The following is a 41,589-nucleotide window of genomic DNA, read 5'->3' as shown; positions in this document are numbered from 1 at the left end:
CGCTTTTTGTCCTGCGCGCCCTTGCGGTGCATGATGTTCTTGAATTTGGAATGGCCTGCCATGGTCTGCTGCTTGTAGCTTTCTGGTGAGACTTTGGCGGTTCCCCTAGCCGAGACGCGCTGTGGCGGCAATCGGGTGCGCACACGCCCTTTTAACCCGCGCTGCGGCATCAGGGATGCGATGAGAGCCCTGTTCGAAGAATTTGCCGTCTGGCTGGCCCGGCCCTGGATGTTCACGCCCAGTGGATTGCGCGCGTCCGGAGCTGGGCAGTTCCTGCGCACCATGCTGGCGCTGCACCTTGTGGTGCTTCTGCTCGTTTTGCTGCCGCTGCTGGGGCTGTGGCAGAAGGCGCTTGCGCTGCCCTCGCCCGAAGCGTTCGATCAGGTCTCCAAAGTGATGCTGGTGCCCTTCGTGGTGGTGGTGGCGCCGGTGGCGGAGGAACTGGCATTTCGCGGCTGGCTGACGGGAAGGGTCCGGGCGCTGTGGTTGGTGCTGTGCGGCTTCGTGACCGCCGGCTTCCTCGCGATGGTCAACTTCCACGTCTACGAAGTGCAGGCGAGCCTGGCCGTACTCGGCATGGGGCTCATTGCGCCCGCTGGCTGGTGGTGGCTGCGCCGGCGCGGGGTCGTGCCGGGGTTCGAACGGACGTTTCCGGTGCTGGTGTGGCTGTCGATCGTGGTCTTCGGCCTCTCGCACCTCAGCAATTATCCGCGCTTCTCGTGGGCACTGCTACCGATGGTGCTGCCGCAGATCTGGACCGGAATGACGCTGAGCTATACGCGGATGCGCATCGGGATTTTCGGTTCGATGCTGATCCATGCGGCGGCCAATGGCATTTCGGTCAGCCTCGCGCTGCTGGGTGGCTAGAGTACCCGCTGCCACCAGCCGACATCACGCCACGCGCCCATCTTCCAGCCAACCTCGCGGTAGATCCCGACAGGGGTGAAGCCGCAGGCCTCATGCAGCGCGACGCTGGCCGGGTTGGGCTGCGCGATACCGGCGAAGGCAGCATGGAAGCCCTTGGCCTTGAGCCGCGCAAGGAGCTCGCCATAGAGCGCGCGGCCAATCCCGGCGCGGGGGAAGTCGGCGCTCACATAGATCGCAACATCGCAGGATGAGGCATAGGCCGCGCGGGTGCGGTGCGTGCTGCCATAGGCATAGCCGGCAATCGCGCCATCACGTTCCGCCACGAGCCAGGCGTGGCTTGCGCCATAGTCTGCAATGCGGCGCGCCATCTCCTCGGCGTCGGGCGCGTCCAGCTCGAAGCTCACCCAGCTGCCCTCGACATGCGGGCGATAGATCGCGGCGCAGGCGGCTGCGTCTTCCGGGCGAGCATCGCGGATCGTCAGCCCTTCCGCCATCGGTCAGGGGACCTGCTTGATCACCGCACCGCGCTTCATCACGAAATCGACGTGCTCAAGACGGGTCACGTCGGTGAGCGGATCGCCGTGCACCCCGATGATATCGGCCGGCATGCCAGGTGCGATGCGGCCTACGGTGTCCTCGCGGCCCAGCGCTTGGGCGGCGTTCACCGTGGCGGCGGCGATCGCGGCGGCGGGTGTCATCCCGGCGCGGACCATCAGCGCAAACTCGCGCGCGTTGTCGCCGTGTTTCGAGACGCCGGTGTCGGTACCGAACGCGACCTTCACGCCCATCCTGATCGCCAGCTCATGCGATTTGCGCTCGGCAGCGCCAGCCGCTTCGGCCTTGGGCAGGACCGCAGGAGGATAGAGGCCAGCGCGGGCCTGCGCCACAGCGGTTTCGGGCGCGAGCATGGTCGGCACGAGCCAAGTACCATGCGCGATCATGGCCTTGATCGTGGGTTCATCAAGGAAGGTGCCGTGGTCGATCGTATCGACGCCCGCATTGACTGCCGCCATCGTGCCGGCGGCGGCATGGCTGTGCGCCGCGACCTTGCGGCCAAAGCCATGCGCGGTCTCGATCAGCGCCTTCATCTCCGCGTCGGTCATCTGCTGGCCGAGCCCGCCCGCGACATTGGAGAGCACGCCGCCGGTCGCGGCAAACTTGATCACTTGCGCGCCAAGCCGGATCTGCTCGCGCACCGCGCGGCGGCAATCGTCTGCGCCGTTGCAGAGGTTTTTGTAGTCATGCGGAGCGAAAGCGCCGTAGCTCTCCTCGTTGAGCCCGCCGCTATCGCCGTGTCCGCCCGAGACTGAAATCATCGTGCCGGCGTTGATGATGGTGGGGCCAGGCAGTTCGCCCGCATCGATCGCATCGCGCAGCGCACGGATGCCGCGCGGCGGCCCACCCAGATCGCGCACGGTGGTGAAGCCCGCCTCCAGCGTCTGCCGGGCGTGCTGCGCCGCGAGATAGGCATAGTCCTCGCGGTCGCGGGTGGCTTGCTCCAGCCTTTCACGCGTCGGATCGCCATCGCTGAAGAGGTGCACGTGCAGGTCGGTGAGGCCCGGGAGCACGAAGGCGTCGCCCAGTTCGACCGTGGTCGCGCCCGCCGGCGCCGGCAGGGTTCCGTCGTTGACGCTGGTGACCACGCCATCGGTGATCACGACGGTCGAGGCGCCGCGCGGAGGCTTGCCGGGCTGATCGAGCAGCTGCCCGGCGTGGAGGTAGACAACCTTGGGCTGCGGCTTGGCCGCTGTCTCGGCTGCTGCAACCGGGGCGGCAACCGCGATCAGGGCGGCGAAACCGGCAAGCAGGGCGGGGCGGGAAAGGCGCATCGGGTTTGGCTCCGGCAAAAGGTCCTGCCGCAGCCTAGCGCCTCATCGCCCCGCGTCCAGCGCTGCTATTCGATGCCCAGCGCGTTCTTGTAGGTGTCGAGAATCATTTCCATTTCACGGCGATCATCGGGCTTCAGCTTCCTGAGGCGGACGATCTGGCGCATGATCTTGGGATCGTAGCCCACCGCCTTGGCCTCGGCGTAGACGTCCTTGATATCGTCGCCGATGCCCTTCTTTTCTTCTTCGAGGCGTTCGATACGCTCGATCAGGAGGCGCAGGCGGTCGTCGGCGGCATCGGCCATGGGGTAGGGTCTCCGGTCAGAAAAGGTTGGCTCCGTTAGGGCCGACAGACCGATTCGCGCAAAACCCCGCCTGTGGAAAGTTTACGCCTGTTCTCCGCCCTTGAAGCCTTGCGCGATCACGTACCACTCGGAGGAGTCCTTGCGGCTCGCGGGTGGTTTGGCGTGTTTCACCGTCTTGAAGTTGCGCTTGAGGATCGTCAGCAGTTCGCCGTCCGTCCCGCCGGCAAAGACCTTGGCGACAAAGGCGCCGCCGGGGGCGAGCGTCTGGACCGCGAAATCGACCGCGGTTTCGACGAGGCCCATCGTGCGCAGATGGTCGGTCGCCTTGTGGCCCACGGTGTTGGCGGCCATGTCCGAAATGACGAGGTCAGGCGCACCGCCGAGCGCGCCAAGAAGCGCAGCAGGGGCTTCATCGGCCATGAAGTCCATCTCGAAGATGGTCACGCCCTCGATCGGCTCTACGGGCAAGAGGTCGATGCCGACCACTTCGGCTTGCGGCGCCTGCTTGCGCACGACTTGCGCCCAGCCACCCGGCGCGATGCCGAGATCGACCACGCGGCGCGCGCCCTTGAGCAGGCTGAAGCGCGTATCGAGCTCGATCAGCTTGAACGCGGCGCGGCTGCGCCAGCCCTCCGCCTTGGCCTGCTTGACATAAGGGTCGTTGAGCTGGCGCGCGAGCCAGCGGTTGGACGAGGCGGTGCGGCCCCGCGCCGTCTTGACCCGCGTGCCCGGGTCACGGCCGCTGCGGCTCACGATGCGCCGCCCGCATGTGCGCTTTTGGACGCCTGAACTGCTTCTGCCGCGCGCCGGTCGCCCAGTCCGCCCGCCGCCATGAGACTGCGCAGGATACCTTCGCGGATGCCGCGATCGGCAATGCCGAGCCGCTCGGCGGGCCAGATATCGAAGATCGATTCAAGGATCGCGCAGCCCGCCACGACGAGGTCAGCCCTTTCGCGCCCGATGCAGGGGACGGCGATGCGCTCGGCCGGCGAGATATGGGCAAGGCGCTGGCTGATCTCGCGCATCGAGGCGGTGGGCACGATCACCCCGTCGACCGCGCTGCGGTCATACTGCGGCAGACCGAGGTGCAGGCTGGCGAGCGTGGTGACGGTGCCGCTCGTACCGAGGAGGCGCAGGCTGCCATTGGCAGCTGCAGTTTGGCGCGCGAGGGTGACTCGCTCGGAGAACCCGGCGAACCCATCGGTGATCCGCGCGCGCATTTCGCCATAGGCCGACGCGCGGGCTTCGGGCGTGAGTTCGATCGGGCCGATGCTTTCGGTGAGCGAGACGACGCCCCAGGGCACCGATTGCCAGTCGAGGATGCGCGGCACCGCATCGCTGGTATCGACGAGGACCATTTCGGTCGAACCGCCACCGATATCGAAGATCATTGCCGGGCCGCAGCCGGGTTCGAGCAGGATGTGGCAACCCAGCACGGCGAGCCGCGCTTCTTCCTCGGCGGTAATGATATTGAGCCGGATGCCTGTCTCGCGGTGGACGCGCTCGATGAACGCCTCGCCGTTGGTGGCGCGGCGGCAGGCCTCGGTCGCGACCGAGCGGGCGAGATGGACGCCGCGCTTGCGCAGCTTGTCGGCGCAGATGTGGAGCGCGCCAAGCGCGCGGTCCATCGCCGCTTCGGACAGGCGGCCGGACTGCGCGAGGCCTTCGCCCAGCCGGACGACGCGGCTGAACGCATCGATCACCATGAAGTGATCGCCCGAAGGCCGCGCGATGAGCAGGCGGCAATTGTTGGTGCCGAGATCGATCGCGGCATAGGCCTGCCGGTGGAACGGGGGCGTCTTCTGCCAGGGCGCGCGCGGTGGCTCCAGCGGGGGCGGGCTCGAGACGACGGGCGAGGGTGCGCTCATGGCAAGACTGGCTGCCGCCCGCGTTTCGGGCTGCGCGACAACACTGGCTTCGGGCCCGGCAGGGGTGCTGGCCGACGCTATGGGGGCAGGACGGGCCCCTTTGGGCTTGCTGCGAGACGCTATTCTGCGCCCCCGCCGCTTGCCTGGCCGCGTCTTGCGCTGCTGCGCCAGCGGATCGAATTCCGCCATGTCTACCAATCGCTTATGTTTTCCCGCCAAGGGACTGCCCGGCAGGTACTTGACACGCACTCTAGCGATCCTGCGGCTTCGGGGCAAGCTTGGCGCTGGACGCGCACCCGCCTCGCTTGACTTGGGCCAAAGCGCCGCCTAAAGGCGCGCCTCCGTTGCCCCGTCGTCTAACGGCAAGACTACGGATTCTGATTCCGTCTATCGAGGTTCGAATCCTCGCGGGGCATCCACTCACCACCGGCTATCGCATTGAATATGCGATCATTTTTGCCGTGGCGAGAATCTCCGTTCCCTCATTGGAACCCTCATCGCAGTAAACACTTGTGGTGCTCAGGTATGGGCTTGGCTGGACGCGCTTGGATTTTCGTCTCGTTCATTCGATATCGACAAATGCGAGCCATAGAGCGATGAGAGCGTTGGAGCATGATCGATGGCACAGACATTTACGTTGCGGATTGCTGACAGCTATTCCCCGACCACGATGCCATTGGCCCGGCTGGGAGAGTATCTGACGGCTCTCGGCGAGTTCCTTGGCGAAACTGGTAGTGTCCACTTTGATTCGATTGAAGAGGGCTCCACGCTGCTTTGTGCCCGTGCCGATCATGAGGCCGCGCCTAAGGTTGTCGCTCGTGTCCATCGCATCTCCATCGGAGAAGCGACTGACGCAGAAGCAAAGGCCTATGCGCGCATCGACGATATGCTTCGCGACGACAACGCTACGGGACGCCTCTTCGTGTCCGGGACCAATGTGATCCATGTCGATTTCGAGGGTCGGAACCGTCCACGTCCGATGGTGTACGGGCCCGTGAAGCAGGCCGGCGTGATCGATGGCGAAATCTTCCGAATCGAGGGTCGCGACTCTACCGTGCATATTGGCGTGGTCGACGGAAAGCGCTCCTACTCTCTCGAAGCGCCAGCCTCTCGTGCCCATGAGCTTGCTCAGTACTTTCGGAGCGGACCGATACGCTTCAAGGGCGAGGGAACCTGGCACAGGAACGGCGAGGGGCGTTGGGAGCTTCGGCGGTTTCGGATCGATAGCCTCGCTGCCTTGGACGACACTCCGTTAAGCGAAGCAATTGAAGTTCTGAGGAACGTTGGCATCGGCGATTGGCGGAATGTCGAAGATCCGCTTCAAGAGCTTGCCGACGAGCGGCGCGAAGAAAGCGCGCGCCATTGATCGTCGCCGTTGATAGCGGGGTGCTGCTTCACCTCATTGACCCAGACCTGCCAGCGCGGCCGGATCCGACAACGGGCGAGCGCACCTCGCATTGCCGGGAACGGATCAATCACCTCATCGACACTATCTCCCGAGCGGGAGGGCGGCTCGTAATACCAACGCCGGTACTAGCGGAGGTGCTGGTTAAGGCAGGGGCGGCAGGTCCAGATTGGCTGGCCGGTATCGCCGCCAAGCGAACAATCCGGATCGCGGCGTTTGATCAGATGGCTGCCGTTGAATGCGCTGCACTCAGCCGAGAGCGAGCTAGACGTGCCAAGGGAGGCACGAGGGCGAAGGCCAAGTTCGACGAGCAAATCGTCGCCATCGCGATCGTAGAGGGCTGCGACGAAATCATTGCGGATGACAGAGACATTCGGAACATTGCGCCGACATCGTTGACAGTCCGGACCTTGGCGGAACTTCCCCTGCCTCCGCAAAGCGATCAAGGGTCGCTGCCTTTGGACGAAGGCTAGGCAACGGCATCGATCAAAACTGCAGATAACCTGTCGGAACTATAGGTCCGCGGACCGTGCAGGCGATCGCGAACCTTCAGTTAGGAGGGCTGAAAGTGGCGGAAATCTGCGACAGAACAAAATCGAGTGAGGCAGGGTAAGCGCGGGTTGCACCTGCAGTTTGGAGCACCTGCCATGCTTGGTCGCAGGGAGCCCGCTGAGCGTGTGCGGCCGGTCGACCATGACACGGGAGGGTCGAAGCCCCTTGCGCCTCTGAGCGCCCACCGTGGCGCACCTGGCAGCAAAAACGCGGGTCCTACCCACGGCATTCCGGGGGCTTAAGCGCTTGGAGGCCCCAAAAAAAGCGTCACACCCCGGTTTTGGGCAATCCGAGAGTCCGAAGTTTCAGTTTCGTGCCGATCGCAGATGCAAAAAGGGCCGCAGCGCACTCCCACGCTGCGGCCCTCCGCCTCTGCCGGCGCGAAAGGATTACCGGCTTCGGCTATCGTGTCACGGCATGGCGCTCTGCACCCGCACCGGGCCAAGGCGCACGGCTGGCGCTGCCTTGCGGATGGCGTGCTGCAGGTCGATCACACCCGAGGAAACCGGGACTGTGCGGCGGTAGTCGAGAAGCCTATCCATCCCCGCCAAGCCTTCGACGGCCTGCCTGGTCGGCAGCTTTACGCGCACCATTGACGGCGCGGTGTCCGCCAATGCCGCCGCGTCCGCGAAAATCGAAACGATCTGGCGCGCTGCTTCCTGTGCGGATCTGCGAAGAGCTTCAGACAAGGGCGATAGTGCCGCTTCGATCTGGCGCTGCGCTTCATCCGCTGTCGTCGTGATCTCACGCCGAAGGCCGCGTTCCCGCTCCTGGAGTTCAGCGATGGCCCGGCGAAGGGTGTCCCGCTCTGCAGTGAGCGCGTCACGCCCCGGCGCAAGCCCTGCCGCCGCCGTGGCATCATCGCCGGCCAAGAGGGCGTCCGCCACGGTCTGGCCAGCAAGCTCGAGCGCATTGGCGAGGATATTGCCGATCTCCCGGCAACGGGCCTCTGCCCGGTCGACGGCTGCCAAGGCTTCCTCTGCCTCTGCCTTCAACTGCTCTGCCCGGCTGTTGAGCGCGGACAGGTCAAGCGCATGCTCGGCCAGCTAGGCTGCTTCCGCTCAAGCTTCGATCTCGCCGCTGCTGCGCATGTTGCCGCGCTAGGCCCCCGCGAAAGATCCTGTCCTCAGAACCTTCGCTCTGCGCGTGATGGGCCTGATGACGTTTCGCGTGGGGCTGCTCGCGGAAGCCGAGGCCATCGGCACCGAGCTGATGGCGGGGCTCAGCGGGCAAACGGCCTATGGCGCGGTTCTGCGCTACGATCATTCCACCGTGACGCGCGGCAACCACGCGCTCACCATGGCAATCACCGGGCGGTTCGATACCGCGCTTGCGCTGGTGGAAGAGGCGGTGCGCGATGGCGCGCGCCTGCGCAATCCGGCCTCGTTCTGCTATCTCGTCAGCAGTCTCGCCTGCCCGGTTGCGCTCTGGTTGGGTCTGGACGATCTTGCCCGCTCCTATGTCCAGAGGCTCGCGCGCGAGGCGGAGGACAACCGCTTTACCTATATGGCCGAACTGGCAGCCTGGTTCTTGCGGATCCTCGATCTGCGCGCTGGTTTCTCTCCGCCGCCACTGGGGCTGCAGCCACCTTTGCCGCACGACAGGATCATGTTCATTACCACTTTCGCTCCCTGGTGTGACGCAGAGGCGGCCGCGCGCGCCGAGGCCAGCGCGCCGCATTGGGCCACTGCCGAAATCCTGCGAGCCCATGGCGAAGCGCGGCGACAAGCGGGCCATCCTGAAGTGGCACAAGCGCTGTTCAGGCGGGCCCTGGCGCTGGCGGAGGAGCAGGGCAGCAAGCTTTGGGCCCTGCGCGCCGCAACCTCACTTGCGCAGGATCTGCCCCGTGAAGACGCCTTGCGCCTGCTCGAGCCCGTCCTCGCCGGCATCGAGGGCGATGTGCGCTACGGTGATGTTCGCAAGGCGCGCGCAGTGCTCGGAGCCTGACACGCTCAGTCGGGCGCTTCGCCCAGCCCTCCGGTTACCAGCGCAAGTGTAGCCGCCGCCCGCAGCGCCGCCGCATGCGCTGCCACCGCCGCGTTATCAGCGGCAAGCCTTTGCTGCTGCGCCAGATGCACCGCAGTGATCGCACCGGCCCCGCTGCGGAAGGCGGCGAGCGCTGCATCGAGCGTCGTCTGCGCAGCCGCCTGCGCTTCTGCGGCTGCGACATTGGCTTCCAGCGCGCTGCGCAGGCCATTCTGCGCCATGACGATCTCGAGCACGGCGCGGTCTTGCGTGTCTTCCAGCCGCGCGGCTGCTGCTTCGGCCCTGCTCTGCGCCTGGGCGAGCCGCGCCGCGCGCATACCGCCATCGAGCAGCGGCACGCGCACGCCGATGAGAAGTGCTGCACTATTGCGCGCACCGGAAAGGGCAAGGCTCGGAGTCTCGCCCCCGGAACCGGACCAGCTGCTGATCGTGCGCGAGCCCTCGACATGCGTCGCGCTGCCCGCCGCAAAGACCTTGGGCAGAAAATCGGCCCGTACCGCCCGCACGCCTTCCTCGCTTGCCTTGCGCGCGGCAAGTGCCGCCAGCGTATCGGGTCGGCGAGACAGCGCATAGGCCACCGCCTGCTCGGCCATGTCCGCCATATCCGTCGTGAGCTTGCGTTCCGGGGCATCGGCAAGGCGCAGCCGTGCGAAAGGTGGCAGCCCGATCGCGGTGAGGAGCCGAAGCCGGCTGTCGGCGACCAGCGCATGTGCCTCGACGGCGCCCAGCCGCAGCTGCGCTGTCGCCTGATGAGCGTGCGCAGCTTCGACCGCCGTGCCGACCCCTTGTTGGAGCCGTGCCTTTGCCGCTGCCTCGATCTCGAGACCCAGTGCAACCGCACGGTCCGCGTTTGCCGAACGTGCCCGCGCACTCACATCATCGTAATAGGCAAGCGCAACCTGATACGTGATCTGCTGGTGCGCGGCCGTGAAGGCGATGTTGGCGGCCATCGACTGCTGGCGCGCCGCGTTCACGAGCGCCGCACGCTCGCCGAAATCGTAGAGCAGCCATTCGAGAGAAAAGGTCGCAACGGCACTGGCGCCATCGCTCTCGCTATCGCCTCGCTGGCCAAGCGCGGTGAGACTGGAACTGCTCGCGATCCCGCCGGCAGCCCCGGTAAAGGCAAGCCGAGGCCCGTAGGTGCCGCGTGCGAGGTCTACTCCAGCTGCGGCACTGCGCGCATCTTGCCAGGCAGCCCGGGCGCGCGGGTTGGCAGAATGGGCAAGGTTGACAAGCTCGGGCAAGGTATAGGCGTGGTCGGGATCGGTCCGCGCAGCCTCGTGCAGCACCGCAACTGCCGGATTGGCCGGGAGGACGAAGCCACCCGTCACGCCTGCTTGACGGGCAGGCGCTGGCAATATTTCCCCGGCCGTGCTCGTGCGAGGCGCCCATGGCCTGTCTGGAGCCAGCGGTGCGAGATGGGCGCCCGGAGTGGCGCACCCGCTCAGGGTTGTCGCTGCCACCAGCCACGGGAGCATGACGACGTGTCCACGCCAGCACAGCATGTTGTGTTCTCCGCATCACAGTCGCCCACCATCGGGTTGCCGGTCGCGACCAACTCGGTCGACGCCAGCCCTGCTGCGCGGCTCTAGACCTATCGAATGGAGCGGGGACGTGAGACGTCGTTAGCTATCGGCGGCAAGCGGACTGGCTCGAACTGGCCAAAGCCTGGTCAGCGAAAAGACCTGTGCGCAACGGCTGCCACGCGAAAGGCCGAAACGGCGCAGATCAGCCATCCGCCCGAGGCACCTTGATTCCCGCCAGGCGCTGATCCCCTCCTCGCGAAGACGAGCCAACGAGGACCGCAACGCGCAGACCGCAAGAGCGGGAGACGTCAGGGTACTTCGAAGCTGATCTTGCCGGCCATGGCATGGCCATCCGCCGCGGCGGCCTGCCAGCGCACGTCGTAGGAGCCTGCAGGAAGGGACTTCTTCAATGCCAGCGTCAGCGTCTTGCCGTCGGGTGACCAGCTAACGGTGAAGTTGCGGATAGCCATCTCGCCGTGGTCCTTCATGCCCGGCATTCCCGTCATGACAATGCTGGTGGCGGCGCTCGGCGGATTGACCGGCTGGCTGAAGGTCAGTGTGATGGCCTTGGGCGCCTTGACCTGAGCGCCCGCAGCCGGTGTCGAGGCGGTAAGCTGCACGTGGGCGAGCACGGCAGTTGGAGCGAGCAGGGAGAGGGCAACGGCGGCAAGAAGAGAAGAGGCTCTCATGGTCATTATCCTTCGTGCTGATCAGAACCAGAAACGGATGCCGGCGAGGAAGCTCGTGACAGATGGGTTTTGCCCACGGGCGCGGGCGTAATCTGCACCCTGTCCGGTGCGCCATGAATGCTCGATGCCAACATAGGGAGCAAACTCGCGCCTGAACTCATAACGCAACCGCGCGCCGAACTCGATCTGATCAAGTCCAGCCCCGACGCCGAGCAGCGGAATGTCCTGCGCCGACAGATTGGCCTCGACGCGCGGCTGGAGGATCAGGCGCTGGGTGATGCGCTGGTCGACTTCGGCCTCGATCCGAGCGGTCAGGTCGCCGCGAGTGGAAAGGAACAACGCGGCGTCGATCTCGAACATGTAGGGGGCAAGGCCCTGCACGCCGATCACGGCATGGGTGGTGCCGGGCCCGGCGATATCGTGGCGGATACCGACCTGGAAATCCCAGAAGGGCTTGAAGGCCCGGGAGTAGAGCGCCTGAACCTCTGCATCATCGGGAGCTGAGCCCCAATTGCCCTCGCCCTCGCTCTTGAACCACAGGCGGCTGGTGGGGGTGCCGTAGTAGCCTTGGATGTCCCAAAGGTAGATGTCCCCGCCCTTGCGCGCCTGGGTTTCGATGCGGTCGCCCTGAAACCAGAACACAGGGAAGCTGCCGTGTGTGCGGCGCAGGTCGTCGCGCGAGGCCGCCATTGCGTTGGCGCCCCAGATCGCATCGGCAGCGCGCGGCGGCCCGCTCCCGGCTTCCGGCGGAGGCGGGGTTTCCATTTGTGGTCCCGGCGAGACGGGCGCGTCGGTCTTGGTCATTTCGTGCCCGGCGTGCGGATCCGGCGCCGCTTCCGGCATGGCCTGTCCGGCCTGTGGATCCTGCGCCGGGGCCGTCATGACGTGCCCTGCATGCATATCCTGTGCGGCCAGCGGCGCGGCGGCAAACAGCGCAATGAGGGCAATCAGCGCCTTCATGCACCCGCCTCCGGACGCATGACGGTCACCGTCTGCATCATCCCGCCATGCATGTGATAGAGCAGATGGCAGTGGAACGCCCAGTCGCCGGGTTCGTTCGCGGTCAGATCAAACTGCGCACTTGCACCGGGCTGCACGATAACGATGTTCTTGCGCGGCTGATGCGCGGGATCTTCGCCGTTCACCAGTTCGAAGAACATGCCGTGCAGATGGATGGGGTGCGCCATCATGGTGTTGTTGACCAGCTTCACGCGCACCCGCTCGTTCCAGGCGAAGCGGATCGGCTTGTCGCTGACGGCGGAATACATCTCGCCATCGAAGGACCACATGTAACGCTCCATGTTGCCGGTCAGGTGCAACTCGAGCAGGCGCGAAGGTTCACGCGTGTCAGCATTGGGCTCCAGAGCCGACAGCATCCGGTAATTGAGCACCCGGTGATCCACATCGCGCAGGCCGAGACCCGGATCGCCGAGCTTGTCGACGGGCGCCATGGAAACCATGTCGATCCCGGGGCCGACCTTCACGTCGGGCGGCAACAGCAGCGTGTCGCGCATTTTCATGCCCGCCATGCTGTGCGCGCCGCCGCCGTGCTCGCCGTGACTGCCTCCGCTGTTGCCATGGTTCATGCCCATGTCGCCCATATCGAGAACCGGGGGTTTGCGCGGGGGGGGAATGGGCGCGCGCGCGCCGGGCCGGCTCGCCAGCGTGGCAAGCGCCAGGCCTGAACGGTCCATGCTTTCCGCGACGATCGTGTAGGCTTCGGCGCGAGGTTCGATGATCACATCGTAGATCTCGGCGGTACCCATCTGGAACTCGTCGACCTCGACCGGTTTCACATTCTGACCGTCGGCGGCAACGACCGTCATCGGCAAGCCCGGTATGCGCACGTTGAAGAACGTCTGCGCAGCGCCGTTGATGATGCGCAGGCGCACCCGCTCGCCGGGAGTGAAGAGGAATTCCAGCCCTTCCCTGGGCCCCCGCCCGTTGGCGAGGTAGGTGTAGGTCGATCCCGTCACATCTGCGATGTCGGTCGGGAGCATGCGCATCTCGGCCCACATCCGCCGGTCGGCTGCGGAGAGCGGGTAATCGTCGGCCCAGCTGGTCTGCTGGTAGTTGAAGTAGCCTTCGCCCTTGCGCAGCCGGTCCATGATCTTGTGCGGGTGGAGCGGCGTGAACTCGCTGAGGAGGAGGATGTAGTCGCGGTCGAACTGAACAGGCTCTGCGCCTGCCGGGTCGACGATCAGCGGACCGTAATGCCCCTGCTGCTCCTGAAGCCCTGAGTGGCTGTGGTACCAGTAGGTGCCCGATTGGCGGACGGGGAACTCGTAAGTGAACGTCTGCCCCGGCTTGATCCCCGGAAAGCTGATCCCCGGCACGCCGTCCATGTGAAAAGGCACCAGCAGCCCGTGCCAGTGGATCGAGGTGTCCTCCTCCAGGTGGTTGGTGACGTTGAGGCGCACGCGCTGCCCCTCGCGCAAGCGGATCAGCGGCCCCGGCACGCTGCCGTTGACGGCAATGCCGTGGCCCTTTCGCCCCTGCACCACGCGCTCGCCTGCGCCCACGGCCAGATCGATCACTGCGCCAGAGACCTGGTCAAAGCCAGGCCGGATCAGCCCGCCACTGCGTCCGCGATGCATGCTGTGACCCTGCGCCCATGCTGGAAGCGCAGAGGCTGCCGCGATGCTCGCCGAAGTGGCGATGAGCCCGCGCCGGGTCAATGAAAGGGAGAAGCGGCTCATTGTGGTTGCCTTGATGTGAAGCGGTGCTGTCCTTGCCTCCGCACCCTTGTCCCGCTTCCACCTGCTGGATCGGGACGAGGGTGCGGTATCGGCTCAGATACTGACCGCCGGGTATCCTGCAGATGCCAGAGCAAGGGTGAACTGATGCTTGTTCTCCCCGGTTTCAAATTCGATCACCCGGTTCGGCATGTCGAAGCCGACGTCCGCGTGCGGATCCACCGAAGCGATCGCTTCGCGAACGGACTTGGCGCAACCGCCACACGTCATGTTTGCAATGCGGAATTTCACGTTGAATGTCCTGATTCGTCTTGGAGAGACGCACCTTGTCCGGCTTCCCAGCGTTGTAAGGTCAAGCGGCAATTTTGCAGCAGGCCGAAAGGGAACGCGCATAGCGCCGTGAAACAAGCCCCATCGCCAAACTTGAATCGCGCCCGGGCAGGATGCGGAATATTTCCCTTTACCTTCCCACGATGGGAAGATGCAGATGGTGAGGACGAAACAGGCTCAGCCCAAGGTTATCGTCATGCAAAATTCTGTAAAGAATAGAAAAAACTCAATGATCGGCGAGTCGTCGCTCACCATCCCGATCGAGGGGATGAGCTGTGCCTCCTGCGTCGGCAGGGTTGAGAAGTCGATCAATGCCGTCGAAGGCGTGCGCTCCGTCAGCGTCAATCTCGCCACGGAGCGGGCTACGGTCGTTGCTGCGGACGGGGTTGATCGCGCAAGCATTGCGAGCGCCGTCGAAGCAGCAGGCTACCATGTGCCATCCGAACGCTACGAACTAGCGGTCGAGGGCATGACCTGCGCCTCCTGCGTAGGCCGTGTCGAGGCGGCGCTGCGGGGCGTACCCGGTGTCGCCATGGCCAACGTCAACCTCGCCACCGAACGCGCAAGCGTGACAGGCAGCGCGGAGCCGCTCGCTCTGATCGCTGCGATCGCGGATGCGGGTTACGCAGCACGCATCCTTGCTGCCGGCAACGAGACTGCGGCAGCCGAAGCCGGCGAACGCAAGGTGGCCGAGCTAAAGGCGATCAAACGCGATCTGACGTTTGCCGCGATCCTGACCTTGCCGGTCTTTGTGCTCGAAATGGGCAGTCACACCATTCCCGGCGCGCATCGTCTGATCATGGCGACGATCGGGATGGAAAACAGCTGGATACTCCAGTTCGTTCTCACGTCGCTGGTTCTGGCGCTGCCCGGCCTGCGCTTCTTCAAGAAGGGTGTACCAGCCCTCTTGCGCCTCGCACCCGACATGAACTCACTGGTCGCAGTCGGAACCGCAGCCGCTTACGGCTATTCGCTTGTTGCGACCTTCGCACCCCGACTGCTGCCCGATGCCACGGTGAACGTCTATTACGAGGCGGCTGCGGTGATCGTCACCCTGATCCTGCTCGGACGCTATCTCGAGGCGCGGGCAAAGGGACGCACGTCGGAAGCCATCAAGCGCCTCATCGGTCTCCAGGCCCGGACCGCGCGGGTGCGGCGCAGCGGGGGGCTGGCGGAAGTGCCCGTCTCGGACGTCGCCGCAGGCGATATCGTCGACGTGCGACCGGGCGAACGTATCCCGGTCGATGGTGCCGTCGTCGAGGGGGAGAGTTTCGTCGACGAGGCCATGATCAGCGGCGAACCCATCCCCGTCGCCAAGGCTGCAGGCTCGGCTGTGGTGGGCGGCACCGTCAACCAGCAAGGCGCCCTTGCCCTGCGTGCAACCGCCGTGGGCGAGGCAACGATGCTCGCCCAGATCATCCGCATGGTGGAAGAGGCACAAGGCGCGAAACTGCCGATCCAGGCTCTGGTCGACAGGGTGACAATGTGGTTTGTCCCGGCGGTCTTCGCAGCCGCCGCGCTCACATTCCTTGCCTGGCTGGCCTTCGGACCACCGCCTGCGCTGACCTTCGCGCTGGTAAACGGCGTTGCGGTGCTGATCATCGCCTGCCCCTGCGCCATGGGGCTGGCCACACCCACCTCGATCATGGTCGGCACCGGGCGCGGTGCGGAATTGGGGGTCCTGTTCCGCAAGGGTGAGGCATTGCAATCGCTCAAGGACGCGAAGGTGATCGCGCTCGACAAGACCGGAACCCTTACCGAAGGCAAACCGACGCTCACCGACTTTGCCGTCGCCGACGGGTTCGAACGTGAAGATGTGCTGCGGCTGGTTGCAGCCGTCGAAGCGAAATCGGAGCACCCGATCGCGCGAGCCATCGTTGCGGCAGCCGAGGCCGGGATGCTGACTATCCCCGCGGCCGGAGACTTTCAGTCCCGGACCGGCCTCGGCGCTGAGGCGAATGTCGATGCCAAGCGTGTGCAGGTCGGCTCGCAGCGCTACATGGCCGAACTCGGCATCGGGACAGAGGGTTTTGCCGATCTCGCGCAGACGCTCGGGACGCAGGGCAAGTCGCCGCTTTATGCGGCAATCGCTGGCCGGCTTGCGGCAGTGATCGCAGTGTCCGATCCGATCAAGCCCAGCACCCCTGCAGCGATCAAGGCGTTCCATGCGCTTGGGCTCAAGGTTGCGATGATCACCGGTGACAACCGCCGGACAGCCGATGCCATCGCCCGCGAGCTCGGAATCGACGAAGTCGTCGCGGAGGTCCTGCCCGAAGGCAAGGTGGCGGCAGTCCGGCGCCTGAAGACAGCCTATGGCCACATCGCCTTCGTCGGCGACGGCATCAACGATGCACCGGCGCTGGCCGCCGCTGACGTCGGTCTTGCGGTTGGCACGGGCACTGACATCGCCATTGAATCCGCCGATATCGTCCTGATGTCTGGCCATCTCAACGGTGCGGCAACCGCCATTGCCTTGTCGCATGCGACCATCGGGAACATCCGGCAAAACCTGTTCTGGGCTTTTGCCTACAATATCGCACTCGTCCCGGTCGCCGCCGGTGCGCTTTACCCCGGCTGGGGCCTGCTCCTCTCGCCCGTGGTAGCGGCTGCTGCGATGGCGGCATCAAGCGTCTTCGTACTCGGCAATGCCCTGCGCCTTCGCCGCTTCAAGGCGCCGGCATGAGCGGTGCGGGTTTCGCTGCAATTGGACAAGGATGATCATCATGAATATCGGCCAGGCATCGCAGGCATCGGGCGTCTCGACCAAGATGATCCGGTACTACGAACAGATTGGGCTGATCCCGAAAGCGGATCGGCGGGATTCCGGATACCGCGACTATTCGCCTTCTGACGTGCACATGCTGTGCTTCATCCGCCGCGCGCGCGACCTCGGTTTTGCCGTGTCTGAGATCAACGATCTGCTCGGCCTGTGGCGCGATAAATCCCGCCACAGTGCGGATGTCATGCGCATCGCCAAGGCGCATATCGAACGGCTTCAGGAGCGCGCCCGCAGCCTTGAGGCAATGGCTGCAACGCTGGGCACGCTGGTTGCTTGCTGCCATGGCGACGATCGCCCTGACTGCCCGATCCTTGCCGATCTGGAAGAGCCGTCACTCATCGATTGGTCCGGCTTGAAGCCCTCCTCCGAAGGGGCCTTGCGGCGCCAGCCGTAGTCGGCGCCGGATCTGGGGCTCGGTCAGGCCGCAACCTTTTCCCGGGCCTCAGCAAGGGTGAGCACATGCCGCTGCATCGGATGTGGGCCTATTTGCCGCTTGTCCGTAGCGGCAAAAGCATACCGGCCAGCGCCAATCTGATCGCAGCAAATTGTTGAACCGCATGCATCGTCCATTGCGCATTGGCGCGGCCCTTGCGACATGCTGGGGCCATGACCGACGAAGAAGCCCACGAACTCTCGCAGCGCAGATTCTACAAGGCCGAGCAGGAAGCCGGCTTTGTCGAAAGCCACGAATACGTCACCCCGCAGCAGCAGGATCCGGCCTATCGGCTGGCCTTCCGCGACACCGATTTCCTGCTGCGCGAGGAACTGCGCCCGGTGCGCTTCCAGCTCGAGCTGCTCAAGCCCGAAATGCTGCTCGACGAGGCGGCGATCGGCTCGACGCTCGTGATGTATGGCTCGGCGCGCATTCCCGCACCAGAAGAGGCAGATGCCGTGCGCGCGGCGGCGAAGACGCCCGAGCAGCACAAGGTCGCCGAGCGGCTGATCGCCAAGGCCCGCTACTACGAGGAGGCGCGCAAGCTGGCGCAGATCGCCAGCCGCAGCGCGGTGGTGGAAGACGGCAAGCGCCACTTCGTGATCTGCTCGGGCGGCGGTCCCTCGATCATGGAAGCGGCCAATCGCGGCGCGGCGGACGTCGGCGCGGAATCGATCGGGCTCAACATCACGCTGCGCCACGAGCACACGCCCAATGCCTATGTGACGCCGCATCTTTCGTTCCAGTTCCACTATTTCGCGCTGCGCAAGATGCACTTCCTGCTCCGCGCGCGGGCGGTGGCGGCGTTCCCGGGCGGCTTCGGCACGTTCGACGAACTGTTCGAGCTGCTGACCTTGGTCCAGACGGGCAAGATGCAGCCGATCCCGATCCTGCTGTTTGGTGCGGATTTCTGGGGCCGCGTGGTCAACTTTGCCGCGCTGGCCGAGGAAGGTGTGATCAGCCCGGCTGACCTTGGCCTGTTCCACGTGGTCGAGACGGCGGAGGAAGCCTGGAGCCATATCACCGCATTCTACGGCCTCGATCTCGACTGACCGCCCCTAGGGGCAGTCCGCATGCCGTGCTTTCGCCCGTTCGGGCGATTGGTTGAGCCGGGAAAAGCCCTCAATGCCAACTAGATAGGTCAGCCATCCCTGCTGGCCCTGTTTGGCTAGGGCCCCGGCGCATGAAGCAGTTCCTGATCTTTGCGAAAATCTTTGCGTTCCTCAGCCTGCTGTTTGTGCCTTCGATTCTGCTGGTGCTGGGCTTGGGTTACTGGATCGGGGATACCAGAAGCGGGTTCTTCGGCTTCGTCGGCATAACCGTATTCCTGATCAATCTGATCCTTGTTCTCACCGGCGAACGCCGTGCGCGGCTGTGGCGCAAGCTGCTTGCGATTGCGGGGACGCGCGGCCGCAGCTGACACTTAGCGGATGGCGTAGTGCCCCAGCGGGCCGTGTCCTGCGCCGAAGCCGGGCGCCGCAAGCAGGGCGGCGCGCACGAACGCACGTGCTTCCGCCACCGCATCGGCGAGGGATAGCCCGCGCGCGAGGTGCGTGGCGATGGCGCTCGATAGTGTGCAGCCGGTGCCGTGGGTGTGGCGCGTTGCGATGCGCGGCGCGGTCCAGACCACATCCTCTTTGCCTGGCACCGCGAGCCGATCGGTCACATCGGGCCCTTCCGCATCGCCGCCCTTGGCAAGCCAGGCGATGCCCCGCGCGCGCAGGGCGACTGCGCCGCCGAGTGCGGCGAGTTCGGGCACGTTGGGCGTGGTGAGGGTGGCAAGCGCCATGAGCCGTTCGAACGCGGCGATAGTATCGGCGTCGGCCAGCGCAGCGCCGCTGGTGGCGATCATCACCGGATCAAATACGATCGGTACGGCAAGGCGCTCCAGCCGCTCCGCCACCACGGCGGCGATCCCGGGCGAACCGAGCATGCCGATCTTCACTGCGTCGACACCGAGATCGCTCGTGCAGGCATCGATCTGCGCGGCGACCATCGCGGGGCTGGCGGCCTCCACCATGGTGACGCCCGTCGTGTTCTGGGCCGTGAGCGCGGTAACGGCGGTCATCGCATAACCGCCGAGCATCGTGATCGTCTTGATATCGGCCTGAATGCCCGCGCCGCCGCCCGAATCCGAACCGGCGATGGCCAGGATTCTGGGGGCCACCCGGGGTGGCTGCGTCATTTTGCCTTGAACTTCCGCTCGGTCGAAGGCGGATACTTTGCGTGCAGCGCCTTGGCGCGGCTGGGGCGGTCCATCAGTTCGCCGCCGCAATTGGGGCAGCGATCATCGAGCGCTTCGGCGCATTCCGCGCAGAAGGTGCACTCGAACGAGCAGATGAATGCGCCCGGCGCCTCGGCCGGAAGGTCGGTACCGCAGCGTTCGCAATCGGGGCGCATGTCCAGCATCGGGGGTCCTCCTCAGGCGGCCTTGCGGACCGCGTCGCAGATCGCATCGACGACCTGCTCCACTTCGCGCGCGTCGTCGCCTTCGGCCATCACGCGGATGACGGGTTCGGTGCCCGAGGGGCGGATGACAAGGCGGCCCTTGCCGGCAAGCTGCGCCTCGGCCTCTGCGATCACCGCCTTGACGCTGGCGGCTTCGAGCGGCTTGCCGCCAGCGAAGCGCACGTTCTTCAGGAGCTGGGGCACGGGATCGAACAAGTGCAGCGTCTCGCTCGCGGGCTTGCCCGAAGCGACCAGCGCGGCGAGGACCTGCAGCGCAGCAACGGTGCCATCGCCAGTGGTGCCGTGGTCGGTCAGGATCATGTGGCCTGATTGTTCGCCGCCGACGTTGTAGCCGCCCTCGCGCATCTTCTCGAGCACATAGCGGTCACCGACCGAAGCGCGCACGAGTTCGAGGTCAAGGCTATTGAGGTACCGCTCCAGACCGAGGTTCGACATGACGGTGGCGACCACGCCGCCGCCGCGCAGTGTGCCCTGTGCATGGAGCCGGCCGCCGATCAGTGCCATGATCTGGTCGCCATCGACCGTCTGGCTCTTTTCGTCGACCACGATCAGCCGGTCCGCATCGCCATCGAGCGCGATGCCGATATCGGCGCGCACTTCGCGCACGCGGGCCTTGAGCGCATCGAGGTGTGTCGAGCCGACCCCGGCGTTGATGTTCTTGCCATTGGGCTCGACCCCGATGGCGATGACTTCGGCGCCAAGTTCCCACAGGGCAGAAGGGGCGACGTGGTAGGCCGCGCCATTCGCGCAATCGACCACGATGCGCAGGCCATCGAGCCGCACGTTGTGCGGGAGCGAGGCCTTGACCGCGTGGATATAGCGGCCGCGCGCATCCTCGATGCGGCGGGCGCGGCCGACGTCGTTCGCATCGGCGAGCGGCAGGTCCTGCTCGAGCATCGCCTCGATCGCGAGTTCGTCCTCGTCGGAAAGCTTGAAGCCATCAGGGCCGAACAGCTTGATGCCGTTGTCTTCGAACGGGTTGTGGCTGGCCGAGATCATCACGCCGACATCGGCGCGCATTTCGCGGGTGAGGAGGGCGACGGCCGGCGTGGGCATCGGCCCGAGCAGCACGACATCCATGCCGACGCTGGTGAAGCCCGCGGTCATCGCGTTCTCCAGCATGTAGCCGGAAAGCCGGGTGTCCTTGCCGATCACGACGCGGTGGCGGTGATCGCCGCGCAGGAAATAGGTGCCGGCCGCCTGGCCCACCTTCATCGCGGTGGCGGCGGTCATCACACCGGCGTTGGTCCGGCCCCGGATGCCGTCGGTGCCGAAGAATTTGCGTGCCATTGCCTGAAACAAGTCCCTTTGCGAAAGCGCTAGCGCAGCGCGGATTGCCATATGCCCCTACACGCTTAATGTCACCGCCCGATGAACCAACCGATTAACGATATGTCATCCGCCGGTGAGGCGGGTTCCTCCGGCACCCTGCCTGAAATCACCCGGGTGCCCACCTTGTGGACCTTTGTCGGGCTGATCGCGGGCCTCGGGCTGGGGCTCCTGCTCACCATGCGCGCGCCGGGCGCGCTGGCACCGGCGCTGGCAGTGGCAGAGCCGCTGGGCGACATGTGGCTGCGGGCGCTCCGCGCCACGATCATTCCGCTGGTCGTCTCGCTGCTGTTCATGGGCATGGTGCAGACTGTCGCGGCGGCCCGTGCGGGTGCGATGGCGCGGCGCGCGCTCGGCTGGTTCTATCTGATCCTTGCGGGCGGTTCGGCGATGGCCGCTTTCGTGGTGCCCGCACTCCTCGCGCTGATCCCCAGCCCGCCGGGCGCGGCCGAGGCGCTGCGATCGAGCATGTCCGCTGCCACGGCGCAGAATGCCGGGCCGCTGCCGGGGGCGGGCGATTTCGTGGCCTCGTTCGTGCCCGCCAATGTCTTTGCGTCTGCCGCGAACGATGCGATCCTGCCGCTGCTGCTGTTCACAGCGGCTTTCGCGGTCGCTGCCGCGCGGCTCGGCCTGCGCCAGCGCGACAGCCTGCTGACGTTCTTCGAAGGCGTGGGCGGGGCAACGCTGATCGTGGTCGGCTGGATCCTGTGGACCGCGCCGGTCGGCGTCTTTGCCCTGAGCTTTGCGGTCGCGGCGCATACCGGGGCGGCGGCAATCGGCGCGCTGGCGCACTATGTGCTGATCGTCACGCTGACGGGGACGGTGATGTTCCTCAGCGCCTATCCCATCGCCGTGCTGTTCGGCCGGCAGCCGTTGGGAGCCTTCGCCCGCGCAGTGATCCCGGCGCAGGCGCTGGCGCTTTCGACGCAGTCTTCGCTGGCCTCGCTTCCCGCGATGCTCGGCGCCTGCCGCCAGCTCGGCATTAGAGATCGCGCGGCCGAGTTTACCTTGCCGCTGGCGGTTGCGCTGTTTCGCGGCACCGGCCCGGCAATGAACTTTGCCGTCGCGATCTACCTTGCGCACTGGCTCGGCATTCCGGTTGATACCTGGCACATGGTGGCTGGTTTCGCGGTCGCCTCGGTGATGAGCTTTGGCGCGGTGAGCCTGCCCGGCGCGATCAGCCTCGTCACATCGTGCGGGCCGATTGCGCTGGCGATGGGCGTACCGGTGGGGCCGCTGGCGCTGCTGGTGGCGGTGGAAGTGCTGCCCGATCTCATGCGAACGCTGGGCAATGTGACGCTCGACGTTGCCGTCACGGCGGTAGTCGATGCGATGCCGGGGCTGGACGACGAGCCCGCTAGCGACTGAGCCCTGAAGCGGGCCGGAACAGCGGCTCTCCGAGCAGGAAGCCGATCACGTTGGGGCGACCGAGGTTGTCGAGCATGGCCTCGATGATGAGCAGGATCGGTACGGAGAGCAGCGCGCCGGGTACGCCCCAGATCCACGAGAAATAGCTGATCGCGACGAGGATCGAGACCGGGCTCACCGTCAGCCGCGCGCCGAGAATCGCGGGCGTCACGAAGTTTGCCTCGATCGCGTGGAGGCCCATGAAGGCGAGCATCGGGACAAAGCCCACGGACATCGAGCTTGCCGTGCCGAGCCCGACCAGCCCGAGCAAGGCCATCATCGCCAGCGGGCCGAGGTAGGGCAGGAAATTGAACACGAAGGCGAGGCCGCCCCACATGATCGGCGCACTGAGGCCGAAAGCATAGGCGCCGCAAGCGACGATCACGCCAATGCCGAGGTTGATCAGCGCGACGGTGAGCAGATAGCCAGCCACACGGTCCTGCACATCGCGCATCACGCGGGCGATGCGCACCGAGGCGTTCACGCTGTCGCCGTCGCGCGCAAGGCGGCGGCGGACGCGCAGGCGCGTTTCGATCATGAAGAAGGTCATCAGCAGGGTGACCAGCGTCTCGAGCACCAGGCTCGGCGTGGCGAAGGCAACCTGCTCGATCACCGAGGGGCTGGCGAGCACGACCTCGCGCGGGCTGTGTCCGAGCAGGCGCGCAAGCTGGCGGTTGAAATCGTTGATCCACGCGAGGTTGCCGCGCCATTCCGCAAAGCGGCGGCTGACCACTGTCAGCATGTCCGGCACCTGATCGACCATGGCGAAGGCCGGCTGAAGGATCAGCGCGAGGGCGAGGACGATGACGCCGGCCATCGTCAGCATCGCGAGAAGTGCGGCAAGCATGTCGGGCAGGCCAAGGCGGCACATGCGGTCTGCGAGCGGGGCAAGGATGATCGTGATGACGACGGCGGAGACCGGCGGCAGGAACACCACCGAACCGATCGAAAGCACGAAGGGCAGCGCGAGGAACAGCCCGGCCATGAGCAGCAGCACGATCGCCGATTGCAGCCGCGCGCGCGTATCGCCCGCCCACTCATCGGGGAGGCGGGACACGGCGGTGCCGGGTTCCAGTTCGGGATCGGGCATGTCGGCCATCTCGCGCCGCTATCTGGACCCCGCGTGTGGCGGGATCAAGGCGGGAGATGCGCGTTTGCGATGAGCGAGGCGCGAAGCGCGCGGAAGTGCGGGGGCCGGTGCCGCGACCGAGCCGTCTGTTTCGCTTAGAGCCCCTTGCCGTAGATCACGTATTCCTTGTTGACCTTGCTTTCGATGGCATCGGCGATGGCGACCATCCCCTGATTGTCATCGAGGATCCAGCCGATCTCGCCGCGCGTGGAGCCATAGCGCGTCACCGAATTGCGGCGGATGTATTCGATCATCATGAAGGCGAGCTGGCTGGCAAGGCGCGAGGACTGAAGCCTCTTGCGCACGCCCATCAGCGGCACGCGCATGGTGCGCACGCGCGGATTGCGCAGCCACAAGAGCAGCTTGGCCCAGTTGAACGGGAACAGCGAGCCGCCCATCGGCTTCAGCACTTCATTGAGATCGGGCAGCGTCATCATGAACGCCACCGGCTCGCCGTCGTACTCGGCGATCATGATCAGATCCTCGCGCACGATCGGTTTGAACTTCTTGCCGGCGTAGGCGATCTCGGTGTCGGTGAAGGGGACGAAGCCCCAGTTGTCCGACCAGGCATCGTTGAGGATATCGAGGATCAGCTTGGCCTCGGCATCGAACTTGCTCTTGTCCACGCCGCGGATGCGGATGCGCGGGTTCTTCTCGCCCGAAGCGACAATGCGCTGGATGAGCGGGGGGAATTCCCTGGTGATGTCGAGCTCGTAGGTGAGCAGCGATTTGGCATGGGTATAGCCCAGCGCTTCGATATAGGCGGGGTAGCGCTTGCTTTGGTGACCCATCATGACCGTGGGCGATTGTTCGAAGCCGCGCACGAGCTGGCCGGGCTCCTCCCAGATCGACATCGAGATCGGGGCCAGCACGCGGTTCATGCCCTTCTCGCGCAGCCAGTCTTCCGCGCGGGTGATCAGTGCGCGCGCCGTCGCCTCGTCTTCGGCCTCAAGCAGGCCCCAGTTGCCCGTGCCCGGACCCATGCCCTGCACCGGGTCCATCGCGACGGCGAGGTGATCGATATGCGCCGAGATGCGGCCAACCACCTTGCCAGCACGGCGCGCGAGGAACAGCTGCACATCTGCGTGCTCGAAGAACGGGTTCTTGCCGGGCGTGACAAGCTCCACCGCTTCCATGCGCAGCGGCGGGACCCACGCGGGATCGCTCGCGTTGATGCTGTAGGCGAGGTCCACAAAGGCAGTGCGGTCGGCCTTGCCGGAAACCGGGGTGATGACTACTTCGCCGCCAGCGTTTGAATGGGCATTGTCTGGAGTTCCGGCCACGATCTTGCCTTTGTTTGGAAGTACTAGGAAAAAATGCAGGGCTTGCCTGCGTTGGCCCGGGTCGGATTGTCAAGCGGACACGGCTCAAAGGGTCTCTGGACAAGCGGTTCAAGGTCTATCAGGCACTCTCGGGTCAATCAGGAAACACGCATGCTCGCCTCTCCTTCGATCGAAACGGCCCCGCAGCCGAAGGCCGATGCGTCTGGCGACGCCGCGATCCTCGCGCGCACGCCGGACGACAAGGCCATGCTGCGCGCCGCGGTCGAATTGACGCGCGATCTGGGCGAGGCCAGCCCTGCGATCTTCTGGCCTGACATGCTCGCTTCGGCGCTGACGGGCTATGCCGCGCTGGCCGGGGCGATCCTTGCCACCAATGGGTGGCTCGCTGTGGCCTGCGGCGTGCTGTCGGCGCTCGCCTTCTACCGTGCGCTGCTGTTCATCCACGAGCTTTCGCATATCCACCGCAATGCGCTGCCCGGCTTCCGCTTCGTGTGGAACCTGATCGTCGGCATTCCGATGCTCACGCCTTCGTTCATGTATGAGGGCGTCCACCCGCTGCACCATGCACGCACGCGCTATGGCACCGCGGAGGACCCCGAATACCTGCCGCTCGCGCTGATGAAGCCGTGGTCGCTGCCGGTGTTTCTGCTGACTGCGCTGCTGCTGCCGGTCGCGCTGCTGGTGCGTTCGGCTGTGCTCGTGCCGCTAGGCGCGATCATCCCGCCGCTGCGCTGGCTGGTCTGGGCGCGCGCCTCGGCGCTGGCGATCAACCCGGCCTTTCGCCGCCGCCCGCCGGAGGGTGACTTTGCGCGGATGGTGTTCTGGCAGGAGTTCGGCGCGTCCGCCTGGGCGTGGTTCCTGCTCGGCTGGTCGGCCACGCATGGCTGGCGCCCGCTGCTGATCGGCATCGCGGTGATCGCGCTCGGCGCCGTGCTCAATCAGGCGCGCACGCTGGTCGCGCACCTGTGGGAGAACGAGGGCGAGACGATGACGGTGACGGGGCAGTACCTCGATTCGGTCAACGTGCCGCCGCCGGGCTGGCTGACGGTGCTGTGGGCGCCGGTTGGCCTGCGCTATCATGCGCTGCACCACTTGCTGCCAAGCGTGCCCTATCACGCGCTGGGTGAAGCGCATCGCCGCCTGAGCGCAGAGCTCGGCATGGGCTCGACCTATACCCGTTCGAGCTATGCCGGGCTGTTCCCGCTGCTCGGCCGGCTGGTGCGCAGCACGATGACCGCACGCTAACGCGTGACGGCGACGTAGATCCCGACGGCGATCACGAGCAGGGCAAACCCGCGCTCGACAAGGCCGCGCCGGGCCGCGAGATGGCGCGCACCGGCGAGGCCCAGCGCCGCACCGCCGAGGCCGCCGATCACCAGCACAGCGACCAGCGGCCAGGCAACCAGTCCCGACACGGCGTACGAGGTGGCGGTCGTCGCCCCCAGCGCGGCAACGACCACGAGCGAGGTGCCGGCGGCGTTGCGCATCGGCATGGCTGTCGCCGCGATCAGGCCGGGCACGATCAGGAACCCGCCGCCGATCCCGAAGAAGCCTGCGAGGAGGCCGGTGCCAAACCCGATCGGGATGAGGCGGGGAAGCAAGTGAGCCGCGCTGGTGCGAGTCAGGCGCACATCGGCGCGCTCCTCGCCGCGGCGCGGGCGCAGCATGGCAAGGCCTACGCCGATCATGAGGAGACCGAAGAGCAGGAGCAGATGCCGCCCGTCGAGCGCCTTGCCCACTTCTGCCCCGATGGCCGCGCCAATCACGCCTGAAACTGCAAAAACGCCCGCGCAGCGCCACTTGACCGTACCAGCGCGGGCGTGGCCGACGAGGCTGACGAGGGCATTGAGCGTGACTGCGACCGCGCTGGTCCCCACTGCGGCATGGGCCGAACCCACGCCGACCACATAGATCAGCAGCGGAGTCATCAGGATCGATCCGCCCGCACCCAGCCCGGCCAGGATCAAGCCGATCAGCCCGCCACTGACGAGTGCTGCGAGGAGCGTGGCAAGCGGCATGGGATCAGGCCGCCGCGCGCCGGTTCCATGGCATCGCTGCGAGAAGCTTGGCCATGCCGCACCATCCCGTGGTGCCGGCGAACATCAGGCCTGCGCCGACAAAGGCAGAAAGGCCAAGGAAGGCCGGGCTGAACAGGAAGCCCAGCACCACGCCGAGGACGACCAGCGCGCCAGCCGTGATCTGCACTTGCCGCATGATCTCGAGCGGAGCCTTGCGGTCTTCCGCAACTGGCAGCCCGGCGGCACGCCACGCATCGAGCCCGCCCTCAAGCAGATAGGCCGGACAATCGCTCGCTTGTGCAAGCTGGCTGGCATTGGCCGTGGTGCGCATGCCACTGCGGCAGTGATAGACCACCGCCGGTGCATCGCCGACGCGGCCGAGGGAGTCGATCGGCCGGTTCTCGGAGCCGGGAATGCGGGCGCGGGCATATTCGTCCGGCGAGCGGATATCGATCAGGCGCGCGCCGCCAGCCACAAGCCGGCGGGCTTCAGCGGGGGTGATCTTGGGCAGGGTCATGGTTTCAATCCTCGGTGCAATAGAGCTGGTAGAGCGTGGCCAGCAGCGCTTCGATGCGGCTGTCGGCGATCCGGTAGCGCAGCACTTGCGCCTCCCGCGTGAAGGCGACGAGGCCATCCTCGCGCAGCCGGGCGAGGTGCTGCGAGAGTGCGGACTGCGAAAGCCCGACGCGCTGTGCGATTTCGCCAACCTTCATTTCGCCCGCTTCGACCAGCGAGCAAAGCACCATCAGCCGGTGCGGATTGGCGAGCTCGCGCAGGACGGCCGCGACCTTGGTGGCGTTGGCTTCAAACGTGGCGGTGTCGAGGGGTGGATGGATCGTCATGAGTGCCTTATATCAGGACTTGCTAATTTAGCAATACCTAATATAAAGGTGCCTCGAAAGGACGCCTGCCATGCCTGCCCAGCCCGAGATTCTCGCTTTCTTCGATGAGCCGACCTTCACCGTATCCTATCTCGTGGCTGACCCTGAGACCGGTGCCGCCGCCGTGATCGATCCGGTGCTCGATTACGATCAGGCCTCGGCGCGCATCGGCTCGGCATCAGTCGAGGCGATCATGGCTGCGGCCTCGGCGCGCAGCTGGCGGATCGAAATGGTGCTCGAAACCCATGCCCATGCCGATCACCTCAGCGGGGCAAAACTGATTGCGGGGCGCACTGGGGCATGGATCGGCATCGGCGCCATGATCACCGAGGTGCAGGCGGTCTTCAAGCCGATGTTCGGGGCGGATGACCTGCTCCCCGAAGGCCGTGACTTCGACCGCCTGCTCCATGATGGCGAAGTGCTGCCGCTCGGCAACCTGGCCTTCACCGTGATGCACACCCCGGGCCACACCGCCGCGTGCATCAGCTTTCACGTCGCCGATGCCGTGTTCATCGGCGACACGCTGTTCATGCCGGACTACGGCACCGCGCGGTGCGACTTTCCGGGCGGCGATGCCCATGCGCTCTACCGCTCGATCCGCCGCCTGCTGGCGCTGCCGGACGAGACCCGCATGTTCCTTTGCCACGATTACAAGGGGCCGGGGCGTAGCGAGTTCGCTTGGGAGACGACCGTTGGTGAGCAGCGGCGCACGAATGTGCAGGCGCATGACGGCATCGATGAGGCCGCCTTCGTGGCCCAGCGGCAAGCGCGCGATGCCACGCTTGCGCCGCCGCGCCTCCTGCTGCCCTCGATTCAGGTGAACATTCGTGCCGGGCGCTTGCCGCCGGTCGATGCCCAGGGCGTTCAGGCGCTGCGTCTGCCGCTGCGCGCGGGCGACGCGGTTGCCGCTACTCTTCTGTCCTGACGAGCACCGTCTCGCCGATCAGCAGGAACAGGAAGAACGGCGCCCAGGCGGCGAGGAGCGGGGGATAGCCGCCAAAGTTGCCCATCGCGAGCGCGGCGTTGTCGACGACGAAGTAGGCAAAGCCCAGCGCCATGCCGATGACCGCGCGGACGAAGAGCATGCCCGAGCGCGCAAGGCCGAACGCGGCAACCGCGCCGAGCAGCGGCATCAGCAGCGCCGAAAGCGGGCCGGAAAGCTTGTGCCACCATTTGCCCTCAAGCTCGCTGGTGCGGTAGCCGGCGCCGCGGATGGCGGCGATCGAATCCGACAGCTGCCCGATCGATTCCCCGTCCGCATCCGCCTTGCGGATCACCACTTGCGCGGGATCGACGCTCCGCGCGAAGATCTCGCCAGCTGGATAAGTCAGGCGGCGCGCGCTCTGCACATCGAAGCCGCCGGGGCGGGTGAAGTGCCAGCCCGGCTTCGCGAAAGTCGCCTCGGGCGAGCGCACGATCTCGGTCACCATCCCGGCAGGATCGCGGCGATACCAGCTCACATCGGTCATGCGGGTCTGATCGCCCATACCGGTAACCGACCGCGCATAGAGCAGGTTGCCCCCGTCCTGCAGCCAGACGTTGGTCTTGACCGCACTGTCGCGCGGGATCGCACCGTAATCGACTGCCTGCCAGGCCTTGAGCGTGGCCGATGCACGCACGACCACGCGCTCGTTGAAGGCAAGCGTGACCAGCGAGGTCAGCGCGGCGACAAGGAACAGCGGTGCCAGCACCTGATGTGCGGACAGGCCCGCCGCTTTCAGCGCGATCACCTCGCTGTTCTGGTTGAGCGTCATCAAGGTGATGATTGTTGCCAGCAGCACCGAATAGGGCAGGAACCGGCTGATCAGCTGCGGAATCCTGAGGCCCGCATATGTCAGCAACTCGCCCTGCCCATTGCCCGGCGCGGCGAGGATACGGCCGCTTTCGCTCAGCAGATCGAGCATCTGCAGCACCAGCACGAGCATCAGCAGCACGGCGATGATCCGCACCGCGAACATCCGTCCGATGTAGAGCGTGATCGTGCGCGAGGGGAAGAAATCAAGCTGCATCGACGGCTCCCGAGACCTCGGCCCGCGCTGGCTTGCGCGCTGAGAACAGCTTCATCACCGAGCGTGTGATCTTGGCAAAGCCGGTTTCCAGGGCGCCGATCGGCTGGCCTCCGGGCACATAGGCCAGCCGCCAGTACATCGAGACGATCAGCGCGGCGAACAGCGCGAACGGCCCCCACAGCGCGAGCGTGGGATCGACGCGGCCGAGGCTGGAGACATCCTGCCCGTATTCGTTGACCTTGTGATAGGCGACCACCATCACGATCGAGACGAACACGCCGAGCGCCGAACTCGAGCGTTTGGGCGGGACCGCGAGCGCGACAGCCAGCAGCGGCAGGAGGAACATCATTGCCACTTCAACGAGGCGGTAGTTGAGGCTGGCGATGCTCTGATAGCGCGCGGCCTCGCTCGAATCCTTGCTCCAGCCGATGCGCAGCAGTTCGGGGAGGAAGTATTCGCGGTCGCGCTCACCGCGGCTGCGGAACTGCTCGATCTTGGGCAGGTCGATCGGCAGGTCATGCGTCGCGAAGGTGAGCACGCGCGGCGAGGTGATGCCCGGGCCGTCCTGCACGATCTGCCCTTCGGAGAGGCGCAGGATCACCGTATCGGGGTTTTCCTTGTTGGCGAAGAACTGGCCTTCACGCGCGGAGATCACGAGGACCTGCCCGTCCTTGGTGGCAATCCGCGCGAAGATGCCGCGCAGGTCGCGGCCCTCGTCGCGGCTCGAATCGACACGCAGCGCGGTGCGGTCCTGCAGGGTGTTGAACTCCCCCACCTTGATCGAGGCACCCAGCGCACCCGAGCGCAGATCGAACTGCAGCTGTTCGTAATAGTAGCGCGAGAGTGGCTGGAGATAGCCCACGATCAGCAGGTTGAGCGCGGCAAGCACCACGGTGAACAGGTAGGGCACGCGCAGCAGCCGCGTGTAGGACAGGCCGACAGCGCGCATCACGTCGAGCTCCGACGATGTGGCAAGGCGGCGGAAGGCGAGCAGGATGCCGAGCATCAGGCCGAGCGGAATCGCCAGGCTCGCGTATTCGGGCAGGAGGTTGGCCAGCATCTTGAAAACGACGCTGACCGGCCCGCCTTCGGTCGCCACGAAGTCGAACAGCTTGAGCATCTTGTCGAGCACGAGCAGCGACGCCGCGATCACGAAAACCGCGCACATCGGCACGAAGACGAGCCGGGCGATGTATCGGTCAGTGGCGGTAAGGAAAGGCAAGGGCGGGGCGGCTCGCTGGACCGGAAGGACGGCTCGGGTTAGCCCGGTTCAGGGCCCGGCGGAAGGCGAAAATACGGTGGCGGCCGGTTGTCCGTCGATGCTGGCAGTCGCTCAGGCGCGAATCACGCCTTCTCGAGCGTGCACTGCAGCGGGTGCTGGTTCTGCCGGGCGAAATCCATCACCTGGTTCACCTTGGTTTCGGCGATCTCGTAGGGGAAGATCCCGCAGACGCCGACACCCTTCTGGTGGACATGGAGCATCACGCGTGTGGCCTGCTCGAGGTCCATGTTGAAGAAGCGCTTGAGGACCATCACGACGAATTCCATCGGCGTGTAATCGTCGTTGAGCATCAGCACCTTGAACATGCTGGGCTTCTTCGGGCGGGTTCGCGTCTTGGTAGCAATGCCGACCTGATCGTCATCGCCCCCGCCGGTGCCGGGACCCTTGGGCTCGTCATCATCAGCCGCGCGCACGGGGACGCGCACCGCGAATGCGGCACTGTAGGCGGCAGGGCCCTTGAGGGCGCCGAGGTTAGCTTTCATGCTCATGGCGTGAAGTGAATATCGCATCGCAGGCCCCCGCGTACAAGAGGCGGGTGAACACTTGGCCTCAAAGTCCAGTTCCGAGGCCGTGCTTTCGGCCCGGAAACGACAACGGGCTGGAGGGAAATCCCATCCAGCCCGTTGCGTGTTCAAGGTCCGCCTGCGCCTTAGCGCGGGCGCAAGACGCCGATCAGGCGGCGTGCTTGATCTTCTCGACCGCGAGGCTGACGCGGTTCGAGATCGGCTGGAAGGCTTCGCTGGCGAGCTTGAGCATCGCTTCGCTGTTCTTCGAGGTGACCGCCATGGCGGCGTCGAACTGCTTGCGCAGCATCGCGTTCTGCTTCTCGAAGAACTCGGCCGGCGACTTCACCGAAGCAAGTTCCTTGATCTCGGCCTGCATCGTCTCGACCACGGTCTTGGTCTCGGCGGCGTAGCTCTTGGTCATTTCCTGGAGGCCGGTGGCGAGGATCTTGGTCGATTCGACGACGGCCTCAACGTTGCCCTTGGTGAAGGCGCCCATGTCGCCCAGCGCGGCCTGGCTCTTTTCGAGTGCGGCCTTCGCCTTTTCGGCGGCTTCCTTCATCGCGGTCTGGATGGTCTCGGTCATCTCGGTGGGAATGGCGTTCATGATGGTAAAGTCCTTCTGCTTCGCAGCCGCGCTCTTCACGGAGACGGCTTGTTTCTTGTTGGTCTTGACGAGGGTGGTGCTGATTTTCGCGGCGGGCTTCGGTTCGGGCTTCACAACCTTTACCTTGGCCTTCCGGACCGGCTTAACAGCCGGCGCCACCGGCGCTTTGACAGCCTTTGCGAGAGCAGGCGCGGCGACCTTGCGGGGACGACCAGGCTTGCCCTTCGGCTTTTCGGTGGCTGCCGGAACGGCCTCCACCTCGAGCCCTGCAGACTGCACGAGCGGCTCGGCCGCGGCGATCTCAGCCTCGGCGCTTGGCGCGGCGATTGCTGCGCTTGCGATATCCTTGACTTCGTCTTCCATGACCTGACTGCTCCTGCGCCGGACACGCCCCTCTCACGAAACCAACGAGTTGGATTGGCAGAAGACCGTGTTGCACTGCACAAAATAGGAGCCGATTGGCCCGAGGTCAAGGGTTATTGTGCACTGCACCATGACAAGATATTGCCATCATGGCGGGTACCGCTAACATTTGGCCGAAACGCGCTCAGCGCGTCTTCACATAGCGGCCTGGGGCATCTTCGATAACAGGATCTCCGCGCCCGCCGGGAACGCGCTTGCCTTTGGCCGGGACCATCGCGGCATCCTCGGCGCGAATCCAATCGATCCAGTCGGGCCACCAGCTGCCCTTTGTCTCGCGCGCGCCGGCGACGAATTCGGCCAGCGTCGTGGGCGCGCCATCGTTGCGCCAGAACTGGTACTTGCCCGCGTCCGGCGGATTGACCACGCCCGCGATGTGGCCCGAACCCGCCAGCAGGAAGCGCCAGGGGCCCGAGAGCAGGCGGGTAAGCTTCCACACGCTTTCCGGCGGCGCGATGTGATCCTCGCGCCCGGCCTGGATGTAGCATGGCGTCGCGATGAGGCGCAGGTCGATCGGCGTGCCGTCGATCTCCAGCGAATCCGGCATCACCAGCCGGTTGTCGCGGTAGAGGTCCTCCAGATAGGCCTTGTGCCACTTAGCCGGGAGATTGGTGGTGTCACCATTCCAGTGCAGCAGGTCGAACGCAGGATAGTCCTCGCCAAGCAGGTAGTTGCTGACGACATAATTCCAGATGAGGTCGGTGCCGCGCAGCAGGTTGAACGTGGCCGCCATGTAGCGCCCGTCGAGGTAGCCGTCGGTCGAGAGGCTTTCGAGCAGCTTGATCTGCTTGTCGTCGATGAACGACTTGAGATCGCCGGCCTTTTCAAAATCGACTTGCGCGGTGAAGAAAGTGGCCGAGCGCACCTTGTCCGCGTCGCCCCGCCGCGCCATCAGCGCCAGCGTCGCCGCCAGCGTGGTGCCCGCGACGCAATAGCCGATGGCGTGGACCTGCGGCACACCCAGCCGCTTGCGAACCACGTCGATCGCCTCGACCTGCGCCATCACGTAGTCGTCCCACACGATATCGGCCATCGAGGCATCGGCCGATTTCCACGAGACGACGAACACTGACAGCCCTTGTTCGACCGCCCAGTGGATGAAGCTTTTCTTCGGGTTGAGGTCGAGGATGTAGAAGCGGTTGATCCACGGCGGGAAGATCAGCAGCGGGACGGCGAGCACGTCGGGCGTGGTCGGGCTGTACTGGATCAGCTGGTACAGCGCGGTCTCGTGGACGACCTTGCCCGGGGTAACCGCGATGTTGCGCCCCAGCTCGAAGGCCTGCGGATCGGTGTGGGTGAGCTGGCCCTTGCGCACGTCGGCCAGCATGTGTTCGACACCCTTGACGAGATTCTCGCCGTGCGTTTCGAGCGTGCGTTCAATCACGATGGGGTTGGTCATCGGGAAGTTGGCCGGGCTCAGCGCGTCGACGACCAGCTTGGTGAAAAACTGCACCTGGTGCTGCCGCTCGGGCGGCAGGCCCTTCACGTCGGCGGCCATGGCGGTGAGTTTTTCGGCCAGCAGCAGGTAGGTCTGGTGGAGCAGCGCGAACCAGGGCTGTTCGGCCCAGCGCGGATCGGCAAAGCGGCGATCCTTGCGCGGCAGCGGCGCCGACTCTTCCTTGCTGGCCGCAGGCCCGATGCCATAGCGGCCGAGCACCGTGGTCCACAGCTCCAGCCCGTCTTCCCAAAGCTTGGCCTGGGTCTCGGCCTGCGAGAGCGGCAGCGTGGCGTACCAGTCAGTGAACATCGCCGTCCAGCGCGCCGGGTCCGCCATACGGGCCATGACCGGCTCGACCTGGCCCGCCTGTTCAGCACCGAAATCCAGCCACATCTTCTGCAGCTTCGCTGCCGACATCGCCCAGTGCTGCATCGCCGCCGGATCTTGCGCCAGATTGGGCAGGGGGGTCGATGCCGTGGGCAGGAAGGGCGCGAACAACGCCTGCACTGCCTCACCCTGCTGGCGCATCAGATCCTCGATCACCGCAGTATCGAGCGGGCTTTCAGGCGGTGTTCCGATTTCGGCCATCGTGGTCTGCATCCCTGTTGCGCGTGGGAGGGCTTATAGCGCCGAATGCGCAGGTTGTGAGCCCTTCCGGTTCCCAGATGCCGACGATTGTCGTAAGGGACGCCGTGGCGCGGCGCTTTTGCTGCGTCAAAGGAGTGTGAGAAACCACCGTGACCGAAGAATTCTACCGCATGAAGCGCCTGCCGCCCTACGTCATCGCCGAAGTGAACGCGATGCGGGCCGCCGCTCGCGCCGGCGGGCGGGATATCATCGATCTCGGCATGGGCAATCCCGATCTCCCGCCGCCTGCGCATGTCATCGAAAAGCTCTGCGAAGTGGCGATGAAGCCCGATGCGCACGGCTATTCCGCGTCCAAGGGCATCCCCGGCGTGCGCAAGGCGCAGGCCAATTACTATGCGCGCCGTTTCAACGTGGAGCTCGATCCCGAGAGCGAGGTCGTGATGACCATGGGCTCGAAGGAAGGGCTAGCCAGCCTCGCCACCGCGATCACCGCGCCGGGCGATGTCGTGCTGGCCCCGAACCCGAGCTACCCGATCCACACCTTCGGCTTCATCATCGCCGGCGCAACGATCCGCTCTGTGCCGACCACGCCGGATGAACGCTACTGGGAAGCGCTCGACCGCGCGATGCGCTACAGCGTGCCGCGCCCTTCGGTCGTTATCGTCAACTACCCGTCGAACCCCACGGCCGAGATAGTCGACATCTCGTTCTACGAGCGGCTGGTGGCATGGGCGAAGGAGAACAAGGTCTGGGTGCTTTCGGACCTTGCCTATTCCGAACTCTATTTCGACGGTCAGCCGACGCGCTCGATCCTCGAAGTGCCCGGCGCGAAGGATGTCGCGGTCGAGTTCACCTCGATGTCGAAGACGTTCTCGATGGCCGGCTGGCGCGTCGGCTTCGCGGTTGGCAACAAGCAGCTTATCGCCGCGCTGACCCGCGTGAAATCCTACCTTGATTACGGCGCCTTCACACCGATCCAGGCAGCAACATGCGCCGCGCTCAACGGGCCGCAGGATATCGTCGAGCAGAACCGCCTGCTCTACCAGAAGCGCCGCGACGTGATGGTTGAAGCGTTCGGCCGCGCCGGGTGGGAGATCCCTTCCCCTCGCGCCTCGATGTTCGCCTGGGCGCCGCTGCCGCCGGCGCTGCGCGCGATGGGCAGCCTCGAGTTTTCCAAGCAGCTGCTCACCCACGCCGAAGTCGCAGTCGCGCCGGGTGTCGGCTATGGCGAGGACGGCGAGGGCTATGTGCGCATTGCCATGGTCGAGAACGAACAGCGTCTGCGCCAGGCCGCGCGCAATATCCGCCGCTATTTGTCCAGCATGGGCGTCAACGCCAGCGCCGCCTGAAGAAACGTCCGGGAGCAGGATCAGCCATGAAGTTCCATGATCGCGTCAGTGTGACTATCGAAGACCATGTTGCCCATGTGCTGCTCGACCGGGCGGACAAGATGAATGCGCTCGACGATGCCATGTTCGAGGGGATCATCGCTGCAGGCTCCCACCTGCACAGCGCCAAGGGTGTGCGCAGCGTGGTCCTCTCGGGCGCGGGGCGGTCGTTCTGCGCCGGGCTCGATCTTTCGAGCATGGGCAATACCGATCGCTGGGGTGGCAGCAGCCTCACCGATCGCACCCACGGCAACGCAAACCGCGCGCAATATGCTGCGATGGTCTGGCGCAACCTGCCTGTGCCGGTGATCGCGGCGGTGCACGGGGTGTGCTTCGGCGGCGGGCTGCAGGTGGCGAGCGGGGCGGACATCCGCATAGCCCACCCCGATGCCCGGCTGGCGGTGATGGAGGTGAAGTGGGGCCTCGTGCCCGATATGGGCGGCTACGTGCTGTGGCGCGGCAACGTGCGCGACGATGTGCTGCGCGAGCTGACCTACACCCACCGTGAATTCAACGGCACCGAGGCCGCGGCCTTCGGGTTCGCCACCCATGTCGATGCCGATCCGCTCGGACGCGCCATGGCACTGGCGCGCGAGATCGCGAGCAAGAGCCCGCATGCCGTGCGCGGGTCCAAGCTTATCACCAATCGCACCGCCTATATGGACGAGGACCAGATCCTGCTGACCGAAAGCAAGGTGCAGCACGAACTGATGTATTCGCGCAACCAGATCGAGGCGGTGAAGGCGGGCATGGAAAAGCGTGCCGCCGATTTCGTCGATCCCTGATCCGGGCTACCGGGCCCTCACAAAGAATCCCGTTGCGAGCAAGGCGGCGCTCGGCTAACCGCGCTCCTCCACGCTGATGCGCATCGGGGCCCGATGGCGGAGTGGTTACGCACCGGACTGCAAATCCGTTTACGCCGGTTCGATTCCGGCTCGGGCCTCCATTTCGCTAGTCACGAGCTAGGCTCCCTGATTAGACACCCCTGAAAGCACGCCATATTCTGCCCTCCTTGGGTTCGTATTTGTTCGTCCGCATTCCGGAACAAACATGGCAACTGGGGGCCACTGTGGGGGCCACCGCCAGCGACCCCAGAAATCTGGCCCCCACGGGGGCCACAGACACAGGAGGCGTGGTGGTTCATGGCACTTACGGATTTCGCGATAAGGGCGGCGAAAGCGAAGGATAAGCCCTACAAGCTCGGCGACACGCTCGGCCTGTTCCTGCTGGTGCAGCCGACCGGAGGCAAACTGTGGCGGTTCAAGTATCGCGTGGATGGCAGGGAGCAAAAGCTTACTATTGGGACCTATCCCGAGGTTAATCTGAGCGCGGCCCGCAAGCGCCGCGATGAAGCTCGCCAGCAACTCGCGGCCGGCAAAAATCCGGCGTTCGAGAAGAAGCGCGAGAAGCTGCGCGCCACCCAGCAAAGCGAGAACACCTTCACCGCGCTCTCCAAGGAGTATTGCGATCGCCGCAAGCGCGATGGTGTGCGTCCTTGGGCGCCTGCCACTGCGGAGCGGAGCGAGTATTTGTTGTCACTGCTGAATGACACCATCGGGGTGATGGCCATAGCTGAGATCGAGCCGGTGGACGTTCTCGCGGCTATCCGCAAGATCGAGGCGCGGGGGACGATGGAGAGCGCGCGGCGCACCTTGCAGCTGGCTGGAGCGGTGTTCCGCTATGGCATCGCCACGGCTCGCTTGCGCTCTGATCCGACCCGCGACCTCAAGGGCGCCCTGATCACCCCGCGCGCCAAGAATTACAGCGCCATCACCGACGCCAGCCGCGTCGGCGAACTCTTACGGGCGATTGATGGCTATCAGGGGCAGGGGCTGACCAAGCGGGCGCTGCAGATTGCCCCGCATGTCTTTGTGCGCCCCGGTGAGTTGCGCCACGCCGAATGGTCTGAGATTGATCTTGATGGCGGCGTGTGGACCATTCCCGCTGAGAAGATGAAGATGCGCAAGCGCCATGTGGTGCCGCTATCGCGGCAGGTCGTGGAGCTTTTCGCGGAGATTCACACCGCCACCGGCCCTACGGGTTATGTGTTCCCATGTTTGCGGACGCGGGCGCGGCCCATGTCCGAGAACACGCTGAACGCAGCGTTGCGGCGGTTGGGCTTCTCCAAGGACGAGATGACCGCGCACGGGTTCCGCTCGATGGCCTCCAGCCTACTGAACGAAAGCGGGAAGTGGCATCCTGACGCAATTGAGCGCGCCCTTGCCCACGGCGACAGCGACCGGGTGCGCGGGGCCTATCACCGCGCGGCCTATTGGGGGGAGCGCGTGGAAATGGCGCAGTGGTGGAGCGATTACCTCGATACCTTGCGCAAGGGGGCTGACATCGTCCCTCTCAAGGTCCGCGCGGCGTAGGGGCAAGGCGACAGGACGGGCGATCAGCGCGGGAAAAGCCGCCCTGCCGGGGGCAGGTGCGGCAAGGGCGTAACGCCCCTCATTGGGCCTCAGAACGAATTCTCTGGCCAATTTGATGGGCAGGCCTTGGGTCCTTCCCCGGGGGTGCCCTGTCGAGGATGACGCGCGACCGCGATGGCGCTCTAGCCACAGGCTGCCGACATTGTTTCTTTTGGGGCCTGTGAGGAAATATCGCAGATGACCGTCTCAAGCCGCAGCGGTTCGGATATCTTCGTGGTGAGGCGTGAATGTTTCTTCGTCTCCACCGGAACAAAGAGGATATATGGAACCCATTACGGTATCGATTGAAGTAGCGGCCAAGGCCCTGAACATTGGCAGGACCAGTGTTTACAAGCTGATCTCGCGGGGTGAGTTAAAGACTGTCCGCATTTTGAGCCGCCAGCTTGTCACCGTCGAAAGCATCCGTGCGTTGGGCGGGAATGTTGCGTGATGGCTAAGAGCTGCAAGACGTGTGCTGCTTTTGGTGAAGTCGTAGTGGTTGGCTCGGTGCCCCATTGGGCGCGTGGGTATGGCTCGTGTCGCTTCAAGCCCGCAAGAAAGGGGTACGCGGCGTGGCCAATGGTAAAGCCTGATGGTTGGTGCATGAAGTGGCAGGAGAGGGAAAAGGAGGACATCTTCTGATGGCCTTTTTGACCTTGCAGGCCATCGCAGATGTCTTGGGCGGGGAGGTTAGCGGTCATCAGGTGCTGGCCCCCACGCCGGGGCATTCCAAGCGCGACCGGGGGACTGCAGTACGCATCGCCCCCGGTGCGCCTGATGGCGTCCTAGTGACGTGTTACAATGGCTCTCAAGCAGAGGCGCTCGCGGTAAAGGACATGCTGCGCTCGGCTGGCTTGCTGCCGGAGTGGAGCGGAAAGCGCCGAGTGCTGACCCACGAGGAACAGCAGGTCATCCGCCGCGCCGCAGAGCAGCAGGAAGTGGAGCGCCGTGCGCGGTGGCAGGCAGCGGCTCTCACAGCCCGTCTGAGACTCGCACAAGCCGTGCCAGCCGACCCGGGGCACCCCTACCTCGTGGCCAAGCGCATTGCTTCTGAGCGGCTATGGCAGGCTGGAGCAAGGCTTCTGGTACCGATGCAGGACGAGATGGGCGAGGTGCAAAATGTCCAGTCCATCGCCCCCGATGGGAGCAAGCTCTTCACCAAGGGAGGGCGCACGTCTGGCCTTTTCTGGTGGGTGGGCAAGGCGACTGACCGGCTGGTGATCGGCGAGGGCATGGCAACCGTTGCCGCCATCCGCCGCGCCACTGGTGTGCCAGTCGTTGCTGCGATGACTGCCCATAACCTGCCCAAGGTGGCCCAGGCCATCCATGCCAAGCGGCCCGATCTCGAATTGATCATTGCCGCTGATGATGACCCTGCGGGCCATGAAGCCGCCAGCTCTGCCGCCGCACTGACCGGCGCATCTATCGTATTTCCGGAGCTTACCGAATGAACCACAATGTGCACGCGACATACAGTCGCCGCGATTTCGCGGACCTCAATGACAATAGCATCATTGCTGCCCTGAAGGCACCTAAGACCCTGCCCATTGCCAATAACGATGATGGGGCTGCGGTCGTGGTCACTCCCGGTTCGCTGTCGCCCCCAAGTGGCCCGAATGAGGATTCGCTCGCGCGCGAATTTGTTTTGATGCACTCGGCGCAGTGGCGATACGATCATAACGCATGTTGCTGGTATCGCTGGGATGGCCAGCGCTGGGCCACCGACGATTGCCATCTTGTGCGCCACCAAATTGCCGACCATCTACGCGCGGCTGGCGCGGCCACTAGCAACCCGCGCATCGCCACCAGCAAGACCGTCCGTGGCGTTGAGGCGATGATCCAGGTCAACCCCTCTGTCGCTGTCACTCATGCCATGTGGGACGCTGATCCTTGGCTGCTCGGCTCGCCGGGTGGCACTGTGGACTTGCGCACCGGCGAAATCCGCCCTGCCAGCCCTGAAACTCATATCACCAAGCTCGCCGCATGTGCGCCTGTTGAGGGCGAGCCGACGCGGTGGCTGCGCTTCCTGACCGAGGCGACTGGGGATGACCTCGAGATGGTGGCCTTCTTGCGCCGCTGGTGCGGTTATTGCCTGACTGGTTCCACGCGGGAGCATGCTTTTGCGTTCGTGTTCGGCCCCGGCGGTAACGGCAAGTCGGTTTTCCTGAACACGCTGGCCGGGATCATGGCCGACTATTCGGCCACGGCAGCGATGGAGACCTTTGCTGACTCGCGCCACGACCGCCATTCGACTGAACTGGCCATGCTGACGGGCGCGCGGCTGGTAACCGCCAGCGAGACCGATGCAGGGCGCGGCTGGGCTGAGGCCAAGGTGAAGGCCATCACCGGCGGCGACCCTGTCACCGCGCGTTTCATGCGGCAGGACAACTTCACCTATGTGCCGCAGTTTAAGCTGCTGATCGCGGGCAATCACGCCCCCAGCCTGCGCAATGTCGATGACGCAATGCGCCGCCGTTTGAACATGCTGCCTTTTGTCGTGACGCCCGCCAAGCCCGACAGGGAGCTTGAGGCAAAGCTCCGCGAGGAGTGGCCCCAGATTCTCGCTTGGGCCATCGAGGGCTGCCTTGAATGGCAGAGCGCGGGCTTGATGCGCCCCGAGAAGGTGGCAAAGGCTACGGAGGCATATTTTAGCGATCAGGACGTTCTGGGCCAGTGGCTGGAGGAGCGCTGCGAGCGAGGGCCTTCGTTTTGGGAGCAACCTACGCCGCTGTTCCGCTCGTGGTCTGACTACGCGCACAACGCTGGCGAACACGCCGGAGATATGAAGACTTTCAAGGCGGCTATGGAACGCCGGGGCATTCTGCATGGCAAGTCGGCGGGTCTGAAGGTTTACCGCGGGGTGCGTTTGCGCGACCAGTTCGGGGGCTGATAGAGCTGATAGGGCCACTTGGGGCTGCCTTGTTCGGATGCACTCTCAAAGGCGCGCGTGAGAGTGATACAGGCAGTATAGCGGCCCCAGGTGGCCCTTGTGGTGCCTGCTGCCGATCGGGCCCGGGGGTCGGTCAGATGAGCTGCACTGAACGTCCTAGGCTCAGGACCTATTAAAATGCTTGCGTAGCGTGCGATCAGTTGATTCAATGACGGCGCTGAGGAGGCGTTGTCATGAGCGATTTGATCTGGTTGTCAGAGGCGCAGATGCGCCGG

The 41,589-nt window shown here is 65.2% G+C and carries 42 protein-coding genes and 2 tRNA genes; 19 read left to right on the top strand and 25 right to left on the bottom strand.

Features of this window, described 5'->3' with window-relative positions:
• Positions 1-236 (bottom strand): hypothetical protein (locus Q0082_RS15690; RefSeq protein ID WP_298194414.1); only part of this gene is annotated, 236 nt, incomplete at its 3' end.
• A 46-nt stretch (positions 237-282) separates the two neighbouring features.
• Here Q0082_RS15690 and Q0082_RS15685 point away from each other — a divergent pair.
• Positions 283-867 carry a CPBP family glutamic-type intramembrane protease gene (locus Q0082_RS15685; RefSeq protein ID WP_298194412.1) on the top strand — a complete coding sequence of 195 codons (585 nt, stop codon included), beginning with the start codon at positions 283-285 and terminating at the stop codon, positions 865-867.
• On the opposite strand, the gene Q0082_RS15680 is transcribed toward Q0082_RS15685, so the two are convergent.
• From Q0082_RS15680 to Q0082_RS15660, 5 genes are all read right to left on the bottom strand, one after another.
• Complete coding sequence (locus Q0082_RS15680; RefSeq protein WP_298194410.1) at positions 864-1,361, bottom strand: arsinothricin resistance N-acetyltransferase ArsN1 family B; 498 nt, start codon at positions 1,359-1,361, stop codon at positions 864-866. The genes Q0082_RS15685 and Q0082_RS15680 overlap by 4 nt on opposite strands.
• Positions 1,362-1,364: 3 nt before the next feature.
• On the bottom strand, positions 1,365-2,696 hold the full coding sequence (locus tag Q0082_RS15675) for an amidohydrolase family protein (protein ID WP_298194408.1): 1,332 nt from the start codon (positions 2,694-2,696) through the stop codon (positions 1,365-1,367).
• Between the two features lie 65 nt (positions 2,697-2,761).
• Complete coding sequence (locus tag Q0082_RS15670; RefSeq protein WP_298194406.1) at positions 2,762-2,998, bottom strand: DUF2312 domain-containing protein; 237 nt, start codon at positions 2,996-2,998, stop codon at positions 2,762-2,764.
• Between the two features lie 81 nt (positions 2,999-3,079).
• A complete protein-coding gene (locus tag Q0082_RS15665; protein ID WP_298194404.1) occupies positions 3,080-3,751 on the bottom strand; it encodes an RlmE family RNA methyltransferase in 672 nt (223 codons plus the stop codon).
• The gene (locus Q0082_RS15660; protein WP_298194403.1) at positions 3,748-5,055 is read right to left on the bottom strand and encodes a Ppx/GppA phosphatase family protein; all 1,308 of its coding nucleotides are present in this window, start codon (positions 5,053-5,055) and stop codon (positions 3,748-3,750) included. The genes Q0082_RS15665 and Q0082_RS15660 overlap by 4 nt, the downstream gene beginning before the upstream one ends.
• A 156-nt stretch (positions 5,056-5,211) precedes the next feature.
• On the opposite strand from Q0082_RS15660, the gene Q0082_RS15655 reads away from it, so the two are divergent.
• The 3 genes from Q0082_RS15655 to Q0082_RS15645 all read left to right on the top strand — a co-directional run bounded on the left by Q0082_RS15655 (position 5,212) and on the right by Q0082_RS15645 (position 6,744).
• A tRNA-Gln gene (locus Q0082_RS15655) sits at positions 5,212-5,285 on the top strand.
• A 200-nt stretch (positions 5,286-5,485) separates the two neighbouring features.
• Positions 5,486-6,232 carry a hypothetical protein gene (locus Q0082_RS15650; protein WP_298194400.1) on the top strand — a complete coding sequence of 249 codons (747 nt, stop codon included), beginning with the start codon at positions 5,486-5,488 and terminating at the stop codon, positions 6,230-6,232.
• Complete coding sequence (locus Q0082_RS15645) at positions 6,229-6,744, top strand: type II toxin-antitoxin system VapC family toxin (RefSeq protein ID WP_298194399.1); 516 nt, start codon at positions 6,229-6,231, stop codon at positions 6,742-6,744. Before Q0082_RS15650 ends, Q0082_RS15645 begins: the two co-directional genes overlap by 4 nt.
• 489 nt (positions 6,745-7,233) lie before the next feature.
• Here Q0082_RS15645 and Q0082_RS15640 read toward each other — a convergent pair whose 3' ends face one another.
• Complete coding sequence (locus Q0082_RS15640; RefSeq protein WP_298194396.1) at positions 7,234-7,818, bottom strand: hypothetical protein; 585 nt, start codon at positions 7,816-7,818, stop codon at positions 7,234-7,236.
• A gap of 154 nt (positions 7,819-7,972) precedes the next feature.
• Between Q0082_RS15640 and Q0082_RS15635 the strand changes: the two genes are divergently transcribed.
• Positions 7,973-8,770, top strand: coding sequence for a hypothetical protein (locus tag Q0082_RS15635; protein WP_298194394.1), 798 nt, complete (start codon positions 7,973-7,975; stop codon positions 8,768-8,770).
• A gap of 5 nt (positions 8,771-8,775) precedes the next feature.
• On the opposite strand, the gene Q0082_RS15630 is transcribed toward Q0082_RS15635, so the two are convergent.
• The 5 genes from Q0082_RS15630 to Q0082_RS15610 all read right to left on the bottom strand — a co-directional run bounded on the left by Q0082_RS15630 (position 8,776) and on the right by Q0082_RS15610 (position 14,011).
• Entirely contained in the window at positions 8,776-10,140 is a 1,365-nt protein-coding gene (locus tag Q0082_RS15630; RefSeq protein WP_298194392.1) for a TolC family protein, read from the bottom strand.
• Positions 10,141-10,643: 503 nt separating this feature from the next.
• Positions 10,644-11,024, bottom strand: coding sequence for a copper homeostasis periplasmic binding protein CopC (copC, locus tag Q0082_RS15625; RefSeq protein ID WP_298194389.1), 381 nt, complete (start codon positions 11,022-11,024; stop codon positions 10,644-10,646).
• Positions 11,025-11,045: 21 nt separating this feature from the next.
• Positions 11,046-11,984: a copper resistance protein B gene (locus Q0082_RS15620; RefSeq protein ID WP_298194387.1), complete on the bottom strand. Its 939-nt coding sequence runs from the start codon at positions 11,982-11,984 to the stop codon at positions 11,046-11,048.
• The gene (locus Q0082_RS15615; protein ID WP_298194385.1) at positions 11,981-13,723 is read right to left on the bottom strand and encodes a copper resistance system multicopper oxidase; all 1,743 of its coding nucleotides are present in this window, start codon (positions 13,721-13,723) and stop codon (positions 11,981-11,983) included. The genes Q0082_RS15620 and Q0082_RS15615 overlap by 4 nt, the downstream gene beginning before the upstream one ends.
• A 93-nt stretch (positions 13,724-13,816) precedes the next feature.
• Complete coding sequence (locus Q0082_RS15610; RefSeq protein ID WP_298194383.1) at positions 13,817-14,011, bottom strand: heavy-metal-associated domain-containing protein; 195 nt, start codon at positions 14,009-14,011, stop codon at positions 13,817-13,819.
• 268 nt (positions 14,012-14,279) lie between these two features.
• Here Q0082_RS15610 and Q0082_RS15605 point away from each other — a divergent pair, with 268 nt between their 5' ends.
• From Q0082_RS15605 to Q0082_RS15590, 4 genes are all read left to right on the top strand, one after another.
• Entirely contained in the window at positions 14,280-16,733 is a 2,454-nt protein-coding gene (locus Q0082_RS15605; RefSeq protein ID WP_298194382.1) for a heavy metal translocating P-type ATPase, read from the top strand.
• A gap of 40 nt (positions 16,734-16,773) precedes the next feature.
• Positions 16,774-17,223, top strand: a complete 450-nt coding sequence (gene cueR / locus Q0082_RS15600; RefSeq protein ID WP_298194380.1) for a Cu(I)-responsive transcriptional regulator — start codon at positions 16,774-16,776, stop codon at positions 17,221-17,223.
• Between the two features lie 212 nt (positions 17,224-17,435).
• Entirely contained in the window at positions 17,436-18,314 is an 879-nt protein-coding gene (locus Q0082_RS15595; RefSeq protein ID WP_298194378.1) for an LOG family protein, read from the top strand.
• Positions 18,315-18,445: 131 nt separating this feature from the next.
• Positions 18,446-18,682, top strand: a complete 237-nt coding sequence (locus Q0082_RS15590) for a hypothetical protein (RefSeq protein WP_298194377.1) — start codon at positions 18,446-18,448, stop codon at positions 18,680-18,682.
• 3 nt (positions 18,683-18,685) lie between these two features.
• Here Q0082_RS15590 and thiD read toward each other — a convergent pair whose 3' ends face one another.
• Genes thiD through glmM form a run of 3 tightly spaced genes read right to left on the bottom strand, consistent with a single transcriptional unit; the run spans position 18,686 to position 21,021 of the window.
• A complete protein-coding gene (thiD, locus tag Q0082_RS15585; protein WP_298194375.1) occupies positions 18,686-19,447 on the bottom strand; it encodes a bifunctional hydroxymethylpyrimidine kinase/phosphomethylpyrimidine kinase in 762 nt (253 codons plus the stop codon).
• The gene (locus Q0082_RS15580) at positions 19,444-19,671 is read right to left on the bottom strand and encodes a DUF1272 domain-containing protein (RefSeq protein ID WP_298194373.1); all 228 of its coding nucleotides are present in this window, start codon (positions 19,669-19,671) and stop codon (positions 19,444-19,446) included. The genes thiD and Q0082_RS15580 overlap by 4 nt, the downstream gene beginning before the upstream one ends.
• A gap of 12 nt (positions 19,672-19,683) precedes the next feature.
• The gene (gene glmM, locus Q0082_RS15575; protein ID WP_298194372.1) at positions 19,684-21,021 is read right to left on the bottom strand and encodes a phosphoglucosamine mutase; all 1,338 of its coding nucleotides are present in this window, start codon (positions 21,019-21,021) and stop codon (positions 19,684-19,686) included.
• An 81-nt stretch (positions 21,022-21,102) separates the two neighbouring features.
• Between glmM and Q0082_RS15570 the strand changes: the two genes are divergently transcribed.
• On the top strand, positions 21,103-22,428 hold the full coding sequence (locus Q0082_RS15570) for a cation:dicarboxylase symporter family transporter (RefSeq protein ID WP_298194370.1): 1,326 nt from the start codon (positions 21,103-21,105) through the stop codon (positions 22,426-22,428).
• Here Q0082_RS15570 and Q0082_RS15565 read toward each other — a convergent pair.
• The gene (locus Q0082_RS15565) at positions 22,418-23,566 is read right to left on the bottom strand and encodes an AI-2E family transporter (protein WP_298194368.1); all 1,149 of its coding nucleotides are present in this window, start codon (positions 23,564-23,566) and stop codon (positions 22,418-22,420) included. The genes Q0082_RS15570 and Q0082_RS15565 overlap by 11 nt on opposite strands.
• 125 nt (positions 23,567-23,691) lie before the next feature.
• Positions 23,692-24,879, bottom strand: a complete 1,188-nt coding sequence (locus Q0082_RS15560) for an N-acetyltransferase (RefSeq protein WP_298194366.1) — start codon at positions 24,877-24,879, stop codon at positions 23,692-23,694.
• A gap of 150 nt (positions 24,880-25,029) precedes the next feature.
• Here Q0082_RS15560 and Q0082_RS15555 point away from each other — a divergent pair, with 150 nt between their 5' ends.
• Positions 25,030-26,124, top strand: coding sequence for a fatty acid desaturase (locus Q0082_RS15555; RefSeq protein WP_298194364.1), 1,095 nt, complete (start codon positions 25,030-25,032; stop codon positions 26,122-26,124).
• Here Q0082_RS15555 and Q0082_RS15550 read toward each other — a convergent pair.
• From Q0082_RS15550 to Q0082_RS15540, 3 genes are read right to left on the bottom strand one after another with little or no spacing between them, the layout of a single operon-like run.
• Entirely contained in the window at positions 26,121-26,897 is a 777-nt protein-coding gene (locus Q0082_RS15550; RefSeq protein WP_298194362.1) for a sulfite exporter TauE/SafE family protein, read from the bottom strand. The genes Q0082_RS15555 and Q0082_RS15550 overlap by 4 nt on opposite strands.
• A 4-nt stretch (positions 26,898-26,901) precedes the next feature.
• On the bottom strand, positions 26,902-27,414 hold the full coding sequence (locus tag Q0082_RS15545; RefSeq protein WP_298194360.1) for a rhodanese family protein: 513 nt from the start codon (positions 27,412-27,414) through the stop codon (positions 26,902-26,904).
• 4 nt (positions 27,415-27,418) lie between these two features.
• Positions 27,419-27,739, bottom strand: a complete 321-nt coding sequence (locus tag Q0082_RS15540; protein WP_298194358.1) for a metalloregulator ArsR/SmtB family transcription factor — start codon at positions 27,737-27,739, stop codon at positions 27,419-27,421.
• A 70-nt stretch (positions 27,740-27,809) separates the two neighbouring features.
• Between Q0082_RS15540 and Q0082_RS15535 the strand changes: the two genes are divergently transcribed.
• A complete protein-coding gene (locus Q0082_RS15535) occupies positions 27,810-28,703 on the top strand; it encodes an MBL fold metallo-hydrolase (RefSeq protein WP_298194356.1) in 894 nt (297 codons plus the stop codon).
• Here Q0082_RS15535 and lptG read toward each other — a convergent pair.
• From lptG to phaC, 5 genes are all read right to left on the bottom strand, one after another.
• Positions 28,687-29,787 carry an LPS export ABC transporter permease LptG gene (lptG, locus tag Q0082_RS15530; RefSeq protein ID WP_298194354.1) on the bottom strand — a complete coding sequence of 367 codons (1,101 nt, stop codon included), beginning with the start codon at positions 29,785-29,787 and terminating at the stop codon, positions 28,687-28,689. The two genes, Q0082_RS15535 and lptG, sit on opposite strands and share 17 nt — an antisense overlap.
• Positions 29,777-31,009: an LPS export ABC transporter permease LptF gene (gene lptF, locus Q0082_RS15525; protein ID WP_298194352.1), complete on the bottom strand. Its 1,233-nt coding sequence runs from the start codon at positions 31,007-31,009 to the stop codon at positions 29,777-29,779. The genes lptG and lptF overlap by 11 nt, the downstream gene beginning before the upstream one ends.
• A 122-nt stretch (positions 31,010-31,131) precedes the next feature.
• Positions 31,132-31,551, bottom strand: coding sequence for an ATP-dependent Clp protease adapter ClpS (clpS, locus tag Q0082_RS15520; protein WP_298194416.1), 420 nt, complete (start codon positions 31,549-31,551; stop codon positions 31,132-31,134).
• A gap of 190 nt (positions 31,552-31,741) precedes the next feature.
• Positions 31,742-32,542, bottom strand: coding sequence for a phasin family protein (locus tag Q0082_RS15515; RefSeq protein ID WP_298194350.1), 801 nt, complete (start codon positions 32,540-32,542; stop codon positions 31,742-31,744).
• 184 nt (positions 32,543-32,726) lie between these two features.
• Entirely contained in the window at positions 32,727-34,625 is a 1,899-nt protein-coding gene (gene phaC, locus Q0082_RS15510) for a class I poly(R)-hydroxyalkanoic acid synthase (RefSeq protein ID WP_298194348.1), read from the bottom strand.
• A 149-nt stretch (positions 34,626-34,774) separates the two neighbouring features.
• Here phaC and Q0082_RS15505 point away from each other — a divergent pair, with 149 nt between their 5' ends.
• The 7 genes from Q0082_RS15505 (at position 34,775) to Q0082_RS15475 (ending at position 41,314) form a co-directional block, all read left to right on the top strand.
• Positions 34,775-35,974, top strand: coding sequence for an LL-diaminopimelate aminotransferase (locus tag Q0082_RS15505; protein WP_298194346.1), 1,200 nt, complete (start codon positions 34,775-34,777; stop codon positions 35,972-35,974).
• 26 nt (positions 35,975-36,000) lie between these two features.
• Complete coding sequence (locus Q0082_RS15500) at positions 36,001-36,798, top strand: crotonase/enoyl-CoA hydratase family protein (protein ID WP_298194345.1); 798 nt, start codon at positions 36,001-36,003, stop codon at positions 36,796-36,798.
• Positions 36,799-36,885: 87 nt separating this feature from the next.
• Positions 36,886-36,959: transfer RNA gene (locus Q0082_RS15495), tRNA-Cys, on the top strand.
• A 196-nt stretch (positions 36,960-37,155) separates the two neighbouring features.
• Positions 37,156-38,385, top strand: a complete 1,230-nt coding sequence (locus tag Q0082_RS15490) for an integrase arm-type DNA-binding domain-containing protein (protein ID WP_298194344.1) — start codon at positions 37,156-37,158, stop codon at positions 38,383-38,385.
• Between the two features lie 322 nt (positions 38,386-38,707).
• Positions 38,708-38,875, top strand: coding sequence for a helix-turn-helix domain-containing protein (locus Q0082_RS15485; RefSeq protein ID WP_298194342.1), 168 nt, complete (start codon positions 38,708-38,710; stop codon positions 38,873-38,875).
• 190 nt (positions 38,876-39,065) lie between these two features.
• Positions 39,066-39,875, top strand: coding sequence for a toprim domain-containing protein (locus Q0082_RS15480; RefSeq protein WP_298194340.1), 810 nt, complete (start codon positions 39,066-39,068; stop codon positions 39,873-39,875).
• A 197-nt stretch (positions 39,876-40,072) separates the two neighbouring features.
• Positions 40,073-41,314, top strand: coding sequence for a phage/plasmid primase, P4 family (locus Q0082_RS15475; protein WP_298194338.1), 1,242 nt, complete (start codon positions 40,073-40,075; stop codon positions 41,312-41,314).
• The last annotated feature ends 275 nt before the right edge of the window (positions 41,315-41,589 follow it).

Source organism: Novosphingobium sp. (assembly GCF_027489515.1).
Taxonomy (GTDB): domain Bacteria; phylum Pseudomonadota; class Alphaproteobacteria; order Sphingomonadales; family Sphingomonadaceae; genus Novosphingobium.
The sequence above is the reverse complement of the archived record's forward strand: the minus strand, read 5'-3'. Positions and strand labels throughout refer to the sequence as shown.

Coding starts and splice junctions, on each gene's coding strand:
- Q0082_RS15590 (WP_298194377.1), top strand. CDS start 18,446: ATGAAGCAGTTCCTGATCTTTGCGAAAATCTTTGCGTTCCTCAGCCTG.
- copC (WP_298194389.1), bottom strand. CDS start 11,024: ATGAGAGCCTCTTCTCTTCTTGCCGCCGTTGCCCTCTCCCTGCTCGCT.
- clpS (WP_298194416.1), bottom strand. CDS start 31,551: ATGAAAGCTAACCTCGGCGCCCTCAAGGGCCCTGCCGCCTACAGTGCC.
- cueR (WP_298194380.1), top strand. CDS start 16,774: ATGAATATCGGCCAGGCATCGCAGGCATCGGGCGTCTCGACCAAGATG.
- Q0082_RS15475 (WP_298194338.1), top strand. CDS start 40,073: ATGCACTCGGCGCAGTGGCGATACGATCATAACGCATGTTGCTGGTAT.
- Q0082_RS15615 (WP_298194385.1), bottom strand. CDS start 13,723: ATGAGCCGCTTCTCCCTTTCATTGACCCGGCGCGGGCTCATCGCCACT.
- Q0082_RS15500 (WP_298194345.1), top strand. CDS start 36,001: ATGAAGTTCCATGATCGCGTCAGTGTGACTATCGAAGACCATGTTGCC.
- Q0082_RS15565 (WP_298194368.1), bottom strand. CDS start 23,566: ATGGCCGACATGCCCGATCCCGAACTGGAACCCGGCACCGCCGTGTCC.
- Q0082_RS15490 (WP_298194344.1), top strand. CDS start 37,156: ATGGCACTTACGGATTTCGCGATAAGGGCGGCGAAAGCGAAGGATAAG.
- Q0082_RS15570 (WP_298194370.1), top strand. CDS start 21,103: ATGAACCAACCGATTAACGATATGTCATCCGCCGGTGAGGCGGGTTCC.
- Q0082_RS15555 (WP_298194364.1), top strand. CDS start 25,030: ATGCTCGCCTCTCCTTCGATCGAAACGGCCCCGCAGCCGAAGGCCGAT.
- Q0082_RS15545 (WP_298194360.1), bottom strand. CDS start 27,414: ATGACCCTGCCCAAGATCACCCCCGCTGAAGCCCGCCGGCTTGTGGCT.
- Q0082_RS15680 (WP_298194410.1), bottom strand. CDS start 1,361: ATGGCGGAAGGGCTGACGATCCGCGATGCTCGCCCGGAAGACGCAGCC.
- Q0082_RS15550 (WP_298194362.1), bottom strand. CDS start 26,897: ATGCCGCTTGCCACGCTCCTCGCAGCACTCGTCAGTGGCGGGCTGATC.
- Q0082_RS15535 (WP_298194356.1), top strand. CDS start 27,810: ATGCCTGCCCAGCCCGAGATTCTCGCTTTCTTCGATGAGCCGACCTTC.
- Q0082_RS15675 (WP_298194408.1), bottom strand. CDS start 2,696: ATGCGCCTTTCCCGCCCCGCCCTGCTTGCCGGTTTCGCCGCCCTGATC.
- glmM (WP_298194372.1), bottom strand. CDS start 21,021: ATGGCACGCAAATTCTTCGGCACCGACGGCATCCGGGGCCGGACCAAC.
- phaC (WP_298194348.1), bottom strand. CDS start 34,625: ATGGCCGAAATCGGAACACCGCCTGAAAGCCCGCTCGATACTGCGGTG.
- thiD (WP_298194375.1), bottom strand. CDS start 19,447: ATGACGCAGCCACCCCGGGTGGCCCCCAGAATCCTGGCCATCGCCGGT.
- Q0082_RS15620 (WP_298194387.1), bottom strand. CDS start 11,984: ATGAAGGCGCTGATTGCCCTCATTGCGCTGTTTGCCGCCGCGCCGCTG.
- Q0082_RS15480 (WP_298194340.1), top strand. CDS start 39,066: ATGGCCTTTTTGACCTTGCAGGCCATCGCAGATGTCTTGGGCGGGGAG.
- Q0082_RS15635 (WP_298194394.1), top strand. CDS start 7,973: ATGGGCCTGATGACGTTTCGCGTGGGGCTGCTCGCGGAAGCCGAGGCC.
- Q0082_RS15660 (WP_298194403.1), bottom strand. CDS start 5,055: ATGGCGGAATTCGATCCGCTGGCGCAGCAGCGCAAGACGCGGCCAGGC.
- Q0082_RS15595 (WP_298194378.1), top strand. CDS start 17,436: ATGACCGACGAAGAAGCCCACGAACTCTCGCAGCGCAGATTCTACAAG.
- lptG (WP_298194354.1), bottom strand. CDS start 29,787: ATGCAGCTTGATTTCTTCCCCTCGCGCACGATCACGCTCTACATCGGA.
- Q0082_RS15650 (WP_298194400.1), top strand. CDS start 5,486: ATGGCACAGACATTTACGTTGCGGATTGCTGACAGCTATTCCCCGACC.
- Q0082_RS15515 (WP_298194350.1), bottom strand. CDS start 32,542: ATGGAAGACGAAGTCAAGGATATCGCAAGCGCAGCAATCGCCGCGCCA.
- Q0082_RS15605 (WP_298194382.1), top strand. CDS start 14,280: ATGATCGGCGAGTCGTCGCTCACCATCCCGATCGAGGGGATGAGCTGT.
- Q0082_RS15670 (WP_298194406.1), bottom strand. CDS start 2,998: ATGGCCGATGCCGCCGACGACCGCCTGCGCCTCCTGATCGAGCGTATC.
- Q0082_RS15540 (WP_298194358.1), bottom strand. CDS start 27,739: ATGACGATCCATCCACCCCTCGACACCGCCACGTTTGAAGCCAACGCC.
- Q0082_RS15580 (WP_298194373.1), bottom strand. CDS start 19,671: ATGCTGGACATGCGCCCCGATTGCGAACGCTGCGGTACCGACCTTCCG.
- Q0082_RS15685 (WP_298194412.1), top strand. CDS start 283: ATGCTGGCGCTGCACCTTGTGGTGCTTCTGCTCGTTTTGCTGCCGCTG.
- Q0082_RS15485 (WP_298194342.1), top strand. CDS start 38,708: ATGGAACCCATTACGGTATCGATTGAAGTAGCGGCCAAGGCCCTGAAC.